The organism is Agrobacterium sp. El2ro-1b (assembly GCF_048298475.1).
GTDB classification, from domain to species: Bacteria; Pseudomonadota; Alphaproteobacteria; order Rhizobiales; family Rhizobiaceae; genus Agrobacterium; species Agrobacterium fabrum.
Genome location: NZ_CP103458.1, coordinates 2,886,934 through 2,941,135 on the forward strand (window position 1 = coordinate 2,886,934; position 54,202 = coordinate 2,941,135).

Here is a 54,202-nt window from a genome sequence, read left to right on the forward strand (position 1 = left end):
TTGAAACAAGCCTGTGGGGTATTTCCCAAGTAAAATCGCTGCGTGCAAAACCTGCTTTATGCTTTGCGTTTCATCAAGCAGAAGAAGAAACCGTCCGTATCTGTGGTTGCAGGCGTAAGTGTCACTGTCTTGCCATCTGAAGAATGCGGTTTATTCGCATTGCCACTGAAAATCGACTGCCAGCGCTCCACAGCCGAACCGATGGCAAATTCTGGATTTTCCTCGCAGAAGCGCCTGACCTGCTGCTCATTTTCCTCGGGCAGAACCGAACAGGTGACATAAAGTAGCTCGCCACCCGGGCGCACGAAACCCTTGGCCTGCGAAAGCGCCTCGCCCTGCTGCTGCACGCGCTCTTCGAGATTGCGCGCCGTCAGCCGCCATTTGGTGTCGGGGCGGCGGCGCCAGGTTCCGGTGCCGGTGCAGGGTGCGTCGACCAGAACGCGGTCGAATTTTTCATGGAACGGGACAAGGCCCGTTGCGCGGTCATGCACTTGCACATTGCGCGTGCCGGCCCGCTTCAGCCGCTCGATGATCGGCGCAAGCCGCTTGCGGTCGGCATCAAAGGCGTGAACCTGACCTTTATTGTTCATGCTGGCGGCCATGGCCAACGTCTTGCCGCCACCACCGGCGCAATAATCGAGGACCTGTTCACCTTCGCGAGCGCCGGCAAGATCGGCGACGATCTGTGAGCCTTCATCCTGCACCTCGAACCAACCCTTCTGGAAGGAGAGTTCGGCGGTGACATTCGGCAGGCGGGAAGGGCCTGCACCGGCGGGTATACGCACACCCTGCCGGGCAATCCGAGTGGCTTCCGCGCCGCTTTCCTCAAGCGCCTTCAGAACCTTGTCCCGGGTTGCCTTCAGCGTGTTGGCGCGCAGGTCGAGGGTCGGTCGCTCGTTGAGCGCCTGCGCCTCGGCAAGCCAACGCTCCCCGAAAGCCGTTTCAAAGGAGGATTGAACCCATTCGGGAATATCGCCCTGGATATAGGCCGGCGCGTCGGAAAGTGAACGGGAAAGAAAGGCCTGCTGCCTGTCCGCGTCGGGCGCGGCGGGGGCGAATTTGTCGCCGTCGAATTCCGCCGCCAGTTCCGCAAAGCTTTTGCCCCATTGCCGCAGCAGGACAGCATAGGCAAGCGAGGCAGCGCTATCGTCATCCATCAGCCAGGCGTGCGACAGTTTCATGCGCAGCGCGTCATAAACGATGTTGCCGATTGCGGCCCTGTCGCCTGAGCCGGCAAAACGATGGGCGAGACCCCAATCCTTCAGCGCATCGGCAACGGGACGCCTGCGTCCCTCAATATCCGCCAATACTTCGATTGCTCCGGCCAAACGCCCGCCCAAACGCATTGTCTACCTCTTCTTGCTGATAAGCCCGGTTGGTAGACGCGAATGGCGGCGAGGGCAAGGCTCAATCGGCCTTGACGATCTCGTAGCAGACCTTGGCAGTGCCGGAGCTGATCATGCCGATATTCTTGGCGGCAGCCTTGGACAGGTCGAGAACGCGGCCCTTGATGAATGGCCCGCGGTCGTTGATGCGCACCACAACGGCCTTGCCGTTGCGCGCATTCGTTACCTTGACCTTGGTGCCGAACCGCAGAGAGCGATGTGCAGCGGTCAGGTTGGCGGCGTTCATGCGCTCGCCCGAAGCAGTCTTGGAGGACAACGCATACCACGATGCGCCTCCACAACCATTTGCCGCATTCGCCTGAAGAGGCGCGATGATGGAACAGGCGGCTATAGTTGCAGCGGTGAAAGTTATACGACGGATATTCAACAAACTGTACTTCCCTGAAAATCGGCCCCGCGCCGATTGATTGTGCCCTTGCTAAACGGCCATGAACTGGCCTGAACGCCTTTTGATGCGAGATTGTAGGGCGAGGGAAAAATGGCGAAAAAAAGCTGATCTCAAATCACGAAGTGTTACAGTCTGTAATATTCGTGATCGTTAGCCGGAGAGGCGTCGTATGGCCGTTCCAGTGAAAACTCGGAAAAAATAACGCAGAATCAACGTTCAATGGAAATGCTATTGCAAGTCACGGCTTCGTGAATCCACTTCACGAAATGTGAGTGAAATATTTTTCCAATGAGTAGGATTTTAGCGATTCGCCGTAGTTAATTAAGTCTTAATTCGCTTAAATACAACGAAAACTATCCGCCAAAACGGCGTTGGATGGATTTTTCGTCGTTTTTGACGGCGCTGTTTTCAGCCACGCCAGAGGCCGTTTTCCCATAGTTGCTTCAGCGACTGCCGATACTCCGGAAAGCGGAAATCAAAGCCGAGTTCCCTTATTTTTGCATTGGAAACGCGCTTGTTTTCGCCATAAAAAGAGCGGGCCATCGGCGTCAGATCGGCGGTTTCGAAATCCTGTTCAGCAGGGGGGACAACACCCATTAAGTCGGCCGCGAAGCTCACCACATCCTGCGGTGGGCACGGCTCGTCGTCGGTCACGTTGAAGATGCCACGCTCATTTTTCTGCGTCAGAAAGGCAAGCGCGGCGCCGATATCCTCGACACGGATGCGGTTAAACACCTGATCCTTCTTCACCAGACGGCGTGCCGTTCCTTTCTCGAAATTCATGAAGGTATTGCGTCCGGGACCATAGATTCCGGATAGGCGCAGGATGGAAAGCGGCACATCTGCCCTTTGGGCTGCCTCCGTCCAGGCGGCCTCGGCGGCTACCCGTTCCACGGAGCGTGCGGAGACCGGGCGACAGGGTGTCGTCTCGTCCACCCAGGCGCCGTGATGGTCGCCATAAACGCCGACGGTGGAAAGATAGGCCACCCATTGCAGATTGGGCAGGAGCTTTTTCAGATCGCCGCCCAGAAGCGCAAGCAGCGGGTCGCCGTCCTTGCCTGGAGCGATGGATTGCACGAGATGGGTAACATTGCCCATCGCAGCGATGAGATGGTCATCGAGATGGGCGCCGTCGAAGAGCAGCGGCGTCATGCCGGCGGCGGCGAGGTTTGCGAACTTATCCTCGCTGCGTGTGGTGCCGCAAACACTTGCTGCCTTGGTTTTCAGCGCGTTGGCAATGGCTTTCCCTGAATATCCCGCGCCGAAAATCATCACATGCATGCTTCATGCCTCTGCCAGTTGCCATTCCATTGCCGCTTCCGGATCACTCTCCGGCGCGCGCCCGGCAGAGTATGTACGGAATTCGTCCCTGTCCATAAGCCGCGACAAAGCCCATGCGGCCATGCCGCGCACTTCCGCGGAAGGGTCGGCCTCCGCCAGCGCCTTGCATTGTTCCACAAATTGCCGGTCGGCAGAGTTTCCAGCGGCAATCAGAACATTGCGGATGAAGCGATTGCGGCCGATGCGCTTGACGGGTGAGCCGCTGAAAAAGCTGCGAAAGGCGGCATCATCAAGCGTCAGCAGGAAGGCGATGGACGGTTCCTTCAGATCCTCGCGCGCCTGCAGCTTCATTTCGGAGGCGCTGGCCGCGAACTTGTTCCACGGACAGGCGGCAAGGCAATCATCGCAGCCATAGATGCGGTTGCCGATCATCGGCCGGAATTCGTGCGGGATCGGTCCCTTGTGCTCGATGGTGAGATAGGAGATGCAGCGGCGCGCATCCAGCTGATAGGGGGCAGGAAAGGCCGCGGTGGGACAGGCGTCGAGGCAGGCGCGGCAGGAACCGCAATGATCCTTCTCGGCCTCGTCAAGACAAAGCTCGGCGGTGGTGAACATGCTGCCCAGAAACAGCCAGGAGCCATGGCTGCGGCTGACGAGATTGGTGTGCTTGCCCTGCCAGCCGAGACCGGCGGCGGCGGCAAGCGGCTTTTCCATCACCGGGGCGGTGTCGACGAAGACCTTCACATCCTCACCGGCGCGGGCAGCAAAGCGCGTGGCGATCTCCTTCAGCCGCCCCTTGATGATGTCATGGTAATCGCGGTTGCGGGCATAGACCGAAATGGCCGCCTTGTCCGGTTTCGAAAGCAGGTCGCGCGGATCTTCCTCCGGACCGTAATTGAGGCCGAACATGACGATGGAGCGCACATCGCCCCAGAGCGTTTTTGGCTCCGCCCGACGCGCTTCGGTTTCCTCCATCCACGCCATGGTGCCGTGGTAGCCATTCTCGAGAAACTGCCGCAGACGCTCCGGTGCGAGCGGAATGCTGTCGGGCGCCGTGATGCGACACAGATCGAAGCCGAGCGAAAACGCCTCCTGACGAACGAAATCCGTCAGTTTGCGCGCGCGTATCCGCTGCTTGTCGTCGGCAACGTTGATGGTCGTTTCTCCTGAGGCCTATTCTGCGGCATATATAGTGCATGTCGCCCGAAAGTGTGCAGCGGTTTCGGGAAAACAACATGCTTGCATTATAGCCGCACGCCGCAGCAAATAACCGGGAGGCCAGACCTCAGAAATCCAGATCGGCGTAGTGGGAAGAGGGGGCAAGACGCGGAATGCGTTCGCTGAGAAACGGCCGGAAGGAGGGACGGGATTTCACCCGCTGATACCATTCCTTGGCAATCGGAGCCTCGAGCCAGTTGATCTCGCCGAGATAATCCAGCACCGAAACACCGGCAGCTGCGGCAAGATCGGCGTAGCTCAGCCGATCGCCTGCCAGCCATGTGCGCGAACCGGCCAGCCATTCCAGATATTTGATGTGCTGGCGTATATTGTTGCGCGCGGTGCGCAACAGCTTGGAATCCGGTGGTCCGCCACCCTGCGCCGCGGTCATCTGCAATTTATAGACCCTTTCGCGCACCAGCGGCCGGGTCACGTCATTTTCCATCTTCTGCAGAAACCACTCCGTCAGGCGGCGGATTTCCGCGCGCTGAAACGGGTCTTCCGCCAGAAGTCGCCGGTCGCGCTTCAAAACCCCATGCGTTTCGTCCAGAAATTCAGCCAGCACATAAGGGCCGCTCAGCGAGCGCATATTGTCATCGAGATAGACCGGCAGGGTGCCAGCCGGATTGAGCGCCAGAAACTCCCGCCGTCTTTCCCACGGCTGCTCCTCCACGAGATCGGTCTGGAAGCCGTATTCCGCAAGGATCAGACGAACGAACCGGGATGCGGTCGACATCGGGGAGTGATAGAGAGTTGGCATCTGTACTCAATTTTTACGATTGGTTGTCATGATCGGCATTTGCCGGAAAACTTTTTCAGTTTCGCTTCATCAAGACGCTATAAGAGCTTGGCTACTTTAAAACAAGTTTAACGCAATTGCTTTCCATTCACGCTTTCCCCCTGAAAAGAAGGATACCTCATGGGTGACCAATCGATCATCAGCGCGCTTTTGCTGGGCATTATCGAGGGTCTGACGGAGTTCATTCCCGTTTCCTCCACGGCGCATGTGCTGCTGGCCGGGCACTTCCTTGGCTTCAAATCGCCTGGCAACACCTTTGCCGTCCTCATCCAACTCGGTGCTATCCTCGCGATCCTTCTCGTTTATTTTCAAAAGCTTGTATCGATCGCCACGGTCATGCCGACAAGTGCCAAGGCGCGCCGTTTCGTCCTGGCGGTTCTCGTCGCTTTCCTGCCGGCGGCGGTGATCGGCGCTCTCGCGCATGACTTCATCAAGACGGTGCTGTTCGAAACGCCGATGCTCATTTGTGTCGTGTTGATCATCGGTGGATTCATTTTGCTTGCGGTCGACCGGATGCCGCTGAAACCAAAATATATCGACATTATGGATTACCCGCCGTCGCTCGCCTTCAAGATCGGCCTTTTCCAGTGCCTTGCGATGATTCCCGGCACCTCGCGGTCAGGTGCCACCATTGTCGGCGCGCTGCTGATGGGCACGGACAAGCGCTCCGCCGCCGAGTTTTCGTTTTTCCTGGCGATGCCGACCATGCTCGGCGCGTTTGTGCTCGACCTCTACAAGAACCGCGACGCGCTGAGCTTCGATGATAGCGCCTTGATTGCCGTGGGGTTTGTGGCCGCCTTCGTGTCCGGCCTCTTCGTCGTGCGCTCGCTGCTGGATTTCGTATCGCGACGTGGGTTTGCACCCTTTGCCTGGTGGCGCATCGTCATCGGTGCGCTGGGTCTCGTCGCACTTCTGGTTATCGGCTGACCCGCAGTTTCATATCGGACCGACAAACAAAAAGCGCCCCCGGAGAACCGGCGGCGCTTTTTTAAACCTGTAAAGGCCAATCAGTTGGCGCTGATCGAAGCCGTTGCGCAGGGGTCAACGCCGTAGGCCGGAGCGCAGCCGCTCTTGCCTGCTGCAACCGTGCCCGGCGCCATGAATGAACCCGCCAGAACCACCAAAGCCGCACACGCAAAAAAGAGTGCGATAGATCTGCCCATTTTATGATTGCCTTTCAGACGTTCGTTCGCGCGGATCATGCCGCCGTGTGTGAATTGAGGGTCCGGGATATGTTTGGAATGTGGCGAATATCAATAAAGCAGCTTGTTGAATACGGGGTTAATGCGAAGTCTTTTCCACAGTTGCGCTTGTGCCACGCTTGCCCGTTTCGGCGCTCCGCCGTTAACCATGCCGTTTCAGTTTTGATTTTTCCTCCCCACCCCATTTGGCAGTGAAAATGCAATGAAAGCGGTTTGGTTGCGATAAACAGCATAAAAAAAGCGGGATGTGGCCCCGCTTTTGATTTCCATGACGTGCCTGACCTCAGGCCGCCTTGCCGGCGTTCGAGAATTGTCCGTGCTGGCGATACTGCACCATGTAGGACGGCAGAACCGAAGCGACGCGAACGGGGGTGATGCCGATGCCTTCCAGCGTCAGGCCGTTCTTTTCGGCATCAGCGGAAACGACATTGTCCTTTTTCAGCATGGTCACCTGATCGGACGTCAGGGGCGGCGTAATCAGCGGCACCATCGACGCGAGCTTGCCGATCATCGAGGCCACGCCGAAGGGCAGGTTGACGAAGGAGCGCTCGCGATAGGTCGCGGCAAGAACAGCCTCGAGACAGTCACGGAAGGTCATGACGTCAGGGCCACCGAGTTCATAAATTGCGCCGGGCTTCAGCTTGCCATCGACGCTGCGGGCAACGGCCTCGGCAACATCCTCGACATACACAGGCTGGAATTTGGTTTTTCCGCCGCCGATCAACGGCAGGAACGGCAGGTTGCGGGCCATCTTGGCAAATTTGTTGAAGAAATCGTCTTCCGGTCCGAAAATGATCGACGGACGCAGGATCACGGCGCCGGGCAGCACGGAATGGATGGCAGCTTCGGCGCGGCCCTTGGTGCGGCCATAACCGGTCTGCGAATTGGCGTCTGCACCGATGGCGGAAATATGCGTCAGCGTGGCGCCGACGTCGCGGGCGGCTTCGGCAATGGCTTTCGCGCCGAATTCCTGCACGGCGTCAAAAGTGTTGCGGCCGCTTTCCGCCAGGATGCCGACGCAATTGACGACATGATCCGCGTCTTCGACGGCTTTGATGATGGAGTCGCGATAACGCAGGTTGGCCTGGGCGAAGGAAATCTGGCCGACATTGCCGAGCGGCTGCAGAAAACCAGCAAGATCGGGGCGGCGCACGGCGACGCGGATGCGATAACCGCGCTTGGCAAGCATTCTCACGACATGCCGCCCGACGAAACCCGAACCGCCGAAAACGGTGACGAGGGGGGGAAGGTTGGCCAAGGTCATGGGAGGCTCCTCAGAAGCTGTCGATAAAGCGTTTTTCAGTCTCTTAGCCCAAAGCCGCGCGCGCGTGAAGAGAGGTTGTCGCAAGGCTTGAGGCTAGTTTGGGAAATGCGGTTGACGGGCGTCAAATTCCTTCGACGATCATCATCTCCGCATCGGCGACTTCCTGGCGGATTTTGGCGGCTGCCTGGTATTCGGGAGAATTGTAGCAATCGATGGCGTGCTGCACCGAGGGAAATTCGATAATCACGTTCCGCGCACGCGCTTTGCCTTCCAGCTCGGTCAGAGCACCGCCGCGGGCCAGAAAATTGGCGCCGAACCGCTCGAAAGCAGGCTTTGCCGTGGTAACGTAGTCCTTGTAGCGCTCGCTGTCGCGCACATCGACGCGGGCGATCCAATATCCCTTGGGCATGTCGTCTCCTCCATTTACCGTTACTGATTGGCCGGAAAGCTGGCGCGCAGCATATCGTCCAGAATGGCGCGGGCCGCTGCCTTCGGGTCTTCCGCCCTGACGATGGGGCGGGCGACAACCAGATGGCTCGAACCGGCCTTGATGGCGTCATAGGGCGTCATCACCCGCTTCTGATCGCCGAGATCGGCGCCGGCGGGGCGAATGCCCGGGGTGACCACGGCAAGATCAGGACCGAGGATTTCGCGCACGGCGGTGGATTCTTCCGCCGAACAGACAATGCCGCCCATGCCCGCCTCGCGTGCCTGTTCCGCCCGGCGCAGCACCAGCGAACGGGCGTCGGAGGCGTAACCGGCTTCGGCGAGATCGCTGTCATCCATCGAGGTCAGCACGGTGACGCCCAGCAGGCAAAGGCCGGAGCCTTCCGCAGCCTTGACGGCAGCACGCATGGCTTTGGGATAAGCATGCAGGGTCAGCATCGACATGCCCATGCGCGCGATGTTCTCGACACCGGAGGCGACGGTATTGTCGATATCGAGCAGCTTCATGTCGAGAAAGACCTTTTTGCCGCTCTGGACAAGGTCACGCGCGAATTCAAGACCGCCGGCGAATACCAGCTGATAACCGATCTTGTAGAACAGAACCTCGTCGCCGATTTTCGACACGATCTCTTCTGCCTGCTGCACAGTCGGAACATCCAGCCCGACGATGAGTTTTTCGCGCGCGGTCATTGTCTTATCCCTGCCATGTTTCCATTGCCGTCCAGTCGCATGTGGGGGAGGTCGCTGCAAGTGAAAATTCGGCGATGGAAAAGCGGAAAAGATTGCCGCCGCCCGGTGGCTGGTCCTCGGTGCGGCTGATGCCGCGGCCCTCGATGTGGCATTTCAGAAGTGTGCCCACACCGCCATGGCCGATAAAGGCGATCGGCTGCCTTGGGTCGTGTCGGTCAAGAACGGCTTTGACGGCCCCGATGATTCGCGCCTGCGCGTCGATTGCCCGCTCCCAGCCGTGAAAACTCTCCTCAGGATGGGCGAAGAACCAGTCCGCCGCCTTCTCGAATTCAGGCGGCGGCAGGAAACCGGTGGCGGACCGGTCGTTTTCATGCATCGCCTCGACGATCTCTATCGCTGCACCGGAGGTTTCCGCGAGGATATGGGCGGTTTCGATCGCCTTGGTTTCCGCGCTGGAAACGATGCGCCGCAATGCCTTCGCCCAGGGAAGGCGGCTCGCCTCGCGCGCCCGCTCAGCACCCCTTTCCGAAAGCCCCCATTCGGGAACGGGAATAGCCGGATCGATCTTGACTTGGGGGTGGGTGATGTAGAGCGCATGCATGGCAATCGGTCCTCAAAGGCGATGGAGAGGGCAAATCATTACCCTAACCATTCGTCACGACCGGGAAATGACGGCCTTGTCCGTTCTGCCGGGACGATCAGGCCCGCGTATAGATCCACAATTGCGCCGGCGGAATATTGCGCACGATGAAATCGAAATGGCGGATATGGTAGAGATGCGGCTGCGCGACGATCGGGGAAATCGGACCGTAGGATATCTGCACCACGGGTCGGCCGTGCGGCACGCGCTTCAGCAATTCGTCGAGAAGCTTGATGCGGGCAGCCATCGGAAAATTCAGCATAGGCACGGCGGAGATAACGCTGTCGAACATCTGGCCCTTGTGCTCGCCAAGCGTCGCATCGAGATCGAAGGCGTCACCATTGACGAAATTGACGCCTGGATAGCTCCGGAGCAGCTGATTGTAGAAATCAGTTGAATATTCGATGGCCGTCAGGCTCTCCGGCTTGATGCCGCGCGCCAGAATGGCCTTGGTGATGACGCCGGTGCCGGGACCGAGTTCCAGAACCGGCAGGCCGGAATGGGGATTGATGACGCTTGCCATCTTTTTCGCAGTGATGGACGATGTCGGGACGATAGCGCCCACTTTCTTCGGCTGGCTGACCATGCCTTTGAAAAAGCGGATCTCTTCCTCGAATTTCTGTTCAAAGCGTCGCTTCAGGTTAAGTGCCATAATTCCCCTCAGATAAATTTAGTCATTGTCAAAAAACTGTTACCGCAATGTTGATCCCATTTGGCGCAAAAACAAGGCAGAATGTCGTAATTAAGAAAATTCGATTGCTGCGCGCTGCCGCTCTTTGCCGAATCAAAAACGCCGATGAACTGCTTCACCGGCGTTTCATTTAAAATAGCGAAAAATAGCCCGCTTTAAACGCGCATCGGCATCAGAACATAAAGTGCATCGTCGCCGGCGGTATCGCGAACCAGCGTCGGCGAACCCGCATCTGCCAGCAGAAAAATCGCATCCTCGCCGGAGAGCTGCGACGTGATGTCGAGGAGGTATTTGGCATTGAAGCCGATTTCCATCGAATCATTGTCGTAGCCAACGGCCACTTCTTCGGTAGCACTTCCCGAGTCGGGATTGTTGACGGTCAGCGTCAACTGGCCGTCAGTTAGCGCCAGCTTCACGGCGCGGCCGCGCTCGGAAGAAATCGTCGAAACACGGTCCACGGCCCGGGCGAAGGTCTGGCAATCGACGCGCATTTCCTTGTCGTTGCCGGTTGGGATGACGCGCTGATAATCGGGGAAGGTGCCGTCGATCAGCTTCGAGGTCAGAACGACCGAGCCGATGGTCAGGCGGATCTTCGCATCCGAGACTTCGACCGTGACTTCCAGTTCCGGATTGTCCATCAGCTTCTGCAGTTCACCGACGGTCTTGCGCGGAATGATGATGCCCGGCATGCCTTCGGAGCCGGATGGCGCATCCACGTCAGCACGCGCCAGGCGATGGCCGTCGGTGGCGACGGCGCGCAGCTTCAGTTCGCCATTGCTTTCGATGGTGTGGAAGAAAATGCCGTTCAGATAATAACGCGTTTCTTCGGTCGAAATCGCAAACTGCGTCCGGTCGATCAGCATCTTGAGATCGGTCGCCTTCAGTTTGAAGGTGTGGCTGAAGGTGCCGGCGGTCAGGTCAGGGAAATCCGCTTCCGGCAGGCATTGCAGCGAGAATTTCGAGCGACCGGAGGCAACGGTCATGGAGGAACCGTCCGGGTTGGTCGCCAGAAGCACTTCGGAACCATCCGGCAGCTTGCGCACGATTTCATAAAGCAGGTGTGCCGGCACGGTGGTGGCGCCAGCCTGCTCCACCATGGCCGGGGTCGCTTCGGTAATTTCGAGATCGAGGTCGGTCGCCTTCATGTCCAGATTGGCGCCGGAGGCGCGCAGGAGGACGTTGGACAGGATCGGGATCGTGTTGCGACGCTCAACGACCCGGTGGACGTGGTTCAGCGATTTCAGAAGGTTCGACCGCTCAAGAGTAATACGCATGGACGCTACCGCTTTCAACCGTTGCGAACCGGCCACCGCCGGATCGGCAAGAAGAGTCTTCACCGGCCAAAGCCGGACAATGTGGACGGGCAAAATGGCAGAGTTATTGGAGAAAATGCAAGAGCGGAGTTCATCTGCCTCGGCTCATTTTGCTGCTATACAACATGATCCACAGGTTGGGACCGTGGATGGAGCTTGTTCGCCGGTTTTCTATTGCCCATAAAGGGAAAAACCGGAGCGACCGGCCGGCAAGGATCGGCCAGAATGATTGGAAGCCGTGTGACGCAGGAAATATCGAGCAGCGATGCCAGACAGGCAGCGAAGGAATTCAGGATCGGCACGGCCACCATTCCGGCCCGGCCGCTGGAGCCGGCGCTTTATCTCGTCGCCACCCCCATCGGCAATCTCGGCGATATCACCATCCGCGCGCTGGAAACGCTGGCCTCGGCCGATGTACTCGCCTGCGAGGATACCCGCGTCACCCGCATCCTGCTTGAACGTTACGGCATCCGCACGCGGCCGCTCGCCTATCACGAACACAATGCCAATGAAGCGGGGCCGAAGCTCATCGCCGCGCTGGAGGCCGGAAAATCCGTGGCGCTGGTATCGGATGCCGGAACGCCGCTGGTTTCCGATCCGGGTTATCGCCTCGGCCAGCTGGCACTCGAAGCCGGACACCGCGTTGTGCCGGTTCCGGGCGCCTCTGCGCCGCTCGCCGCCCTTGTCGGGTCCGGCATGCCGAGCGATGCCTTCCTCTTTGCGGGTTTCCTGCCAGTCAAGGATCGCGGCAAGCGCGACCGTTTTGCCGGGCTTGCGAAAATCCCCGCAACCCTGATCTTCTTTGAATCGCCCCGCCGCATCGGGGTGTCCCTCAAGGTGGCGTCGGAGGTGCTCGGCCGCGATCGTCGGGCGGTGGTCTGCCGTGAGTTGACCAAGACTTTCGAGGAGTTCCGGCGCGGTACACTCGGCGAGCTTGCGGATTATTACGATGGCGACCGTGTGGTGAAGGGCGAAATCGTGCTGCTGATAGAGCCGCCCTCCTATGACGAAATTCCCGATATCGAGGATGTCGAGAAGCTCCTGAAGGATCTCGTCGCCACCATGTCCGCTGCCAAGGCTGCCGGCGAAGCGGCGAAGCTGACGGGCCTGCCGCGCAAGGAGCTTTATCAAAGGCTGCTGGATATGAAGGACACGGATGGCCGCTGACGGGCAGAGCAATAAAAGGCGGAAAGCCGAGCGACGCGGCCATGCCGCCGAATATTGGGCCGCACTTTACCTGCTGCTGAAGGGATATCGCATCCTCGCCGTTCGGTATCGAACCCGGCTCGGGGAAATCGATCTCATCGCCCGAAAGAAGGATCTTATCGCCTTCATCGAGGTCAAGGCGCGCGCTTCCGGTGGCAGCGCGGTGGATGCCGTTGGTTTCCATTCGCAGCAGCGCATCCGGGCGGCTGCCGATCTCTGGCTCTCCCGCCGCAGGGATGCCGACCGTTTTTCGCTGCGCTTCGATATTGTCGCCGTTCTGCCACGACGCCTGCCGCAGCACTTTATCGACGCGTTTTGAGGGGGAGGGGGCAGGCAATGTCCACTGAGCGGGAAAAGATGGCCGCAGGCGAATGGTACAGCTGCATGGATGCCGAGCTGGATTTGCTGCGCTGGCATGCGCGCCGGGCGGTTCACCAGCACAATACCATACAACCGGATGAGCGCGGCACCATCGGGCTGCTGCTGCGCGCACTTTTTGCCTCCGTGGGCGAAGGGGCATTCATCGAGGCACCGTTTCATTGCGCCTACGGTTTCAACATCACGCTGGGCAGGAATGTCTATCTCAATGCCGGCTGCACCATTCTCGATTCTGCGAAGGTCGCAATAGGCGATGGCGCGATGCTCGGCCCCGCCGTACAGATCTATTGTGCGGAACATCATCTGGACCCGGTACCGCGCGCGCAGGGGATTGAAATCGCAAAGCCTGTCACGATCGGCCGTGATGTCTGGATTGGCGGCGGAGCGATCATTCTGGCCGGCATCACCATCGGCGACGGTGTAATTGTCGGCGCCGGTTCGGTGGTGACGCGCAATGTGCCGGCGGGTGCAACGGTCGTGGGAAATCCGGCCCGACCCATAAATCGTATAGCCGGCTGAGACTGTCGGCACGCGCTGTAATAAATCTGACACGGAACTGTCAAAGAGGCGTCATGGAACCTCTCTATTCGCATCCTCATCCCAATAAATGGTGGAGAGGAATTAGTAATGTTGAAGAAGATTTCCATGGCCGCAGTGGCGGTCAGCATTTCGGCAACGTCTTCCATGGCTGCGACCAACATCACCTGGTGGCACGGTATGGGCGGCCGTAACGGCGAAGTCATCAATGAAGTTTCCCAGAAGTTCAACGAAGCCCAGAAGGAATGCGCTCTGACGCCGGTTTCCAAGGGCTCTTACGAAGAAGCGCTGGCCAGCGGCATTGCTGCTTTCCGTTCGGGCGAACAGCCGAACATCCTCCAGGTTTTTGATGCCGGCGCCGCCACCATCATCAACGCCAAGGGCGCGGTCATTCCTGCAGAAGACCTCATCAACAAGGCCGGTTACAAGTTCGACCGTGACGCCTTCATCAACGGCGTGCGTTATTTCTACGCTGCCGCTGACGGCAAGTTCGTCGGCATGCCGTTCAACTCCTCCGCTCCGATCATGTACATCAACGACGAAGCCCTGAAGAAGGCCGGCGTCGAGGCACCGAAGACCTGGGAAGAGTTCGAAAAGGTTGCGCCGAAGCTGAAGGAAGCCGGCTACATTCCTCTCGTCCAGTCGCAGCTGACCTGGCAGTTCACGGAGAATTTCTTCTCCCGCAACAACATCCAGTTCGCCACCAATAATAACGGTTACGACAGCGTCACCGACACCAAGCTCAAGGTCACCGACCCGAACCTCGTTATGATGTTCGAAAAGCTGAAAGACTGGAAGGACAAGGGCCTGTTCGCCTACTACGGCGCCGGCTGGAACGACAACCAGAAGCCTTTCGAAGAAGGCAAGGTTGCGCTCTGGATCGGTTCTTCGGGTTCCTTCGGTGGTCTGCAGAAGACGGCGACCATGCCGTTCTCGGCAACCTTCCTTCCCTATTGGGGCTCCATCAAGGGTGCCGGTACCAACTCCTTCATCGGCGGTGCTGCTCTTTTCGCAATGTCGGGCAAGTCTGAAGCCGAAAACAAGTGCGTGGCCGACTTCTTCCAGTTCCTGACCTCGCCGGAAATCCAGGTCTTCTACCACAAGGCAACCGGTTACGTCGCCATCACCAAGGCCGCTTACGAAAAGGCCAAGGCTGAAGGCTACTACAAGGAGAAGCCGGTCGCAGAAGTTGGTATCCAGCAGCTGTCGCTGGCAGGTGGCGAGTGGTCCAAGGGTTACCGCCTCGGTTTCTACCCGCAGATCCGCGCCGTCATGGAACGTGAATATAACCGCATCTTCTCGGGCGAAGTGACACCGAAGGCTGCTTTCGAGATCATCGAGAAGGAAGGCAATGACCTTCTGGCCCGTTTCGCCAAGACGGCCGGCTGATCGATCTTTTCGAAATCAATGATCGTTGTCGAGCCTCCTTTCGATGGAAGGGAGGCTCGCTTCTGGATAAGGAGGCGCAAGCGTGGCCTATACATCGTCTCAACCGCGCCGGTTTTTGTCCGGCTGGTCCGCAAAGGCTGGAAAACCTGCCAAGCCCGCTGAAGCCGGCATGAAGCGCGTGCAGTTCTCCTCGTCCTACGTGCCCTATCTGTTCCTTGCACCGCAGCTCGTGGTGATCTTCATCTTCTTCTACTGGCCGTCCGTTCAGGCCGTGCAATCATCTTTCTATCTCGAAGACCCTTTCGGCTTCGGTGCCTCATTCGTGGGTTTCGCCAATTATTCGGATGCGATATTCAATCCGGAATATCTCAACATCGCTAAATTCACGGTTGTCTTCACCGTGCTGGTGACCTTCTTTTCGCTGGCGCTCGGCCTGTTGCTTGCCGTCAAGGCAGATGCAGTCATTCGCGGCAGCTCGACATACAAGACGCTGCTGATTTCCGTCTATGCCATCGCACCGCCGGTCGCGGGTCTCATCGGCATGATGCTTTTCGACCAGCATATCGGGCCTTTCGTCAAATTGGCCGCGGTCTTCGGCTGGGACATGAAGGTCGGTCTCAACTACTTCGATACCGCCACAGCCATGATCGTCGTCGCGGTCTGGAAGCAGATCCCATACAATTTCATCTTTTTCCTGTCCGGCCTTCAGGGCGTGTCGGTTTCCGTGCGCGAAGCCGCGGCCATCGATTGCCGCTCCGGTTTCCGACGGTTCTGGACCGTCATCATGCCGCTTCTGGCGCCCACGGCTTTCTTCCTGCTCATCATCAACATCACCTACGCGCTGTTCGATACCTTCGGCGTCATCGACGTGATGGTTAAGGACAAGGCGGCGGATAATCCTATCACGCTGGTCTACAAGGTGTTTCTCGATGGTTTCCGCGGCAATGACATCGGCGGTTCCTCGGCTCAGTCCGTCATTCTGATGCTGGTCGTCTTCGTTCTCACCGTCATCCAGTTCCGCTTCATCGAAAAGCGCGTCCACTACAATTGAGGGAGAAGACCATGTACAAGACGAGACCTCTCGATCATCTGGTATTGATCCTCGGCGCGCTGTTTCTGATATTGCCTGTCGTCGTGGCCTTCATGACATCCACCCACACGGCGGCGGAAATCCACCGTAGCGGTCTGACGATAGTCCCGGGCGATAATTTCGTGGAGACCTACGAGAAGGTCCTGACGCAGAAGGGTGGCTTCACCGGGCAGATCACGGGTCTCAATATGGTGATCAACTCGCTGATCCTCGGCATCGGTTTTGCCGTCGGCAAGATCGTTCTGTCGATGACGGCGGCCTATGCGATCGTTTATTTCCGGTTCCGGTTTGCGACGCTCGCCTTCTGGATCATTTTCACGACGCTGCTTCTGCCGCTGGAAGTGCGTATCATGCCGTCCTATGAGGTGATGAGCAAACTCGGCCTCCTGAATTCCTATACCGGCCTCATCGTGCCGCTTCTGGCGTCTGCGACAGGCACCTTCTATTTCCGGCAATTCTTCAAATCCGTTCCGGAGGAGTTGCTGGAAGCCGCGCGCATTGATGGCGCGGGTCCTGTGAAATTCTTCATCGATATATTGATCCCCCTGTCCCGGACGATGATGTCGGCGATCTTCATCATCATGTTTGTGTACGGCTGGAACCAGTACCTCTGGCCCATGCTGATGACGACGGACGAGAGGTTCTTCACGCTGATGCGCGGCATCAAGTCGATCCTGCAGGTCTGGGTCGGTTCGCAAATTCCCGATTACAACGAAGCTTTCGCGCTCGCCGTCCTGGCCATGCTGCCGCCGGTGCTGATCGTCGTCATTTTCCAGCGCTGGTTCATCAAGGGCCTGACCGAAAGCGATAAATAAGGAGACCGAAATGGCCGCGATAGAAATCAGTCAGGTCTGCAAGGATTATCACGGCGGCGTCCGCGCCGTGCATCACGTCGATATCGACATCCGGGATGGCGAGTTCATCGTTCTCGTCGGCCCCTCCGGCTGCGGCAAGTCCACGCTTCTGCGCATGGTCGCCGGCCTCGAGGATATTTCCGAAGGTACGGTGAAGATCGGTGACCGGGTCGTCAACCAGACCGATCCGGCCGATCGCGATATCGCCATGGTATTCCAGAACTACGCGCTTTATCCGCATATGTCGGTGCGCGAGAACCTGGAATACGGGTTGAAGAACCGCAAGACAGCGAAGACGGAAATCGATGCGCGTGTGGCCGAAGCCGCCCGCATGCTGCAACTCGAACCCTATCTGGACCGCAAGCCGCGCGCGCTTTCCGGCGGTCAGCGGCAGCGTGTCGCCATGGGGCGCGCCATCGTGCGCAAGCCTGCCGCGTTCCTGTTCGATGAGCCCCTGTCCAACCTCGATGCCAAGCTGCGTGTTTCCATGCGCGGTGAAATCAAGCGTCTGCAGAAGCGTCTCGGCACCACCTCTATCTATGTCACGCACGACCAGCTGGAGGCCATGACGCTGGCCGATCGCCTCGTCGTGCTGAATGGCGGTCGCATCGAACAGATAGGTGCGCCGCTCGATGTCTATCACACCCCCGCCTCGACCTTCGTCGCGAGCTTCATCGGCTCCCCCGCCATGAACCTGCTGAATGCCGAACTGCATGGTGATAGCCTCGCCATCGGTCCCTCGCTGTTTGCGCTCATTGGTTTCGCGCCCACCTCCGGGCCGGTGACGGTGGGCATGCGGGCAGAGGATTTCCGCCTCGCTGCGGCAGGCGAGCAGGGTTTTGCATTCAGGGTTGATTATATCGAGGAACTGGGTTCCCAGCGCCTCATCCACGGCATGATCGGCGACCAGAACCTGACAATCGCTTTCCCGCCGGATGTCGATGTTCCCGCAGCACTTTCGATCACGATCGCGCCGGAAAAGCTGCATTTCTTCTCCAGCGAAACCGGCAAGCGCATTGCCGGCAAGGCGGAGCAGCTCGGTGTGCAGTCCGCTCAGCTGGCGACGGCCTGAGCGCAGCGCAGAAATCGGCGCAATGACTAAAATTGCGCCGATTGTCAAAACCGGTTTGTTACGATCCCGATGATAGAAGACCTCCAATATTTCACGGGGGTTTTCTCATATGTCGTTCAAAATGATGTTCGCGGCGGCCGCTACCATGGCAATCCGAACGGTGCCGATATTGCCGGCCTATCTGCGCAGACAAAAAGACGAAGCGGTCGTCAGCGCTTCCTGCACCGATCTGCGGCTTCAGCCGGCCCCCATCAATCCGGAATGGATCATCTCCGGCAACCCTCAAGCCCGCGCGGCGGATCACTCCCGAAGTGGCGACCGCGCTTCCAGCACCGCCATGTGGGATTGCACGGCCGGCGAATTCCGCTGGTTTTTCGGTTGGGACGAAACCGTCTATATTCTCGAAGGCGAAGTGCATGTGACGGCCGAAGACGGTTCGGTCAGCATCCTCAGGGTCGGGGACGTCGCCTATTTCCGGGCTGGAACCTGGGCCACCTGGCGGGTGGACGATTATGTCCGCAAGGTCGCCTTCATGCGCCGCCCGTTTCCCACGGCACTGGCTTTGGCCTATCGGGTCAAGAACAAGCTGTTCGCCGGCCGCTCCTACAAGCTGGCGGCGTGAAACCCTGTCTTCACCTACCGGCCGGCGGGTCTGTGCTGCTCCGTCGGCGCAATTGTGAAGGTTCAATAAAACTCACACGAACCACCGCTTGCAGCAGTTGCGTTTGAATGGTCGCTGCCCTACATCTTCAGGGTTTTCTGAAGCATTTCCGGGGTCTCTTCCGGTCCTGCCGGGAAGCTTGAAAAGCGAGCAATGGGCAGAGCGGACCGGCGAAGCGTCCGCATGCTGCAAGAGGAAGATGTGAATGGCGAAGATCAAGAACGTCGCGATCCAGATGGATCATGTCTCCGGCATCAATATTGCCGGCGACTCCACCTTCGCCATCAGCCTTGAGGCGCAGGCGCGCGGATACCGGCTGTTCCATTATACGCCCGAGCGACTTTCCATGCGCGATGGCAAGATTTACGCCACCGTCGAGCAGATGGAACTGCGCGACATCAAGGGTGATCATTTCTCCCTGTCGGAGCCGGAGCGGGTCGATCTCTCGACCATGGATGTCATCCATCTGCGTCAGGATCCGCCCTTCGACATGGCCTATATTACCTCGACCCATTTGCTCGAGCGCATTCATCCTAAGACGCTTGTGGTCAATGATCCGGCCTGGGTTCGCAATTCGCCGGAAAAGATTTTCGTCACCGAGTTTGCCGATCTGATGCCGAAGACGCTGATCACCAAGGACGTGAGCGAGATCGCCCGCTTCCGCAATGAGATGGGCGATATCATCCTCAAGCCGCTCTACGGTAATGGCGGCGCGGGGGTCTTCCATTCGGCGCGTGATGACCGCAATTTCTCCTCCCTGTTGGAAATGTTCGGCCAGATGTTCCGCGAGCCCTATATCGCCCAGGAATACCTGCCTGACGTCCGAAAGGGCGACAAGCGCATCCTGCTGGTGGATGGCGAGCCGGTGGGTGCGATCAACCGCGTGCCGGCGGAAAACGACGCCCGCTCCAACATGCATGCCGGTGGCCGGCCTGAGCCGACGGAACTGACGGCGCGGGAACAGGAAATCTGCCGCCGCATCGGTCCTGCCCTGCGCGAGCGCGGTTTCCTCTTCGTCGGTATCGATGTGATCGGTGATTATATGACGGAAATCAACGTCACATCACCGACCGGCATTCGCGAAGTGCGCAAATTCGGCGGCGCCGATGTGGCGAGCCTGCTGTGGGATGCGATCGAGAAAAAACGCGACGCCCAGGAGTTCTGAGGCGATCTCGATCGCTCCCGGTTTGTTCCATGCGTACAACTCGATACAACTAAAATACATCGCCTGCGAGAAATTGTTCTCTAGGTGTTCTTGTTTTATTCTTTGCTCTGTGGCACGTTGCTTGCGGGTGGCCGCCATGGAACACGAAGTTCCGATGATGCGGCCGGTTTGCGGGGGCAGGCCATGGTGGCACGGGTCAATACGGTTGCATTTCAGGGCATAGAGGGCGTGCCCGTCGAGGTGCAGGTGATGGTCGCACCCGGCAAGATCGGTATCCAGATTGTCGGCCTGCCGGACAAGGCGGTGGCCGAAAGCCGCGAGCGGGTGCAGGCCGCGCTACACGCCTCTGGTCTGGCCTTGCCGGCAAAAAAAGTCACCGTCAATCTGGCGCCTGCCGATCTGCCGAAGGAAGGATCGCATTTCGATCTTCCCATCGCTCTCGGCCTCATGGCTGCTCTCGGCGCCATACCGGCGGAAGCGCTCAGCCAATATGTGGTTCTCGGTGAACTTAATCTCGATGGCACGATTGGCATGGTTTCTGGCGCGCTTCCGGCGGCCATCGGCGCCAATGCGCTCGGCAAGGGGCTGATCTGCCCGGCTGAAAGCGGGCCGGAAGCGGCCTGGGCCGGCGCCGGCATCGATATTCTCGCCCGCGCAGCCTCATTGCGCTCGCCAATCATTTTCGCGGCAACCAGCTTCTGTCGCGCCCCACACCCGCCATCCGCGCCAATCCGGTCAACCTACCGGATCTGGCCGATATCAAGGGACAGGAAAGCGCCCGGCGCGCTATGGAGGTCGCGGCCGCCGGCGGTCATAATCTGCTAACATTGTGCTACATTAAGTTGGCAGTAGACGCTGATTCAGCCCGTGTAGTCAGTGGTTGTCGTAGATGAGGCGGGCGGGCTAAACTGATTGCGGGCATCCACAGTTAGCGCGTCCCATGACTGCCTTATCGTCGCGATCTCACGGTAAGTAAGAGCTTCTTGGTCAAGCACGCAAACCATCAAGTCATTGACGTAAATCTCTGGTATCTGGGGATTGAACAGTGACGCAAGAGCGTCTTCTGGTGTTTTGCAATGAACTGAGCCATGCCACCCAGAGGTAAGAAGGAGCGCGACATGCGCAGGGAAGTCACTCGCAAGGCGAAGCGGATCGATTCCTAAACCAGTCCCGCTACTTTCTTGATGTACTAATAAGGCGCTTTTCGAAGTAGGAGGAACGTTTCCTTGCGCTGTGAATTGATTGTAAAACAGATAAGTTCCAGTGTCGAAGAGGCACAACTTTTCGAGTTGAGTTGAGTCACCTGCTGCCCTCTGTACACTGATCGACCTGCTATCTGCCCTTTTTGCCTGAACTAAAGTAACGAGATAGTCCCTCTCATCGCCTCGCCTCAATTCGATGATTAGACCAAAATCCGATCCGGTCTTTCCTTCATTTCCGTGATTAGCCATGTCTGCGATATTCAGTATCACGCAATCGCGAACTCCTTCAGAGTCCGTGTCAACGCTAGAAGACCGGAATTTTCGGACGGATGTTGCCGCCGCCGCTATTAGTGCACCGTTAAGCTCTGGCTCATGTGAGCCAGAACTAACCATGTCCGCGATGGTGTGGGTCGCTTCGGTGAGCGCCCAGTACAGCGCCCAAAGCCCTGGGTCTCTGAAGTTGTTTGGCTCCCTCATGATGAGCCTATAGAATTCTTTAAAGGTCTCTTGGCCGTGTTCTAATAAGAAATTGACGTCAGGAGCAATTCTATCAATAAAAACTCCCGATTTCATGAGTTCTTTAATCGTGAAATGTGCGTAGCCGTAGTCGCACATCAAGAAGTTTCCGAACTGCTCTTCCTCTTCCCTATCTAAGATGAAATCAATCTCTCGCATGCGTAATGAAACCCTGTCGTCTGAAATTCGGTAACGCACATGAGTAAAGACGACTGGTTTACGAACCGTAGCAAGGCGCTCATCGAGCTCTACAAATCCTGAACCGTATGTGAGTAGATAACGGCAATCGGTGTCTGGACATGCTAGCCGCTGTTGTCCATAGTCCTCCGACGTTATGCTACATTATCGGGTGAATTTTGCTCCTGCTCGATAGTAAAACGCAGGCTTCCAACCGTCCATACGCTGGACGGTTCGGGTAAATGCTCTTCCTCTTCTTGAGTGCTGAGACCCCTCAGCTCCTTAATCAAATGGCACATCGTGGCGCTGGCTGCTCGCTCCCGAAGTTGCGCTATCGCCGTGACGAGCTGATTCCAGTTGGAGAACGTGGCATCTTCATCGGCTACGACCAGTCGGAGTGAATGCGCGTAGTGCCGCGTGAGTACAAGCAAGCTGATTTCGGGTCTCGTCGGACGTGCCGGCAGCCGAAGGGTCGCATAGAGTTCGGCCGAGCTCGCAGCGTCGAGCCATGAACGCACCTTGCGGAGCCAGTCGCTCACCTGCTGGTTCAGTCGGCCGGTCCTTGCCAGCATCGTGGCGAAATCCTCGCCGTACGGGTCCTGATGCTTCAGTTGCACGAGGGTAATGTGTTCGCCCGACTTCTCGACAATCACCAAATCAATGTCCGTCAAATCCTTGCCAGCCCGCCTCAGCTTGATATTGCCCCGGAACTCCAGCGTCGGAAGCGCCGAGCAGATCGCCTTTTCGACAGCTCGCTGCAATACACTTTCCCGCGCCCGCTGCGCCCGGTCATACTCCTTTGGAAAGCTATGCTGCAGTGAATTCAGAAGGAACAGCATGACCTGATCCCCCGTCGCGCCCGCTAAGGGTCTGATGACATGATCGTCGGAGCACTGGATCAACGGAGGTAGTGGCGCGCCTGGACGATCAAGCAGCGCCAGATTGCGCCTGCTTACGGAGAGTGCTTCGAAAATGATCCGCACGTCATCATCGGCCACCGTCACATGACCTTCAAACTTTTCGCCGAACTGATTGATGAAGTCGCGCAGGCCTTCGAGAAAGCCCGCGGTCTCGACCGAGACGGTGAGGACGTTCTCGAGTCTGATCGAAGGCTCCTTTTCCAAGAGCGCTTGCACGAATGCACGATGTTTCATCGCCACTGACACGATGAAGATCGCTGCGAGTTTGAAATTCGCGAATGTCACTCCGCCGAAGGTCGTCGAGAAATGGAATGTATCGAAACCCTTGGCGAGCAGCATCTCGCTATAGGCGTGCCCGAAAAAGTAAAAGTCTAGTGTGGGGTCGGCCTCGTAGCCAATAAAGTGCTTCGCGAAGGGATAGACGAGATCGGCGAGCAGCGATCTGACTTCGTCGCCGATTCTGACGCCGATGGTTGCCTGATAGTCCTCCGTGAACCTTTTCTTGTGGTACCCTTTATGAAGACGCTCGAGCTCGCGTTCGTGCAGCTCGAGATCGGCCAGCTTCGCGGGTAGCACGATGCGGAAACGATCAGGCAGCTTCTCTATCCGGCCCCCCTTTGCCGCCAGGCTTTGCGCCACGCGTCGACCGTGCTCGATTGCGCCGGCAACACCGATGAGCGAGTACACCGCAGCAGAGTAGGTGAGGCTGCGCTGGATCGTCACTGTTGGCGCGTCGAACTGTTGATGTGCCTGCATTGCCAGCTTGATGATGCGGACAACACCGATGCGCATGAGGTATGAGCGCTCGTTGTCGGCTTCGGTCGGCGCTGTTCCTATCTCCACACGTTCAAAATCAAGGTCGAGTTCGTTGACGGCGATTCGCATCAACAGCCCGAGACGATCGGTGGCGACTTCAGCCGCGAGAATCCGTTCCTCTTGATTCAGGCTCTCGTAGAACTCTCTTAGGATGTCCTTCACCTGACACCAATCCCCAATGCATATATATTTTAGCTTATCAAGCGATGACCATGGGTTTGGAAAGTGAAATTTGGAGCCTACAACATTTCGGACACGAATAGCGCGTTGCTAATTAGTGCCCCGAGATCGCAATGGCCGGCTCGATATCGGCTTCCTCATGATCATCCACGAGCGATGCGATCCACTGGTCGTAGCCCTGGTCTGGATGATCGACGGGATAACCCACGCTTGCAAGCAGCTGTTTGCTCTCCGCCTTCATACTCTCATACAGTTCCGGATCACTCTTCATCGTTTCATCGAGATTCTCGATGGAGAAGGCCTTGTTAATTGCTCTGACGTGATCGGAAACTGGCTTAGTCGTCTGAGGAGGCGCGGTCGGGTTTTGTGTCAAACCCGATCCATCGGTTATCACAAGAGGAGTCGGCTCGAAGAGAAACGCCAGTGAAACCATGTTGGGATCGAAGGGTTCTTTTTTGAACATCGAGTAACTGAAACCTTTCAGTTTGATAACCCGAAACTTCGCCTGCTCGGCAAGATGAATTAGCCATTTGGCAACTCCGAGCGAGAAAACTGATATGAGGTTTTCACCGTCAACACTGCTAAGGCGGTCAAGGAAGACTTCCAGCGTCTCTCCCGCCTCAAACCGCGTAAACATCGCACTGGCAAATGCCTCATCCTTAGCTGCATTCTCGACAATCTGCGTGTGTAGGGCTTGTAGGCTGGCGGCGGAGATTGATTCCACTTGGATCGGAGTCGTCAAGAACAGAAGCCATGGGGTTCTGCGCTTGTTCAACTGAAATTTGGTAATATCGCGAATAGTGTCGACCAGCCTTCCAGACGTATCGACATCGTCATTGGCTAAGGGCTCGCATGCATCGATGTTTACAACATCGTATGGGCCTCCCTTTTCCATTTCAATGAAGGCCTCTGAGTTGGTCACGCTAACCTGCTGTAGGCGAGAGCGAACCACTCGGGAGCTGGATACTACTGCACCTTGGTGGGTCAAAGCGAATTCGCTCACGTTCTGACGAAGGCGACGCTCCTCGCTCTCAGACCCATAACAGAACCCTGTGTACCGGAGCTTGATCGCCTTCTGAGCGCACAAGTCCGCCATCATCCGGACATCCAACAGGTCTGGACCAGGGAGCGTCATGTATCGAAGCGGATGGCCGTCATTGAATCCCGCGGCATCGGCGAGCCTCTCAATTATCGAGTCCACATGATGTATCCACTGACGTCTGCGGATGTATTGTTTTCGCGGCTTATGCCAGGGCGCGAAGATTAATGCCTCCGGAGACGATGGTGGCGGTGCTTCTGGCGGGAGGGAATATTCGGCGAAATCGTCGCTACCGTCATCATCAATCATCGGGCACTCTCGAATATGCGAAGGAGATCGAAAATCAGCTCTGCGCGCCCTTGCTCGGTCAGTGTTTCCAATACACCGTGCGCGTCGAGTACAACTGAGATTGTTTTAACCAAATCGACATCAGTCGGCGGAAGTGACTCGGGCACGGGCTGCTTCCTATTGAGCGAGACAGGCAGGTCGCCCACAGAAAACGATTCTCGCGAATTCTCGAGCCCCTGAATTCTAGGAGGGGTCGAGTCGTCACCTCTCATTTTCGTCCAAACATCTTCGGACAGCTTATCCAGATCAGGTCTTATATTGCGAGGAAGTAACCAGTCAAAATCAGGCAGAGTCTCGAAACGCTGTTCGCGGGCGGCTCGTCCCATTTTTTTATGAACGGTTGCGAACTGTCGGAAGGCACCATGGAGCCACTTTTGGATATACAGAAAGTGTGGATGGCTGGTGTTGTACGATTCTCGGTCAATGTTCAAAGCACCATCCAAGCCTTCCTTGACGAATATTTCGCAAGTGATCTGCTTCTTACGGGTTTGCTCAGATACTTGGTAACCGAGGAATTCGGGATCGAATAGCGTTCCACTGGCGTCGTTAACCCGGACGATCGCTCCAATATTCTCCTTGGGAACGATCCTGCTATTCCAGTAGAGATAAGCTTCAAACGATAGGTCTCCACCAGACCGATTGGCCGTTGCCCCACCAAATGAGGTTTGGACGCTACCTACAAACATCAATGGTTTGGCGATGCGAGAGTCAGCTTGCAGTGTGGGCGGCAGTGTGATGGGCCGACGAAGCTCGACCGAGTCAATGGTAACCTGAAATTTCCCTAGTGGGTCAGAGTGACCAGCTAGCAGATCGAACTCATCCCTAAGACGGAGAGAGGACGGTGGGACCGCGTCCGCCGCCCCTTTCTTCTTGTTTGAGAGCCGGAATACATCGAAGGTTCCGTCATTCGAGATGTCGAATGGATGGCGATCGATATACTTGATTGGCGAGGCAACGCTCACTCGCCAAAGCATTTTTAGATAGTTGTCAAAGTGAGCGAGGTTCGCCTGCTCTTTCGAGGAACGGCCAGTTCGAATAGCCGCACCCATTAATTTCTCAAACTTCGCAAGGGGGGTGTCGGTGGTTTCCCAAGGAAGCTTGGGCCGCTCGATCAATTTCCCTTCGTCATCGAGGCGACCTATGTTGAACTCGGGCGGCAGAACGATATCCATGAGACCGCTGCCGTCGTCTGGATCATTGTCATCAATCGCCGACCAGATTTCTTGGCTTTGGAGCTTTTGTCTGATAGCCGGCCTGATAGCACTGAGAATAATCGTCGTGCCGTGCTGCTCAGTATCGGGGGAATCTTCTGCAAGGACGCTGAATGTCCCGCTTGAATAGTTTTTCGCCTCGCCTTCGTCTACCAAAGCGTCTTCTTTGTAAGTGTGTAGACGTATCGATGCCGATACACGCCTGTTTTCGTTCTTTCGCTTGGATATTATCTGAAATTGCTGAGTAAGCTGAGCGACGGCAAAGAGGCCGATGCCTATTTTGCCTATTAGCTTTCTGCCACCTGGGCTTCGTCTAGGGTCCGTTTGAGCGACAGTGCCGAGCTCTTTTCCCTCGGCTGTCCGCTTGGAGCTCCCGCCAATGTTCTGGAGAAGATGGCCGATAATCTCTTCATTCATACCATTGCCGTTATCCGTGATTCTGATCTCACTGAAAAACGGATAGTCGCAGTCGATAGTGACTTCGGTGGCATCGGCATCGTATGCGTTTGAGATCAGCTCTCGAAAGGCTGACCACGGTTCGCGATAAATTCCGTCGGTAACACGAGCGATGATGCGGTCATTGGTCTTGAGCTCGCCTGTGACCGCGGCCTTTGTTGCAGCGCTTTCCGCAATACGCTTGGCAAGCGGTTCCGCCGTTCCGGGTTCTGTGGCCATTCTTGGTCTACTCCGACGATGATGCAACCTTTCCTAGCAGCCGCCAAAAAACAATCAAGAGCAATGGTTAGCTCTTAGGTAAAAGGAAGTGATTGGCGACAATCTTCGGCGATCGTCGCCATGTCGGTAGACAAACTCGAAGAGCCGATGCTTAGAACGCAGTGATAAGCTATATTCGGTCTATATAGTTCACTTTTCTGTTGTCCTGATCTTCGCCGGTAGGCACGCTTTGGGTATTTCTCCGAGCGCCTACAATGGCATACCAGTTCGCCCGCATCGAAATTTTTGCCCGTTCCGACAAGGCGGGGCGAACCACGGATTTCATTTTCAATGAGGTCACGCGGGTTCCCTCGGCATCGGTGCATGTCCAATCCCCGAAGCCCCCAGAAATCGTGTACGGCCTCGACGTGAATGCGCTGCGCACGCTGCATGATGAACGGGCAGCGGCGGCGAGGACGCCGAGAACGGACAAGAACGGCAAGACGACATTTAAGGCAATCCGCAAGGCGCAGAACACCCTAGCAGCCGTCGTCTTCAGCCACCCCGCGACGATGGAGGAATACCGCGCCAGCGCCGACGTCCGCCGCGACGTCCAGAAATGGGAGCAGGCCTCGATCGACTGGCTTCGGGAACAGTACGGGGATCGGCTCGTGTCGGTCGTGCGGCACACTGACGAAAGCCACCCGCATGTACATGCCTACCTGCTTCCCGACGACACGGAGATGCGGGCGGGGCGGCTGCACGCCGGCTATGTTGCGAAGAACGCCGTTATCGACGGTGGAATGCTTCCAGGTGAAGACAAGAAGGCCCTGGATAAGCGCGCAAACCGCGCCTACGTCGCGGGTCTCCGGGAGTGGTTAGACGACTACCACCAGCGGGTGGCCGTTCCCGCCGGCCTTACCCGTATCGGTGCCGGGAGGCGTCGCCTGACGCGGGCGCAATGGCATCAGGAGAAGGCGCAGGCTGCGGCACTCAAGCAGGCCGTAGAGCGGGCTGCCGTCGTAGAAGCGAAGGGCCGCGCCTACATCGAAAGCACGAAACGGAAGGCTGCTGCGATCAAGGCGGACGCCGCGAAGGTGAAAGCTTCGGCGGATCGCCTGAAGGGCGTCGGCGGGGCCGTTCGCGCTGTCCTCGACGGGGCACGGGAGTCCTCTCTACGTGAGAGTGTCCGGCAGGAATCTGCCGCCGAGATCGCCGCGGCGAAGGCTGCCGTGGAGAAAGCCAAAGCGGTCGCCGGCAGAGAGCGAAACTCACGCCGCGAGTTTGAGCGAAAGGCTGCTGATGCCAACTATGCGCTCCGTCAACAGCGACAACGTCTCGTCGCCGCGCAACAGGAAATCCGGAATTTGTCGCAGGCGCTTGCCGCCGCGCTGGACGAGCCGACACCAACACCAGGAGGGATGACGCCATGAAGGACGTCGGCGAAGAGATTTGCTGGAAGAATGCCCGCGCGATCCTGCGCGATATCGGTATGCCGCACCTGGATTGGGCGCATGGCGCTGCCGTGAATATTGTGCGGCAGTGCATGAACACCCGGCATCGTCCGACTTACCATCAGCAGACGTTGCTGGAGATCGAGTCTCCAGCGCTGCTTGCGTACTTGGAACGGTTGTCGACGTCGGGAGATGCGACGGGCTGGCGGACGCTTCGGGATCGTGTTCATTCCCACGCGGAGTTTCTCCGAGAAACTGGCATTCAGCCTTGCGCTCGCCCATGGCTGGCGGCGATCTGGCACGCGCTCCCCGGACTCGCGGCCATCGGCCAAGGCATCCTTGATGACCAGAAAGGGCCCAAGAGTGTAGCGGATTTCGAAGCCGCACCCGCGCCGACCGATACCGATGCGAAAGCCGGCGACGGCGGCGACGAAAAGGGCAGCACGGGCAAGACCGGATCGGCGGGGACGGCGGCCAAGCCGCGTCCGTCGCGGCTGGCCTTGCCTGTCGTCGCTGTGGTGCTGACCGTCGCCGAGATGAAGGCGCTCGATCTCCGCGACGACGCCAGCGATGCCGACGGGAAGAACGACGTCACGCCCGTCGGCCCTGACGGGACGAATGGCCCAACAGGCCCGAAGATGGCAGGAGGCCCGAAATGATCGATCTTCTCGCCGAACCGCCGTCAACCGATATCGCATGGCAGATGGTCAATGCCGTTCTCCCTAGCGAAGCGACAACGATGTACGGCCGCGTCCTTCAGGTCTTCACGGCGGCACTCGCATTCCTCGGCAGTCTCCTCGTCGCCTATCAAACCTTGCAGGCGATAGTTGCCTCAGCCCGCACCGGAGAGGCGCTTGGCGGGCGGTGGCACCATATCTGGACACCCCTGCGGGCTGTCTTGGCATTCGGGCTTCTGATCCCCCTGTCTTCAACTGGGTTTTCCAGCGTTCATTACGTACTACGCGACTTTGTTGCCCGGCCTGGTATCAATCTCGGCAATGCCCTGTCGAATACGGGCATCACCACCGTCGTCAAGGAGGGCGTCACGATAACGCCTGCGTCCTCGAACGGGTCGAGCATTGCGATGACGGTATTGCGACACGAAGTCTGCGCGGCGGTCTACAATCAGGCCGGCAGTCTTTGGGGGTGGAATGCGCGTCTGCCCGATCCAGAGGGCGCTGAGACGGGTATCTTCGGGTCCGAGCGCCGCCACACATGGGCTTATGGTCCGACGTGCGGCCAGTTCTCCCTCAGCGCCCTCGACGATCGCCCGTCGTTCTCCAAGGCGCGGCGTGAGGCAATGAAGACGTTCGTGGTTGCCTTCCGGACGGAGGCGGGCCGATACGCGCGCCTTGCCGCCGAAACGTCGGGGCTGTCCTCGGCGAATGCAGCGGCGAAGGCGGTGACGTCCAAGGTGCTGTCCCCCGATCTGGTCCAGAACATCCGATCCATGGGGGCCGCCTACGATCGTGCAATAACGGTCGCGGCGAAGGAAGAGGCCAAGACCATTGCGGCCGACTCCCGCGATGCACTCGTTGAAGGAGCCCGTCGGGAGGGTTTTCTGACGACGGGGATGTACTGGAGAACCTTGGCGCAAATCTCGGACGTTACGACGTCCATGACCAACGAGAGGCCCGAGGATACCCCGCCGCGCGTCGATGGGGATTTCGGGGAGGCGATAGCGAAGGCATTCGCCGCGCTTCGGCTGCAGGTTTCAGGCGAAGCCGAACGGCAGGCTTTGAGTGCCAATGATTTTGCCGCGGCGGGCGACGAGACCGCAGACCTCGCCACGAAAATCCTCGCGCCGATATCCCGTTCGATTATTGAATGGGCCGCAACCCCTGCCGATGATGGACAGCCTCGCGACGAGATGGGTGCACTGATTTCTTCGGGCCACGCGATGATGGCGGGTGTGTACGCTGCTATCGCCGCTGGTGGCATAATCGCAGGTGTTGCAGGGAACCAGATCGTTGAGTTTTTTGGGGCGGCGGCTGTCGACTACTTTCTGGACTGGTCGAAGTTCGCCATCATCCCCGTCTGGATCATCGGCGCGCTCAGAGCTTACGTGATCCCCTTTATGCCGCATGTGTTCATGATCGTCTCCGGCGTTGCCCTGCTGGCCAACCTGATGGAGGCAATGATCGCCTTGCCGCTCTGGTGCCTCCGTTGGCTCAAGATGGACGGCAGCGATGATTTCGCGGGAGACAGCGTCAAGGTCGGCCTACTCTTCGTTGTCAACATTTTCTTGCGGCCTGCATTGGCCATGCTCGCGATCTTCGCGGCGTATGGAGTGTTTAATCCGATCCTCGGAATGCTCGACCGTATGTGGGCCACGGCCTTCCTGGCGCAGTCTGGTGGGCATGTCGTTGGACTTCCGGGTTACATCCTGCTGACCTTCGGACAGACTTACATGATCTGGTACGTCGTCTCGAGGACGTATGGTCAGACATGGGCTCTCCCTGACCGGGTTCTGGCCTGGTCCGGTCAAAGCACTTCCTACGGCGAGTCCGGGCTCGTCTCCGGTGCGTTCGGCGGAATGATGGCTGTTGCCGGACGCGGCATGTTGCCCAAGAATATTCTTCCAGGGCTTTCGAAAACGGGAGGGAAATCGAAATGAAGAAACTGGGTTTCTGGATAGTCGGCGGGCTTGGTGTAGCGACGGTCTGCGGTCTGGCGGGGTTGCCGCACCTGTCGGCGACGGTCTTCACACTGACAGTGTTTTGCGCCACGCCGGCGATACTCTTTCTTGTCCTCACTTGGTTGTTCGGTGTCGTTTGGTCTCTGCCTGATCGTATCGCGGCTTGGGGGGAATCCGCGGCGAATGTTTCAGTCGGCGGAAAGAAAGAGGGCGGAGCATGAGAGGGGGGCTCAACTGGGCGCGAACAATGAAATCCATCACGATCGCCGTCGCCGCACTGGCGGCATTCATGGCGGGGCCTGCGGTGGCAGAGGTAATACTCCACACGTCGCCTCTACCCGCGAAGTTCATGCCGCATGAACAGGGCGCACACGAGCAAGGCGGGCAACGGGGATATTGGTTTCGTGGTCACACGACCGACATCAAGTATTCGTCCGGGGGCGGAGACGAGGTGTTTTTGAGGATGCACGGCTTTCAGGGCATCCAGCTGGTCGGACTGCCGCCGTTCGTGCGTGAGGTGTCCACGGCAGACGGACGTCTGCTGCGCGGCGTCCCTCAACCAGGAAATTTCACCGTCGAGATGCACCGCGACGGGAAACGCATTCCGACGCTCGACATGCACATGAGGTTCATTCCGCGATGACACGTTCTCTGTTCAGCGGTCTCATCTTTCTCGCCTTGACCACCCTACCGGTTCAAGCCGGAACACTCCTGCAGCCGCCGGCCGACACGCTGCGCGTGGAGTTCGCCAGTCCCGACACATCGCCGACCGACCGCTTCAAGGCCGGCGAGCCGCTAACCGTAGGCGTCGTCGTCACTAGGTCGACGGGGGCTGTCCAGGTCGTGCCGACGTCGACGCCCGACTGGATGACCTACGATCCGAAAACACGGGAGTTTTCGGGGGTTCCTGTGGCAGGTGAGCATGAGCTCGCCGTGAGGGTGATGGACGTTGGAACGGGGCAGACGGCAATGGGAATTCTGACCCTGAACATCGATGCGAGGTGATCAATCGGGCCCTGTCCCTGTAAGTCGGTCTTTCATGTTCGAGATTTTGTCGGCAACTTGCTCGGGATCGTAACCTTGTCGCGCTAATATGTGACGAGCACGAGTATCCACGTGTGAAAGGCCACGTATCACGAGATCAGGCTGGAATTCCGACATGAATACATGGAAGGCCTCAAAATAGGCCGACTCGACAATCCGCGCGTCTGGGCGGCGGATAGCTTTTGCCTTCTTGCGGTGCTTGGCGGCATAGGCTGCCTGACGAGCCTTCCGAGTTTCTTCCTGCTTCATGTCGTCGTCTACACCCCTCAGCGGCCTGTATCGGTTTCGGCGGTGCCTGCGTCAAGGCCGCGACGATCGCAGACACTGATATACGCAATGTCTTCAAGCTGCTGAGCAGTCCGACAATCATCAGCAACGAAGTCGAAGAGGAAGCGGTTTTCGCCGACAAAATCACCGAACTCGCGGCGCTCGACCCTGTAAATGCTCTCACCTGGTCCGCGAGCGCCGACGCGGTAGAAGAAGCATTCCCAACCCGCAACCTGAAAATCAACCTGAACCGTCCGCATCTCTGTATCCCCTTCTTGACATAACCAGAATCTTACGCCGTGAGATCGGCGGCAAATAAAAAATCACGCCGTGAGGTATTTTTTCAGGCAGCGCGGATGAATGCGCGACGGCCGGCGGCTTCGGCAGCGCGACGGGCCTCGGCGGCGCTGGCGGCAGTGGCGGATGCGATGGAGTTGCAGCCGTCAACGACTTCCCACAAGAATGTACCGTCAGCACAATACGTCACGACAAGGTCGAGCACTCGACCGTCGCACGACATTCCAGCGGCTTCCCCGCAAACGTCGGCGTCGGGTTTCCAGGGCATTACATACAAGTCCATATCTTTATTCCTTTTGCTGATCTTGAGTTTGACTTAGCCGAATGCCAGTCCCGCGAACTCGGTGAAATCCGCCGCATCGCGCACTCTTTCCGATCCCGTCATCACGTAGATGCGGTGGCAGTCCCCGAGGCCGTATTCTTCCCTGACATGGATTTCCGTGTCGCCGATCTTGTGCTCTGAAACGAATGCTCCCATCCGCCGAACCGTCATCTGTCTACCTCGACGATCGCCGTCGCGCTGTTGCGCGTGTGCGCTCGGCAACCGCTCAAGAAAGCCGATGTTGTCTGATGCGCCGATTACGCCGGCGCTCACGAATACTTCGCTGGTCATGGCTTTACTCTTCCTCGAACCCCGACATTGCCTCACGGATGTAGTGCCAGGCTTGGGCAAGCCGCTGCTTGCGCGTTTCTTCATCGATTACCGTGATGTTCGTATTCCTCACATTCTCTCTCCATGTTCGTGACTAAGTCTGTCGCTGTGACGAGGTCCAGCATACTGAAAGAAGGAAAATATCCAATAGGGAGTCTGGCTAACCTATTGAAATAATTTATTAAAGAACTCGTTCAGCCAAAATTGGATCGAGTTCTTTGATTTCGAGTTAATTGAAGACGCCGCCACCCTCTGAGTCCTTCAATTATGGCGAGACGGACGTGAAAGTGGTTCCGCTCTGGTGAAGTCTTGGAAAAAAATATTTCACTTCCAAGTGAGTCTCGCGACCTTCGCGATGAGTACGGCAGGCAGCAAGAGCCAAAGGATAATACTCGTCATCTCGACGGCTTCGGGGGCCTTGGTCGCGACGACGTAAAGGACGGTGAAGGCTGCCATGGCAAGTGGCAGGGAGAGGATGCGAAGTGCGATCATTGGCGTTTCCTTCTTTCAGGCCGTGGCTTCGAGGCGACGGAATGCCTGGATGCCGCCCTGTTGAAATTCACGTTTCATGTCGTCGGCAGTGCCCGGGATGCGCGAGCGCCGGACAAGGTGTCGGGCCTGCGTCTTGGGGTCTACTTTGTAGAGCAAGGCAATGTAGCAGATGAGCCCCCCGAAGCTGTCCCGATGATTAACCTCCTCGACTTGAATGGAGAACGTCAATCCCGGAATGGTTGTCGTGTTGATCTGCATCGGAGCGCCTTTCACCTATGATTTCACTACCATTTCTTTTTATCACAGCGTGAGAATCGAGCCCAGGCAATAACGCGGCATGGTTGAGTTGTGCCGGAGAGGCAGTTAACGAGATCGGTAGAGTTTTAGGAGTTCTGGAGTGAAGGGCCTGTTCCCTGTTCGATCCCTCCGGAGGGGATCGGACCCGCCCTGCGGGCGGAAACCTTGATGTTCCCCGTCCCGATGCCTCCAAGGTGGCCGGCGCTCGGAGCGGCAGTCACCCCGCAGGGGCCGTAACGACGTGGAGGACGGCACCGACGTTGACAGAGTGAGAACGCTGGCAAGCTTGCTGGTGAGGGTGGGGAGATGGATTTAAAGATAGTCTGATCCATCTAAGTGTATATTAGCGCTGTACGAGGCTGCATACGTGGCCGTACAGCACCGTTGACTTCAAAATGGACCCGTGGGCCATCTGAATGCGGTAACCGCATCCGTGGTGAAGAAGAGCGTATAGGAGCGCCAACATAGTGGTCCTCGATATCGAGGAGGGCGCGGGAATTCGCGCATGCCGAGACCGGAATCTAGGGTAGCCGCAGGAGGTTCAGCATAGCGCGGCCGGCACGGCCGGAACCGGGACCGACTGCCCCCGGATTGGCATTCCGTTTAGGCGACCGCCTTGTAGAGTTCGACCGCTTCGAGCGGACGGGCCGCGGGGAACACCGCGGCGGCTTCCGCGATCACGCGCGCGATGCGATCCCTCGAACCGTGACGATCGGCGAGACGTCGTAGACGGTCGAGCGCATAAGCCTTGGCGAAGGCGGTATCCCTGTCGGCGCGGTCCGCCTCGCGCCGCTCGGCCTGACGGACGAAGGAACGTTCTGCCCGGAGCCGTTGATACTCGGCTTCGAGCGGTGCGACGTCCTGCTCGGTGGCGTCCACCGCGGCGTCAAAGCCTTCCTCGCCGCCGAACTCGACGCGTGACAGGAAAGTTGCCGCGAGACCGTGGCGCATCCAGACGCGCCACATGGGCGCTTCCACACGGCCGACGACTTCGTCGGTATCGTGCAACATCTGCTCGCCACCTTCGCCGTCGCCGGCCAGCGAGGGAATGTCGAGCTTTTTGGCGAGCGCGGCGGATACGACGCAAGAGCGCGTTCCGGGCATGGTTTCCATGTATTCCCGCCAGCGGGCGAACATGGCGGTGTCGCCGTCCGCCGCGGCTATGGCGATATCCCACGGTGTCAGCGACATCTCGGCCTTGGTCTCGTCCTTATGGCCTCCAGCGATCTCCCACGCCATGCTGCCCTTGGCTGTATAATCGCTTGCGTCGGCGGCGTCCCGCGCAACCCGGACATGCCAGCCGTGCCGATCCGAAACCTTGCCGCCTCTGGCGCGGACTTGCTCGGCGTAGGCCCTGGCGATCCATGCGCCAGCCGCTTCGGCGCGCTCGTAGGCGTCGGAGAACTCGTAGAACTCGGTACCCTCGCCGTCGGGGCCGTCGACCATGATGGATAGGTGCTGATGGTAGTGCCAACCGTTCGTCACGCTATACGTCACTTCCTGACCAACGACGACGCCGAGAATACCGTAATCCCTGACCGCCTTCGTCCAGGCGCGGCCCTTGCGGGCGGTGCTGGAGGCGGTTGCTACGAGGCCCTTAATATCGGCAAGTGACATGTCGAGCGAGTGGGATGCGGTAAGGACCACGAGAGCCGCGCGACCTCCGCGCTTGAACGTGGCATCGGCAGCAGCCTGAACACGTTCGGCTCGGTCGTGAGCTTTCTTCGTGGCGCAGACGGGGCAGAGCCACGGCGAGCCACATCGGAAGATGCCGGAAACGCCGGCGCGTATCTCGCCCGTCTCGGTCGTGGTGCGGAGGTGGATATTGACGCTGGTGGCGTCGTGTCCGGGCATACCGCAGCCGACGACGGCGGGGCCGCGAGCACCTTCTTCGGCGGGCCGGCAGAGCCGTTGGATTTTGGACAGGAGGCTCCATCGCTTTACAGTGGATGATCCAGGAAGAGAGGCTTGGGTAACCTGGCGGGGGAGCGTAGAAACTCCGTTCCCGCGATGCGGAACCGTAGCTCCTCCACTCCCGAGGCGGCCCTTTTTGGGCCTTACCTGCGCGCCTTCGGCTTGCTCATCGCCTTCGGCGATACGGGCGCGGGACCGCGCCACCGAGGCCGCAATCATGTCCTGAACAAGCTGGGAGGGCTGCGAGACGGCGGCACGTACACGCGCCTCTGCGTCATCATAGGGATCGAACGTAAAGCCCTTGTCAGCGAAGAGCTTGTCAACAAATTTGAGTCTGAGGGTTGGGGGTGACGCAGACTTGGCTGGGGTATGTCCCAGCCCGGCGGTCACTCAGCCGTCAACGGCGGCTTTACAACAATTTCAAGATCGTTCATCATTATCGAACATTCCCAAGAAAACCGCCGGAGGGTTGCGAGCCCGTTGATGGCGGTTTTTTCATGGTCGGTCGAGATGGCGCAGGGGTCAAGCGCCGAAAAGGGGATTGCCTCCTCAAGGTTCTCCAAGCCATCAGTCGATATGATCGCGCGCGCGGAGAAGTGCGATATCATCTGGGTCGGTAGCGTGGTATGAGACGAACTCTTTGGACGTCACGGGGCCAATTCCGAACCTTTCTATAAGATCACGATCTTTCGATCCCCATAGAATGGCTATCTGCTTAGGCCCGAGAATGTCGCGAGCGCCGCCATTCTTCCGAAGACGCTTCATATAATCGTCCTGCTGCGCAATCGCCTCCACCTGGCTGCGTGAAATTGGCTGCCCCTGTATTCGCTCGAATAGTGCCGCCAGCCGCCACTTGCCCGTGCCGGCCTCCATGATCGCCTTCCGCTCGGCAAGAGGCAGCACCTCCCAGAAGTTCTTAGGATAGGGCTGCCGTCTCAGTATCCACCAGATGTGGACGTACTGCGCAGCAGCAATCTGCCCCTTCTTGTCCTGGTTGTTGCTGGTACGGAGATAGTCCGGCCGGCATACGACCAGGCCGACGTCGCAAAGGGCGGTGCGCTCGTCCGCCTTCATGAGGATAGCGGGACGTCCGATGCTCTCCCTCGGTATCATCCAGTCTCGGGCGGTGGTCATCTTGATATCAACCTCGACACCGTTGACGGACAGGTCGAGGATTTTTCCCTTGGGCATTCCGAGGAAATTGCGCAGCAGGATTTCGACCTTGGTCCCTATATAGGTCTTCTCGGTTTTCTCGATCTCCGCGAGGGTGAATCTGTTTGTACGCGGTGCATCGATGACTTCGTCAAAAGCTTGACGGAACAGTCCAGTCACCATTTCCGTGAATGCGTCGAAGCCGCCGCCGGCAGAGACGATCGCACGGTCTATGGCGGACAGGGTCGCGAAGTCCTGATGTAGCGAATCGAGAGGGGCATGAGACATGTCCCGCATGATTGCCGGACATGGTTAGCGGATGGTTAAGCTATCAACCTACGAGTGCCGAAATAGGACGGCTCGCTCTCGTCTCCATAGCTTCGCGAAGTTTCGAAGCAACGGCTTTTGCAACGGGAGGAGGGAAGGCATTTCCGACCTGTCGATAGGAAGCTGTCTTTTTTCCGTGGAACTGCCACGCGTCATCGAACCCCTGAATCCTCGCTGCCATCCGAACCGTCAGGCGGGGCATACCGACGAAGTCCCGTTCGGGAGCCTCCTCGGCAATGGACTTACCGTTCACGCCAAGCGTGGCCCATGCCGCGCGCGCGCGCGTGGGTCCAAGGTCTGGACCGCCATGCTTCTTGGAACCACCGACCAGCGTGGGGGCGACCTCGTTGGCACGCTTCGCCCAAGCTTTCGCCCCCTTCCAGCCGTTGGCCGACATGAGGTCGACAAGCGTCTCTCCAACCGTCGGCGCGTCGAACGGGGACGGGGCCGGCCATTCGAAGTTGTCCTTGATGTCGTCGCGCAGAGCGACGATGATAACACGCGGGCGGAGTTGCGGGACGCCGTAGTCGCTTGCGTTGAATAGACGCCAGTGGGCTTCATAGCCGAGCTTCTTCAATTCGCCTCTTATGAAGCCGCGATAGTCCTCGAAAACAGCGGACAGGAAGCCGCGAACGTTCTCGATCATGATCGCCTTGGGGCGCGTCTCGTCAACGAGACGGATGGCCGCGGGGAACAGGTTCCGCTCGTCCTTGTCGCCGAGTTGCTTCCCAGCGACCGAGAAGGGCGGGCACGGCAAACCGCCAGCCAAGAGGTCGATACCCCTGTAGCTGCGAGCGTCGAACAGAGTCAGGTCTTCCTCGTGTACCGTCCAATCCTTGCGGTTCAGTCTGAGGGTTGCACAGCAGTCACGGTCGATTTCCACGACGCCGGCGTGGCCGAAGCCCGCAAGTTCAAGGCCTCGTGCCTGACCGCCGGCCCCGGCGCACATCTCGAGTGAAGTAAAAGACATCGGGGCCTCCATGCAGGAACAAAAGAAGAACATAGCCGCATTAGCACGCCACGCGAGTCAGCGCAACGGGTTCATCCGTCAAGATATTTCTACAAGGTTTCCCCAAGCTTAACCGGGGGAACGGAGCGAGAACCCACAGAATTACTTCTCGAGGAAATGCTCGATCCGATCTCGAACGGCGTCCATGTCACGAAGTTCACATTCCCAGATCACAAGCACCGCCCAGCCGGCCTCATCCAGAAGCGCCAGGTTCCTCTGATCTCGCTCGACGTTCCGATCCATCTTCGGACCCCAGTACGCCTTGTTCGATTTGGCTTCGGATCGGGCCTCCCAACATGTAGGGTCATAACGGAGATGGGCATGCCAATAGCAGCCGCGAATTTCTATGATCTTCTGCCTCGGCCCGAAGGTGATATCAGGTTTCCCAGGAAGGTCCTTGCGGTGTAGGCGATAGCGATACCCGAGAGAATGGACCAGTCTGCGAATAACCATTTCAGGCTTAGTGTCCATGGAGCGGATGCGAGACATCGTTCTGCTCCGCTGCGCGCTTGTCTCTGCCATGATAATATCCCCCACCCCGCCCAAAGGCGGTGCTGCGGCCCTCCCCCAGGGAAGGGCCTCACGCCCCCGCGGGGGCGACTTGGTTTCATCGCCGTCGCGCAGGCGCTCGGACGATGCCGTTACGCAATTCCGGATGCTCCCCCCAGTCCGAGGAAGAACTGGCCCAAAGCGTAGTTGTTGGGTTAGGACTCAAGTAACATTGAGACGACGCCATGGTCCATGCGAAACGCGAAGGGCATGGCCCCTTTCATACGTACTTCCAGCTGCGGCTTGAGGATCATAACTGGCCCGATGGGCCGGCATTCGACACGCTCCACCAACCCACGTAAAAGGGACGAAAGTTTGATCCGGAGTTCCCGACGCTTCTCCAAGTCTGCTTCTTCTAGCTGCCCAGATAGTTCATTTGCCGTAGCCAAACGCGCGATAACGCCTGGATCGGCTTGCCTGCTGGCTGCGGCTTCCTCTTGGTCTTTCAGTTGTTTTTTTAGTTCCTTAACGTCAGCGGCGGCCTGAATCAGTTGCTTCTCGACCTCTTCATCATCGGTTTTAGCAAAAACTGCCAGAAATCTAGCGCGCCGCGCCTTCGCGTCTGTGAGTTTTGCTTTCAGTGCTTCAACCTGTCGGAGCATCTGAGGTGTCTCATCATCCAGAGACGCGAGGGCGGCAACATCGACGTGGAGCAGCGCGGTCAACAGGTCCCTCTCAAGGCGGTCAACTCGAACGCGTCGGTTATTATCGCAACCCGCTTTCCGAAGGTTACTTGAACAGGCGAGGTAGATGCCGCCTTTCGGTGGTTTCCCCTTGTTCTGGATATGCATGGGGCCATCGCAGGAAGCACAGCGGGCCAGACCCTGAAGGATGTGAGCCCCTTTGTGGCCCTTTCTTCCTGACGCTGACTGCCGCCGTCCCTCGGTGGCATTTTGCGCCCGCCAGAAGGTCTCATCATCGATGATGCGAGGGTAGTAGTTGGTGATCGGGTCGCCTTCCGGTTTCCGATTGCGATTCTTGTGAGTCCCAGTGTGAGGCTGATACTCTCCGAGGACCGCCCGGCTCTGGATAACCTTGGCGATGCTCGACGTATGCCAACCCTTTCCGCCTCGGAACGTCGGCACGCCTTCCTGGTTTAGACGGCGCATGATCTCGCGCCGTCCGAAGCCCTCGATCGTCTCTCGAAAGATGCGTCGCACTAAATCGAAGCGTCCGTCCCGTTCAACAAATTTGTCGTCGCGAACCTCAAGCCATTCCGGGCATCGTGGGGTCAGGGGCTTGCCTTCGTTGCGAGCTAGCTCCTTCTTTTTTAGCCATGCTTCGCCAACCCGTTTGCTCTTTTCCCGACTTTCATCATGCCCACGGGCCATGACGGCCAGCGAAATGATGAGAGGTGTCCAATCGTTATCGAGGCGGCTGTACGAGTATTCCTGATTGTCGCTTAGGGTGACAACGGTAATACCCGCTTTCACCAGGGCCCATAGTTGCAACGCAGCGTCTATTACCCTTTCTCGGGACAAGCGATCTAGGCTTTCGACAATCAGGTATGAGCCCTCTTCGATCTCGCCTTGTTCAACGAGGTCTAGGAATGATCGAAGCGCTCCCTCCATTCGGTTCCTGCCACGGTAGGCACTGACGCCCAGATCGTGGAGGGTCTCGTCCAAAGTGATTCCGCGTTCAGCACACCATTTCTGCGCCCCCTCAGTCTGCCTACGGAGGGAGTCACCGCGCGCCTGCTCCGGGCTGGAGAATCGAATATATGAATAGGCTTTCGTCATGGTCTGCATTCCATATCAGATGGGATGCAATTAATGTAGCACAATTTCCTGATGGTCGGACCGCCCGGTTCTGGCAAATCGATGCTCGCCGCTCGGCTGCCTTCCATCCTGCCGCCGCTGGAGGTGGCGGAACTGCTGGAAGTGTCGATGGTGCATTCCATTGCCGGCCAATTATCGGGCGGCAAGCTCTCGGACCGCAGACCGTTCCGCACACCGCACCATTCCGCCACCATGGCGGCGCTGATCGGCGGCGGGTTGCGCGCCAGACCGGGTGAGGCCTCGCTTGCCCATCACGGCGTCCTGTTTCTGGATGAATTCCCGGAATTTTCGCCGCAGGTGCTGGATGCGTTGCGCCAGCCGCTGGAAACTGGCGAATGCATCATCGCAAGGGCCAATCATCGCGTCAGTTATCCCGCCGAAATTCAGCTCGTGGCTGCCATGAACCCCTGCCGCTGCGGCATGGCGGGAGAGCCGGGCTTCACCTGTGCCAGAGGTCCGCGTTGTGTAACCGATTATCAGTCCCGCATTTCAGGTCCGCTGCTGGATCGTATCGATATTCGCATCGACGTTCCCGCCGTTTCCGCGACCGATCTCATCCGACCCGTCGTATCCGAGCCGAGTGCGGTGGTTGCCGCCCGGGTCGCACGGGCCCGCCTTGCCCAGCAGGAACGTTATGCCGCGGCGGGGTTTCCTGCCATCCGCACCAACGCCCGCTGTACAACGACGTTGATCGAAAAATATGCTGAACCGGATGCATCCGGGCTGCAATTGTTGCGCGACGCCGCCGAGCGGCTGAAGTTTTCCGCGCGCGGTTATCATCGCATTCTCAAGGTCGCCCGCACACTTGCCGATCTGGATGGTAAACAGACGGTCGGCCGCATCCATGTGGCGGAAGCCGTGTCTTACCGCATCGCGGGGGAAAGGCTGACGGTCGCGGCCTAGAAAGTTGATCTTCGGGCCTTACCCGCAAAAAACGATGTGCCGCCAGCGGGGCGGGCGGCACATCGGGATATCAATTGACCGGTGCATAAGCACCGTGCGCGAGACTCTGCCTTAAAGCCCGAGGCCTTCGAAAAGCGCGGTCGAGAGATAACGTTCTGCGAAGGAAGGAATGATGACGACGATGTTCTTGCCGGCATTTTCCTCACGCGCGCCAACCTTGATGGCCGCCGCCAGTGCCGCACCCGAGGAGATGCCGACCGGCACGCCTTCGAGCCGTGCCGCCAGACGCGCAATTTCAAATGCCTCGTCATTGGTCACGGTGACGATTTCGTCATAGACGCCGGTGTCGAGAATGGCGGGTGCAAAGCCGGCGCCGATGCCCTGAATCTTGTGCGGGCCGGGATTGCCGCCGGAAAGAACCGGGCTGTCGGCGGGCTCGACCGCGATCACCTTCACTTCGGGCTTGCGCGATTTCAGAACCTGACCCGTGCCGGTGATCGTGCCGCCGGTGCCGATGCCGGAAACGAGGATATCGACCGTGCCGTTGGTATCGTTCCAGATTTCTTCCGCCGTTGTCCTGCGGTGAATATCCGGATTGGCGGGGTTTTCGAATTGTTGGGGAATGACGGCGTCGGGAAGGGTCTCTGCCAGTTCCTGCGCCTTGGCAATGGCGCCCTTCATGCCTTTCGGGCCTTCGGTCAGCACCAGTTCGGCACCCAGCAGCGCCAGCATCTTTCTGCGTTCGACCGACATGGTTTCCGGCATGGTGAGGATCAGCTTGTAACCCTTGGCGGCGGCGGTAAAGGCGAGCGCGATGCCCGTATTGCCTGAGGTCGGCTCCACCAGCGTGGTCTTGCCGGGGGTAATTTTTCCCTGCGCCTCCAGCGCTTCGATCATGGCAACGCCGATACGATCCTTCACGGAACCGATGGGGTTGAAGAACTCCAGCTTGGCGAGCAGGTTTGCCTTCACGCCCTTTTCCTTCGCCAGCTTGTCGAGCCTCACGATCGGCGTGTCGCCGATTGTTTCCGTGATCGAGGAATAGACGCGTCCGCGTCCGGGCTTTCTGGCTTCGGGCATGATGTTCTCCTGTATGAAGACCGCAAGTTTGAGCGGCAGAATAGGAGCAATAGCCCTCTCAGGCTAGCGAACGTTCGTCCTAATATCGCAGAATGACCGGAATAATTTTACGACAAATGGGGCAGGCGTATGAATTTATTTCAGGTGCTGCGGATTGCGATCATCGTCGCCGTTCCGGCCAGAATGCCGGCCGCCGTACGGTTGAGGATTGTCAAGGCGCTCGGCCGTTTCAGCAGGTTGCGCGCCTTGGCCGCAAGCAGGATGTAAGGCAATAGAACGGCCATCAACACAACGAAGGTGAGGGCGAGAAGCGTCGCATATTCTGACGGGCCAATCATGCGGATATCGATCAGCGTCGGCACCAGCGCCACATAAAAAAGCATGGTTTTTGGGTTGCCCAGCGTGACCAGCAGGCCGGACAGGAACGACATGGACATGCTGGAGCTTTTTTTAGCCTTCAGATCCTGTGGCAGCAGACCGGCGGTCCAGAGCTTCCAGGCGATATAGAGCAGATAGGCCGCACCTGCGAATTTCAGAACCATGAAGGCTTCCTGAAAGGTCTGCGCCACAAAGGCGAGCCCTAATATCACGGCCGTGAGGTAGATCATGTCGCCCAGTATCAAACCGAGGCCCATGAAGAAGGTTTCGCGGAAGCCCGACCCCAGCGCCCGCGCCACGATCGCCGTCATGCCAGGACCGGGAATGGCCGCGGCGATGAAAAGCGCGGTGGCATAGGCAAGAATGGTGGTCAGCGTCATGATCGTCTTCCCAGGAAATCCGCTGAATCCATAGCGAAATTGCCGGGTCAAAACAATCGGATCATGCGAGCTTGTGGGTTAAAGCCCCGTCGAACCGAAACCACCCGTGCCGCGCGCGGTTTCGGAAGTCTCCGTCACCTCGAGAACGGTCACCTGCGTCACCGGCGCGATCACCATCTGCGCGATGCGCATGCCACGTTCGATGGTGAAATCATCCTGCCCCAGATTGGCGAGAATGACCTTCACCTCGCCGCGATAGTCACTATCCACCGTGCCGGGGGAATTGAGGCAGGTGATGCCGTTCTTGATGGCAAGGCCGGAGCGCGGACGGATTTGCGCCTCATAGCCTTGCGGAACCTCGAAAACGAAACCGGTCGGCACCAGCGCCCGTTCACCGGGCTTAAGGGTCAGCGGCTCACCTTCGGGCCCCGCAGCGCGCAGGTCCATGCCGGCGGCGCCGCCGGTTTCATAAGAAGGCAGATCGAGGCCAACGCCATGGGCGAGGCGGACGAGGCGAAGAGGGGGGCGATTGTCGTTTTGAACGGTCATGCGGCATTAGTTTGCCGAGATCGCGGCGAGGTCAATTGCAAATGCGGGCCTGAAACGCTAGATAGCCCGCAATTCACAGGATTTGTCAGATGGCCGAAACACTTGCCGAGGCGGTCTCCCGCCGCCGCACCTTTGCTATTATCGCGCACCCGGACGCGGGTAAGACCACGCTTACCGAAAAACTGCTGCTGTTCGGCGGAGCGATCCAGCTTGCCGGCGAGGTGAAGGCGAAGAAGGATCGCATCCAGACCCGTTCGGACTGGATGAAGATTGAGCGTGAGCGCGGTATCTCGGTCGTCACCTCGGTCATGACCTTCGAATATAACGACCGCGTCTTCAACATTCTCGATACGCCCGGCCACGAAGATTTCGCCGATGATACCTATCGCACGCTGACGGCGGTGGATGCGGCGATCATGGTCATCGATGCCGCCAAGGGTATCGAGCCGCGCACGCTGAAGCTCTTCGAAGTCTGCCGCATGCGTGATATCCCGATCATCACCTTCATCAATAAAATGGACCGCGAAAGCCGCGATCCCTTTGAAATTCTGGACGAAGTCGAAGAAAAGCTGGCGCTCGATACTGCACCGATCACCTGGCCGGTCGGCCGGGCGAAAAGCTTCTGTGGCGCGTACAATCTCGCCGAAAATACCTTTCGCGGCAACGACACGCAGGTGGACGGTCTGCAGGTCAACGGCCCGCAGGCAGTTGCAGACCGTCTGCCGGAGAACGAACGCGCGGTATTTATCGAGGAAACGGAGCTGGCGCTGGAAGCCTGCCGTCCTTTCGACCGTCAGGCCTTTCTCGAAGGTCATATGACGCCGGTGTTTTTCGGCTCGGCACTGCGCAATTTCGGTGTGCGTGACCTCATCAATGCGCTTGGCGATTTCGCGCCGCCGCCGCGCGATCAGGTGGCGGATACCCGCGTCGTGCATGCGGCCGAAGACAAGATGACAGCTTTCGTTTTCAAGATTCAGGCCAATATGGACCCGAACCACCGCGACCGCATTGCCTTTGCCCGCATCTGCTCCGGCAAGCTGGAGCGCGGCATGAAGGCGCGGCTGTCGCGTACCGGCAAGCTGATGGGGCTCACCGCGCCGCAATTCTTCTTCGCGTCGCAGCGCCAACTGGCCGATACCGCCTTTGCGGGGGATGTGGTCGGCATTCCCAACCACGGCACGCTGCGCATCGGCGATACGCTGACCGAGGGTGAAAACCTTGTCTTCCAGGGTGTGCCGAACTTCTCGCCGGAAATCCTGCGCCGCGTGCGGTTGGAGGACGCCATGAAGGCGAAGAAACTGAAGGAAGCGCTGCAGCAGATGGCGGAAGAGGGCGTCGTACAGCTCTTTTCGCCGGAAGATGGCTCACCTGCCATCGTCGGTGTCGTCGGCGCGCTGCAGCTGGATGTGTTGAAGGAACGGCTGATGGGCGAATACGGCCTGCCGGTTTCCTTCGAAATGTCGCGCTTCTCGGTCTGCCGCTGGATTTCTTCCGATCAGCCGGCGGAGATGGACAAGTTCCTCAACGTCAAGCGTGGTGATATCGCCCGCGATCTTGATGGTGACCCCGTGTTTCTGGCGCAGGATGCCTTCTCACTGCGGTATGAATCCGAAAGGTTTCCTGCGATCAAGATGGTCGCCATCAAGGAATATCACGTCGCCAAGGCGGCGTGACATCAGCCGGATTGCACTTTGTATGCCAAGGGCTTAGTTTCCCCGTAAACGGGAAACTGGTCCGGCATCATGACGCTTTCAGGCAAACATATTCTCCTCATCATCTCCGGCGGCATCGCGGCCTATAAGAGCCTCGATCTTATCCGCCGCCTGAAAGAGCGCGGCGCGAAGGTGACACCCGTCATGACGAAGGGTGCTCAGGAATTCGTCACGCCGCTTGCCGTTGGCGCGCTTTCCGCCACCCATGTCTTCACCGAGCTTTTTTCAAGGGAGGATGAGCAGGATGTCGGCCATATCAGGCTGGCGCGCGATTACGATCTGGTGCTGATCGCACCCGCCACCGCCGATCTGATGGCAAAGATGGCGAATGGTCTGGCCGACGACCTCGCTTCCACGATCCTTCTCGCCACGGATCGCAAGGTGCTTGTCGCACCGGCCATGAATCCGAAAATGTGGTCGGCAAAGCCAACGACGCGCAATGTCGAAACGCTGAAGAGGGATGGCGTGTTTTTTATCGGGCCCATGGCCGGCGAGATGGCGGAAAAGGGCGAGGCCGGTCTTGGCCGCATGGCGGAGCCTTTGCAGATCGTCGAAGCCGCCGTATCGCTGCTGGATGGCAGCCCGAAGCCGCTCAAAGGCAAAACGGCGATCGTCACGTCTGGGCCTACGCATGAGCCGATCGATCCGGTGCGGTATATCGCCAACCGCTCCTCCGGCAAGCAGGGCCATGCCATCGCAGCGGCTCTCGCGGCATTGGGGGCGGAGGTCACGCTGGTTTCCGGCCCCGTCACCATCGCCGATCCGGCTGGCGTGACAACGATCCATGTCGAGCGCGCAGAAGAGATGCGCGACGCGGTGATCTCTAGGCTTCCTGCGGATATCGCCGTCATGGTCGCCGCGGTCGCGGACTGGCGGGTGACAGGTTCCTCGGAACAAAAGATCAAGAAGCAGCCGGGCGATGCACCGCCAGCGCTGCAACTGACGGAAAACCCCGATATTCTGAAAACCGTGGGCCACCATGAAAAGCGCCCCAGGCTGGTGGTGGGTTTCGCTGCCGAAACGCAGGATGTGGAGAAAAACGGCCGCGCCAAGCTGGAGCGCAAGGGTGCGGATTATATCGTAGCCAATGATGTCTCGGCTGAAACCGGCATCATGGGCGGAGACCGCAACAGCGTGAAGATCATTTCGGCAAATGGCGTCGAGGCCTGGCCTGATCTCGACAAGACCGACGTCGCCAAACGTCTGGCGGCCCTTATTGCGGAGAAACTCGCATGAGCCTGTTCGATCGCAAGACATTCGACAGAGTGCTTGGCGAATGGCCGGGCGTGCGTTTCGTCGATCAATGGGATTCACATGTGGCCAAGGTTGGCGACAAAGTCTTTGCGGTGCTGGGCGAACGGGAAGACTGGCGGCTGGTGGTGAAATGTTCGGAGGAGAGTTTCGAAATCCTCACCTCGCTTGAGGGCATCGCTCAGGCACCCTATTTCGCCAAACGCAAATGGATATCGGTTGGCGATCATTCCCCGCTCGAACAGGAAGAACTGGAGCACTATGTGCGCCGTTCTTATGAGCTTGTCGCAGCCGGCCTGACGAAAAAACTGCGGGGCGAACTGGGCATCGTGATCGATACCGCGCCCCGCCTGTAATTTCCCGTCAGCTTACCTTCTTGTCCTTGCCGATGATCTGGCGGACGCCTTCTTTGGTGAAGGGTTGCAGCAGCTGCGGCACAAACCCCTTGGCGATCTCACCCTTGATGCCGATATCGGTGGACGAGGGCCGATCGGGGTTATGGTAGGACCCGAAGAGGATATCGAAGATGACGAGGTTCTCGCCGTAATTGGTATTGCCTTCCGGAAGCTGCTTCGAATGGTGCCAGCGGTGCAGGCGCGGGGTGCTGAAGACGTAGTCGAGCAGCCCCGTTTTCATATCGACGTTGCAATGGGTCAAGATACCGATGAACGCGGTCACCGCACCCAGCCACCAGAAGACCTGAAGCGGTGCACCCATGAAATAGAGTGGAATCTGGCTGAGCGTGATCTTGAACAGGGAATCGGCCACATGGAACCGACCGGTATTCACGACCCAGAGCCGCACGACGCTGTGATGCAGCGCATGGAAGCGCCAGAAGAACACGGTTTCATGCGCGATACGATGGGCCCAGTAGAGACCGAATTCGGCAATCGTCACCGCAAGCGCGACCTGAATGATGACAGGCAGGTGAGACGGCCACAGGTCGAAACGCATGGCCGCCAGCGGCTGCAGCACATTGGCGGCCAGCATCGGGAAGATTGCCGCTGCGGCGGCAGCGAGCTGCACGAGCCCCTTCGTCAAAAGCGTGTGACCGATGCTGGTCATGGTCTCGCCGTCACCCTCAAGCCATTCGACTTCATAGGGAATATAGCGCTCGAGAAGAAACAGGCTCAGAACCGCGCCGGCATAAACAGCCAGAAAGGCAGCGATCGGATGGCTGCCCGCGAAAGCGAAATAGGATCCCAAGAGGCCGCCGCCAAATACGAGTGGCCACGAAGAATAGGAAAGGGCCTGTTTTATTACCTGCGCTTTTGCCATGAATTTCAATTCCCGTCCGGCAATCATCTACCATTCAACCAGCGATGCAACTCTCCGCAGGATCGCGGTTGCCCGTCGCTCACGCGCCCGTCCCTGCATGGATCGGTGCGAAGTGGCCGCATCGGCCGATAATAGTCCCATTCCCTTCGATCATACCTGTCGCTGCGTCGCAATTCCCGTCTCACCTCGTCGCAACTGCGTGGTATTCCATCGTTTATGCTACCGTCCGTACAGGGGTCGTAGACCGTGTGTTGCGCCATCGCTTCCGGCACTGCGACCGGTTGAAGACTGAAGAATAGCGAACCAACCAGAAGTGCTAACAATCGCATCGGCCACCTGTTTCGCTGAGAAGATCAGGTCACTATTCTTCGTTATATTGCATGAGCATGGCATGCGGTCGTCACGTCTGCTTAATAGGCGGTTTTTTTGATAACTGAGGCGCCTGGCGGTGACGCCGGGCACCTTCACGTTCAGATATGTCTTAGCTGATTCGGATGGCAATATAGAGAAGCGTCAGCGCAATCACCCACAGCGCGACGCGACCCCATTTGGTATGGCTGGCTTCCGCCTTGCCGATGGCTTCCGCTGTCTGCGCGTCAAAACGCAGGCCGTTCTCGCTCATATACATCAGTTCGGAATGCAGTTTCTCAGTTTTGGCGGCGATCTCGGGTACCGCTTCGGCGAGCTTGAGTGCCGCCTTCACGCCGTCCTTCAGATCGGTGGCGATGCGTTTGGGACCGAGATTGTCGCGGATCCAGCCGCCGACGACCGGATCGGCCGCCTTCCACATGTTGAAGCGTGGATTGAGCATGCGCGACACGCCTTCCACCACCACCATGGTCTTTTGCAGCATCACCAGTTCGGGCCGCGTTTCCATATCGAAAAGCTCGGTCACTTCGAACAGCAGCGTCAGGAGCTTGCCCATCGAGATCGTCTCGGCCGGCTGACCATGGATCGGTTCGCCAATGGCGCGGATCGCCTGGGCGAAGCTGGCTTTATCGTGATGGCCCGGCACGTAACCAGCCTCGAAATGCACTTCCGCCACCCGCATGTAGTCACGCGTGATGAAGCCATAGAGGATTTCGGCCAGGAAGCGGCGTTCCTTTTTGCCGAGCCGTCCGGCAATGCCCATATCCACGGCGACGATCTCGCCCTTCGCATCCACGAAGAGGTTGCCGGGATGCATGTCGGCATGGAAAAAACCGTCACGCAGCGTATGCCGCAGGAAAGACTGGATCAGCGTATCGGCCAGCTTGTTCAGGTCGTGGCCGGCCGCCTTCAAAGCCTCGATGTCAGACATCTTGACGCCGTCGATCCACTCCATGGTGACGACATCACGACCGGTGCGTTCCCAATCCACTTCGGGAACACGGAAGCCGGGATCTTGTCTGGTATTTTCCGCAAGTTCGGAAAGCGCGGCGGCCTCGAGCCGCAGATCCATCTCGATCTTGGTCGTCTGCTCTAGCGTGCGTGTCACCTCGACCGGCCGCAGGCGACGGGCCGAGCGGACGAACCGCTGCTGCAGGTCGGCGATCAGATACATCGCTTCGAGATCGTTCTGGAAGCGCTGGCGCACGCCGGGTCGAATGACCTTGACGGCCACCTTGCGCGGTCCCTTTGGCGTATCCACGATGGCCGGGTGAACCTGGGCGATGGAGGCGGCGGCGATTGGGTCGCCGAACTCCCTGTAAAGCTCTGAAACCGACCGTCCGAGCGAACCCTCGATATTGGCCTTCGCCGCAGCCGCCGGAAAGAAGGCCATGCGATCCTGAAGGCTCGCGAGATCGTCGGCGAAATCGGCACCCACCACATCCGGCCGGGTGGCCAGAAACTGGCCCATCTTCACATAAGAAGGCCCAAGCCGCTCGACCGCCACGGCCAGCCGGTCGCTGCGCTGCGCCCGTTTGGCCTTGCTGCGGGCGAAAGGCTTCAGCGCGGCTTTCAACAATTGCGCCGGGGTAGGCAGGTCATCGGACGGCAAAGCCAGCACGACGCCTTCGCGCACGAGAACCCAGCCAACCCTTGCGAGGCGGAAATATGCGCCCAAAGTGCTCATGCTTATGCTTGTCTCCTGCGTCTGCCGGGCATGGTCTTAAAGCTTCCAGCCGGAATGCAGGGCGGCGATGCCGCCGGTATAATTGGTGTAGGTGACGCGGGAAAAGCCGGCAGCGCGGATCATCGTGGCAAAATCCTCCTGATTGGGGAATTTGCGGATCGACTCGACCAGATATTGATAGGGCTCGGCATCGCCGGTGATCATCTTGCCGAATTGCGGAATGGCGTTGAACGACCAGGCATCATAGACGCGGTCGAGCAGCGGCATGTCGACTTCGGAAAACTCCAGCACCAGAAGCCGTCCGCCGCGTTTCAGCACGCGGTGGGCCTCCTTCAGCGCGACATCGATGCGCGGCACGTTGCGAATGCCAAAGGCGACCGTATAGGCATCGAATGTATTCGCCTCGAAGGGAAGCTCCTCGGCATTGGCCTCAACGAAGGTCAGATTGTCGGAAAGCTTCTTTTTCGCTGCGCGCTCCTCGCCCACGGCCAGCATCGAGCCGTTGATATCGAGAACGGTGGCATGCGCCAGACGGTTGGAGGCTTCGATGATGCGGAAGGCGACATCGCCTGTGCCGCCCGCCACGTCCAGAATCCTGTAGGAAGGATCCTTGCGCGGCGAAAGCGAGGAGACCATGGCGTCCTTCCACAGCCGGTGCAGGCCGGCCGACATCACGTCATTCATGATGTCGTAGCGCTTGGCCACCTTATGGAAGACTTCGTTGACCAGCCCCTGCTTCTTGCCTTCATCCACCTTGTGAAAGCCATAGGACGTTTCCATGCCACCTTCTGCGGTCGTACGGGCGTCGGTCATCATCTGTCTCCATATTTATTGCGTGGCGGACCATAGCGGAAACGCCATGGCAACGCTATCTGTTGCCGCATCCCCTGGGCGCGACATTTCGCGTGCACTGTATAGACCACATGGTCCTAACGATAAACTGCCGGATAAGCCAGATGCCAGAATTGCCAGAAGTCGAAACCGTCAGACGAGGCCTCGCACCCGCCATGGAAGGCGCAAGGGTCCGCAAGCTCCATCTTGGCCGCCCGGATCTGCGTTTTCCGTTTCCAGCGGATTTCGCGGGTCTGATCGAAGGTAAAACGATTATCTCGCTCGGACGCAGGGCGAAATATCTTCTCATCGAGTTGGAAGACGGGTTAACGATCGTGTCCCATCTCGGTATGTCCGGCTCGTTCCGCATCGAGGCGGAAAAGGGTGAGGGGGCTGAAGCGCCCGGCGCCTTTCATTATGCCCGCTCGAAAGACGGCAAGCATGACCATGTCGTCTTTCATCTGGATAAAGGAGAGGAGCGCGTCTGCGTCATCTATAATGATCCGCGCCGCTTCGGCTTCATGCATCTGGTGGAGCGCAACAAGCTCGACCTCTATCCTGCCTTTGCCGAGCTTGGGCCCGAACCGACCGGCAATGCGCTGAGTGCGGATTATCTGGCGAGCCGGTTCGAGGGCAAAAGCCAGCCACTGAAAAGCACGTTGCTGGATCAGAAGATTATTGCCGGGCTGGGCAATATCTACGTCTGCGAGGCGCTTTGGCGCGCCCATCTTTCTCCCTTGCGGGCGGCGGGAACGCTGGTGACGAAAGGTGGCAAACCGAAAGCGGAGCTCATCGATCTGACGGAGAAAATCCGTGACGTGATCGCCGACGCGATTGCCGCCGGCGGCTCCTCCCTGCGCGACCATATACAGACGGATGGAACGCTCGGTTATTTCCAGCATTCCTTTTCGGTCTACGATCAGGAAGGCCAGCCTTGCCGGACCCCCGGCTGCGGGGGTACGGTTGAAAGGGTGGTGCAGGCCGGTCGTTCGACATTCTATTGCGCCGCCTGCCAGAAATAGCGGTGCTGCAAGTGACGCAGAAGGGGAGATTGCCGTGGACTATGAAATGATACTGGTCGAGAAGCGCGATGAGGTGGGCGTCATCACGCTCAACCGTCCCAAGGCGCTCAACGCCCTCAATTCGGTGCTTCTGAAAGAGCTGCGGCACATTCTGTCTTCTTTCTCAGCCGATGATTCCATCGGCGCCATCATCATCACCGGCTCGGAAAAGGCATTTGCGGCCGGCGCCGACATCAAGGAAATGCAAGGGCTGGATTTCGTCGATGCCTATGTCGGCGATTTCCTCGGCGGCTGGGATGAGGTCGCGGCCACCCGCAAGCCTGTTATTGCCGCCGTTTCCGGTTTTGCGCTCGGCGGCGGCTGCGAGCTGGCGATGATGTGCGATTTCATCATCGCTTCGGACACGGCGAAGTTCGGCCAGCCGGAAATCACCCTCGGCGTCATTCCCGGCATGGGCGGATCGCAGCGGCTGACGCGGGCGGTGGGCAAGGCGAAGGCCATGGACCTGGTTCTGACGGGCCGAATGATGGACGCGGCGGAAGCCGAGCGCGCCGGCCTCGTGTCGCGTATCGTGCCGGCCGCAGATCTCATGGAGGTGGCGGTGGAAGCTGCGACCCGCATTGCCTCGCTGTCGCGTGCTTCCGTGCTGATGGCCAAGGAAAGCGTCAACCGCTCCTTCGAGGTGCCGCTCGCCGAGGGGCTGCGATATGAACGGCGTGCGTTCCAGTCGCTCTTTGCGACAGAGGATCAGAAGGAGGGCATGGCGGCCTTCGTTGAAAAGCGCAAACCCGCTTTCCGGAATCGCTAAGGATTCGGAATATCGGCGCTTTTAAGCGTTTTGCGCGTTGACGGGGGTGCGCTTTAGCGGTATATGCCCGCCCACGGTTAAGGAAAGCCATCCGGCTTGTCCGAAATTACTCCCGCATTCTTGGGTTACGTGAGGTCGTCGAACGACCCGATCCTCTGGTTGCGGAATTTGGTTTGAATTCGAAGAGAGGCATACATGGCCAATACAACTTCGGCGAAAAAGGCGACCCGCAAGATCGCTCGCCGTACCGCAGTCAACAAGGCTCGCCGTTCGCGCGTTCGCGGCTTCATCCGCAAGGTCGAGGAAGCAATTGCTACCGGCGATCTGGCAGTCGCCACCGAAGCTCTGAAGGCAGCTCAGCCTGAGATCCAGCGCGCAGCAACGCGTGGCGTTCTGCACGGCAACACGGCATCCCGCAAGGTGTCGCGTCTCGCCCAGCGCGTTAAGGCTCTTTCCGCCTAATCCGGCTAATCACAATTAACTATCCAAAAAGCCTGGTCTTTTGACCGGGCTTTTTGTGATTCTAACTGCCCATTAACCATTGCTGCCGTAACGTGACAAATGCATGTCAGATGGACGACAGGAAAAGCATAATAAAAACAATTATTTACTGGAGGTCTCCCTGAAGGTGGGAAGCTTTCTCTACGGAAGTCGCGGCTAGTTTTGAGTCAAGCAGATTTTTATTTTTTTGGTAAAACCGGCTCTCAAAAATTGCCAAAATTGAATCTCATTGATTCATAAGCGATTCTGCTTCGTACCTTGTCGGTGATGCAAAACGGCCTTTGTGAGTCAATGGCCGATCTGAGTTTTTGCAGAAAAAACGCCATTGATCTCTCCCCACGATCCTGCCTAAATGCATTCCAACAAGGGGTGCGGAGCTCAGTCCACAGATTATCGCGATGATCATATCGACGATATTCACCTTCTTGCTAGCGGATCTTTCGAGATCCGTTTTTTCAGGTCATGGAGCTTTTTGTGCCGTTTCGGTCTCGGAACGGGAAGGAGCTTTTTGTCCTCAAAAATGCGCCTTAAGGTTGTAACGAAAGGAGCGTTTTTAGCGTGTCGCAGGTCTCTCCATGAGGGGGAGTGAAATGGGATAACCGACTCGCAAACGAGTAGTCGCCTTTGTCGTTCTTTCGAGGGGAACGCTGGGGGCAAAATAAACGAGGGGGATCCCTGGCGGTCGATTTTTGATCGTCAGGCTATGATTGGCAATTTGAAAGGCGGCAATATGCAATTGAATTTGGCGATGGGTGCGGTGGCCGATGGGGACCGCGCACCAAAGGCATGTGATGCAGCTTGCTCAGAAGCGGCAGGGGATAAATCGGCA

Annotated in this window: 54 protein-coding genes and 2 pseudogenes; 24 read left to right on the forward strand and 32 right to left on the reverse strand. The window is 58.3% G+C overall.

Translation table 11 applies throughout. The features are described 5' to 3' along the window. Positions 1-56: 56 nt before the first annotated feature. The 5 genes from NYR50_RS14110 to NYR50_RS14130 all read right to left on the reverse strand — a co-directional run bounded on the left by NYR50_RS14110 (position 57) and on the right by NYR50_RS14130 (position 5,053). Complete coding sequence (locus NYR50_RS14110; RefSeq protein WP_418136347.1) at positions 57-1,346, reverse strand: RsmB/NOP family class I SAM-dependent RNA methyltransferase; 1,290 nt, start codon at positions 1,344-1,346, stop codon at positions 57-59. A gap of 61 nt (positions 1,347-1,407) precedes the next feature. Beyond that, entirely contained in the window at positions 1,408-1,776 is a 369-nt protein-coding gene (locus tag NYR50_RS14115; RefSeq protein ID WP_010970798.1) for a septal ring lytic transglycosylase RlpA family protein, read from the reverse strand. A gap of 426 nt (positions 1,777-2,202) precedes the next feature. Further along, the gene (locus NYR50_RS14120; protein ID WP_418136348.1) at positions 2,203-3,075 is read right to left on the reverse strand and encodes an SDR family oxidoreductase; all 873 of its coding nucleotides are present in this window, start codon (positions 3,073-3,075) and stop codon (positions 2,203-2,205) included. A 3-nt stretch (positions 3,076-3,078) separates the two neighbouring features. Further along, entirely contained in the window at positions 3,079-4,230 is a 1,152-nt protein-coding gene (queG, locus tag NYR50_RS14125) for a tRNA epoxyqueuosine(34) reductase QueG (protein WP_418137311.1), read from the reverse strand. A 130-nt stretch (positions 4,231-4,360) separates the two neighbouring features. Next, positions 4,361-5,053 carry a glutathione S-transferase family protein gene (locus NYR50_RS14130; protein WP_010970800.1) on the reverse strand — a complete coding sequence of 231 codons (693 nt, stop codon included), beginning with the start codon at positions 5,051-5,053 and terminating at the stop codon, positions 4,361-4,363. Positions 5,054-5,212: 159 nt separating this feature from the next. Here NYR50_RS14130 and NYR50_RS14135 point away from each other — a divergent pair, with 159 nt between their 5' ends. Next, the gene (locus NYR50_RS14135) at positions 5,213-6,019 is read left to right on the forward strand and encodes an undecaprenyl-diphosphate phosphatase (protein WP_418136349.1); all 807 of its coding nucleotides are present in this window, start codon (positions 5,213-5,215) and stop codon (positions 6,017-6,019) included. Positions 6,020-6,577: 558 nt separating this feature from the next. Here NYR50_RS14135 and NYR50_RS14140 read toward each other — a convergent pair. The 6 genes from NYR50_RS14140 to dnaN all read right to left on the reverse strand — a co-directional run bounded on the left by NYR50_RS14140 (position 6,578) and on the right by dnaN (position 11,300). Continuing rightward, a complete protein-coding gene (locus tag NYR50_RS14140; protein ID WP_418136350.1) occupies positions 6,578-7,558 on the reverse strand; it encodes a complex I NDUFA9 subunit family protein in 981 nt (326 codons plus the stop codon). A 121-nt stretch (positions 7,559-7,679) separates the two neighbouring features. Beyond that, complete coding sequence (locus NYR50_RS14145) at positions 7,680-7,967, reverse strand: DUF1330 domain-containing protein (RefSeq protein WP_418136351.1); 288 nt, start codon at positions 7,965-7,967, stop codon at positions 7,680-7,682. A 20-nt stretch (positions 7,968-7,987) separates the two neighbouring features. Then, positions 7,988-8,695 (reverse strand): orotidine-5'-phosphate decarboxylase, encoded by a 708-nt coding sequence (gene pyrF / locus NYR50_RS14150; RefSeq protein ID WP_418136352.1) that lies wholly within the window; start codon positions 8,693-8,695, stop codon positions 7,988-7,990. Positions 8,696-8,699: 4 nt separating this feature from the next. Beyond that, positions 8,700-9,296: a histidine phosphatase family protein gene (locus NYR50_RS14155; protein ID WP_418136353.1), complete on the reverse strand. Its 597-nt coding sequence runs from the start codon at positions 9,294-9,296 to the stop codon at positions 8,700-8,702. Between the two features lie 97 nt (positions 9,297-9,393). Next, on the reverse strand, positions 9,394-9,987 hold the full coding sequence (gene pmtA, locus NYR50_RS14160; protein WP_418136354.1) for a phospholipid N-methyltransferase PmtA: 594 nt from the start codon (positions 9,985-9,987) through the stop codon (positions 9,394-9,396). 194 nt (positions 9,988-10,181) lie between these two features. Further along, positions 10,182-11,300, reverse strand: coding sequence for a DNA polymerase III subunit beta (gene dnaN, locus NYR50_RS14165; RefSeq protein ID WP_174007597.1), 1,119 nt, complete (start codon positions 11,298-11,300; stop codon positions 10,182-10,184). Positions 11,301-11,564: 264 nt separating this feature from the next. On the opposite strand from dnaN, the gene rsmI reads away from it, so the two are divergent. The 10 genes and pseudogenes from rsmI to NYR50_RS14215 form a co-directional block, all read left to right on the forward strand. Beyond that, a complete protein-coding gene (gene rsmI, locus NYR50_RS14170) occupies positions 11,565-12,506 on the forward strand; it encodes a 16S rRNA (cytidine(1402)-2'-O)-methyltransferase (RefSeq protein WP_418136355.1) in 942 nt (313 codons plus the stop codon). Further along, entirely contained in the window at positions 12,496-12,864 is a 369-nt protein-coding gene (locus tag NYR50_RS14175) for a YraN family protein (protein ID WP_418136356.1), read from the forward strand. The genes rsmI and NYR50_RS14175 overlap by 11 nt, the downstream gene beginning before the upstream one ends. A 17-nt stretch (positions 12,865-12,881) precedes the next feature. Then, the gene (locus NYR50_RS14180) at positions 12,882-13,442 is read left to right on the forward strand and encodes a sugar O-acetyltransferase (RefSeq protein ID WP_418136357.1); all 561 of its coding nucleotides are present in this window, start codon (positions 12,882-12,884) and stop codon (positions 13,440-13,442) included. Between the two features lie 108 nt (positions 13,443-13,550). Next, complete coding sequence (locus tag NYR50_RS14185; RefSeq protein ID WP_418136358.1) at positions 13,551-14,849, forward strand: extracellular solute-binding protein; 1,299 nt, start codon at positions 13,551-13,553, stop codon at positions 14,847-14,849. 82 nt (positions 14,850-14,931) lie between these two features. After that, positions 14,932-15,900, forward strand: a complete 969-nt coding sequence (locus NYR50_RS14190; protein ID WP_418136359.1) for a sugar ABC transporter permease — start codon at positions 14,932-14,934, stop codon at positions 15,898-15,900. A gap of 11 nt (positions 15,901-15,911) precedes the next feature. Continuing rightward, positions 15,912-16,754, forward strand: coding sequence for a sn-glycerol-3-phosphate ABC transporter permease UgpE (ugpE, locus tag NYR50_RS14195; protein WP_174006749.1), 843 nt, complete (start codon positions 15,912-15,914; stop codon positions 16,752-16,754). A 10-nt stretch (positions 16,755-16,764) separates the two neighbouring features. Then, a complete protein-coding gene (locus tag NYR50_RS14200) occupies positions 16,765-17,865 on the forward strand; it encodes a sn-glycerol-3-phosphate import ATP-binding protein UgpC (RefSeq protein WP_418136360.1) in 1,101 nt (366 codons plus the stop codon). Between the two features lie 109 nt (positions 17,866-17,974). After that, positions 17,975-18,487 (forward strand): cupin domain-containing protein, encoded by a 513-nt coding sequence (locus tag NYR50_RS14205; protein WP_006310156.1) that lies wholly within the window; start codon positions 17,975-17,977, stop codon positions 18,485-18,487. A gap of 244 nt (positions 18,488-18,731) precedes the next feature. Further along, positions 18,732-19,691 carry a glutathione synthase gene (gene gshB, locus NYR50_RS14210; protein WP_269708177.1) on the forward strand — a complete coding sequence of 320 codons (960 nt, stop codon included), beginning with the start codon at positions 18,732-18,734 and terminating at the stop codon, positions 19,689-19,691. 183 nt (positions 19,692-19,874) lie between these two features. Next, positions 19,875-20,515 (forward strand): annotated as a pseudogene (locus tag NYR50_RS14215) (magnesium chelatase domain-containing protein); the annotation flags it as partial. 36 nt (positions 20,516-20,551) lie between these two features. Here the strand turns inward: NYR50_RS14215 and NYR50_RS14220 are convergent. The 4 genes from NYR50_RS14220 to NYR50_RS14235 all read right to left on the reverse strand — a co-directional run bounded on the left by NYR50_RS14220 (position 20,552) and on the right by NYR50_RS14235 (position 26,775). Then, on the reverse strand, positions 20,552-21,568 hold the full coding sequence (locus tag NYR50_RS14220; RefSeq protein ID WP_418136361.1) for a hypothetical protein: 1,017 nt from the start codon (positions 21,566-21,568) through the stop codon (positions 20,552-20,554). A gap of 173 nt (positions 21,569-21,741) precedes the next feature. Next, complete coding sequence (locus NYR50_RS14225) at positions 21,742-23,484, reverse strand: hypothetical protein (RefSeq protein ID WP_418136362.1); 1,743 nt, start codon at positions 23,482-23,484, stop codon at positions 21,742-21,744. A 112-nt stretch (positions 23,485-23,596) separates the two neighbouring features. After that, positions 23,597-24,850, reverse strand: coding sequence for a PP_RS20740 family protein (locus NYR50_RS14230; protein WP_418136363.1), 1,254 nt, complete (start codon positions 24,848-24,850; stop codon positions 23,597-23,599). Then, on the reverse strand, positions 24,847-26,775 hold the full coding sequence (locus tag NYR50_RS14235; protein ID WP_418136364.1) for an ATP-binding protein: 1,929 nt from the start codon (positions 26,773-26,775) through the stop codon (positions 24,847-24,849). Before NYR50_RS14235 ends, NYR50_RS14230 begins: the two co-directional genes overlap by 4 nt. A 254-nt stretch (positions 26,776-27,029) precedes the next feature. Here NYR50_RS14235 and NYR50_RS14240 point away from each other — a divergent pair, with 254 nt between their 5' ends. From NYR50_RS14240 to NYR50_RS14265, 6 genes are read left to right on the forward strand one after another with little or no spacing between them, the layout of a single operon-like run. Then, the gene (locus NYR50_RS14240) at positions 27,030-28,187 is read left to right on the forward strand and encodes a plasmid recombination protein (protein ID WP_418136365.1); all 1,158 of its coding nucleotides are present in this window, start codon (positions 27,030-27,032) and stop codon (positions 28,185-28,187) included. Beyond that, on the forward strand, positions 28,184-28,867 hold the full coding sequence (locus tag NYR50_RS14245) for a hypothetical protein (RefSeq protein ID WP_418136366.1): 684 nt from the start codon (positions 28,184-28,186) through the stop codon (positions 28,865-28,867). Before NYR50_RS14240 ends, NYR50_RS14245 begins: the two co-directional genes overlap by 4 nt. Next, entirely contained in the window at positions 28,864-30,825 is a 1,962-nt protein-coding gene (locus NYR50_RS14250) for a DotA/TraY family protein (protein WP_418136367.1), read from the forward strand. The genes NYR50_RS14245 and NYR50_RS14250 overlap by 4 nt, the downstream gene beginning before the upstream one ends. Beyond that, positions 30,822-31,067, forward strand: coding sequence for a hypothetical protein (locus tag NYR50_RS14255; protein ID WP_418136368.1), 246 nt, complete (start codon positions 30,822-30,824; stop codon positions 31,065-31,067). The genes NYR50_RS14250 and NYR50_RS14255 overlap by 4 nt, the downstream gene beginning before the upstream one ends. A gap of 26 nt (positions 31,068-31,093) precedes the next feature. Then, on the forward strand, positions 31,094-31,489 hold the full coding sequence (locus NYR50_RS14260) for a hypothetical protein (RefSeq protein ID WP_418136369.1): 396 nt from the start codon (positions 31,094-31,096) through the stop codon (positions 31,487-31,489). Next, a complete protein-coding gene (locus tag NYR50_RS14265; RefSeq protein WP_418136370.1) occupies positions 31,486-31,851 on the forward strand; it encodes a hypothetical protein in 366 nt (121 codons plus the stop codon). Before NYR50_RS14260 ends, NYR50_RS14265 begins: the two co-directional genes overlap by 4 nt. Here NYR50_RS14265 and NYR50_RS14270 read toward each other — a convergent pair whose 3' ends face one another. The 11 genes from NYR50_RS14270 to NYR50_RS14320 form a co-directional block, all read right to left on the reverse strand. After that, positions 31,852-32,139 carry a hypothetical protein gene (locus NYR50_RS14270; RefSeq protein WP_418136371.1) on the reverse strand — a complete coding sequence of 96 codons (288 nt, stop codon included), beginning with the start codon at positions 32,137-32,139 and terminating at the stop codon, positions 31,852-31,854. It abuts the gene before it with no gap. A gap of 17 nt (positions 32,140-32,156) precedes the next feature. Continuing rightward, a complete protein-coding gene (locus NYR50_RS14275; RefSeq protein ID WP_418136372.1) occupies positions 32,157-32,417 on the reverse strand; it encodes a hypothetical protein in 261 nt (86 codons plus the stop codon). A gap of 83 nt (positions 32,418-32,500) precedes the next feature. Continuing rightward, positions 32,501-32,677, reverse strand: a complete 177-nt coding sequence (locus NYR50_RS14280) for a hypothetical protein (RefSeq protein WP_418136373.1) — start codon at positions 32,675-32,677, stop codon at positions 32,501-32,503. 93 nt (positions 32,678-32,770) lie between these two features. Next, entirely contained in the window at positions 32,771-33,067 is a 297-nt protein-coding gene (locus NYR50_RS14285) for a hypothetical protein (RefSeq protein WP_418136374.1), read from the reverse strand. 363 nt (positions 33,068-33,430) lie between these two features. Then, a complete protein-coding gene (locus tag NYR50_RS14290) occupies positions 33,431-33,598 on the reverse strand; it encodes a hypothetical protein (RefSeq protein WP_418136375.1) in 168 nt (55 codons plus the stop codon). Positions 33,599-33,613: 15 nt separating this feature from the next. Continuing rightward, positions 33,614-33,856, reverse strand: coding sequence for a hypothetical protein (locus tag NYR50_RS14295; RefSeq protein WP_418136376.1), 243 nt, complete (start codon positions 33,854-33,856; stop codon positions 33,614-33,616). Between the two features lie 642 nt (positions 33,857-34,498). After that, positions 34,499-35,749, reverse strand: coding sequence for a hypothetical protein (locus tag NYR50_RS14300; protein ID WP_418136377.1), 1,251 nt, complete (start codon positions 35,747-35,749; stop codon positions 34,499-34,501). Positions 35,750-36,376: 627 nt separating this feature from the next. Next, complete coding sequence (locus NYR50_RS14305) at positions 36,377-37,249, reverse strand: NaeI family type II restriction endonuclease (RefSeq protein WP_418136378.1); 873 nt, start codon at positions 37,247-37,249, stop codon at positions 36,377-36,379. Between the two features lie 43 nt (positions 37,250-37,292). Continuing rightward, positions 37,293-38,258, reverse strand: coding sequence for a DNA cytosine methyltransferase (locus NYR50_RS14310; protein WP_418136379.1), 966 nt, complete (start codon positions 38,256-38,258; stop codon positions 37,293-37,295). Between the two features lie 141 nt (positions 38,259-38,399). Beyond that, complete coding sequence (locus tag NYR50_RS14315) at positions 38,400-38,819, reverse strand: very short patch repair endonuclease (RefSeq protein ID WP_418136380.1); 420 nt, start codon at positions 38,817-38,819, stop codon at positions 38,400-38,402. A gap of 182 nt (positions 38,820-39,001) precedes the next feature. Then, positions 39,002-40,585, reverse strand: a complete 1,584-nt coding sequence (locus NYR50_RS14320) for a recombinase family protein (protein ID WP_418136381.1) — start codon at positions 40,583-40,585, stop codon at positions 39,002-39,004. Positions 40,586-40,624: 39 nt separating this feature from the next. On the opposite strand from NYR50_RS14320, the pseudogene NYR50_RS14325 reads away from it, so the two are divergent. After that, positions 40,625-41,527 (forward strand): annotated as a pseudogene (locus NYR50_RS14325) (YifB family Mg chelatase-like AAA ATPase); the annotation flags it as partial. Between the two features lie 111 nt (positions 41,528-41,638). On the opposite strand, the gene cysK reads toward NYR50_RS14325, so the two are convergent. From cysK to dut, 3 genes are all read right to left on the reverse strand, one after another. Further along, complete coding sequence (gene cysK / locus NYR50_RS14330) at positions 41,639-42,607, reverse strand: cysteine synthase A (RefSeq protein WP_418136382.1); 969 nt, start codon at positions 42,605-42,607, stop codon at positions 41,639-41,641. Between the two features lie 140 nt (positions 42,608-42,747). Beyond that, positions 42,748-43,365 (reverse strand): LysE family translocator, encoded by a 618-nt coding sequence (locus NYR50_RS14335; RefSeq protein WP_418136383.1) that lies wholly within the window; start codon positions 43,363-43,365, stop codon positions 42,748-42,750. Positions 43,366-43,443: 78 nt separating this feature from the next. Then, on the reverse strand, positions 43,444-43,914 hold the full coding sequence (gene dut / locus NYR50_RS14340; RefSeq protein WP_418136384.1) for a dUTP diphosphatase: 471 nt from the start codon (positions 43,912-43,914) through the stop codon (positions 43,444-43,446). Between the two features lie 89 nt (positions 43,915-44,003). On the opposite strand from dut, the gene NYR50_RS14345 reads away from it, so the two are divergent. The 3 genes from NYR50_RS14345 to NYR50_RS14355 all read left to right on the forward strand — a co-directional run bounded on the left by NYR50_RS14345 (position 44,004) and on the right by NYR50_RS14355 (position 47,233). Next, a complete protein-coding gene (locus NYR50_RS14345) occupies positions 44,004-45,587 on the forward strand; it encodes a peptide chain release factor 3 (RefSeq protein WP_418136385.1) in 1,584 nt (527 codons plus the stop codon). Between the two features lie 69 nt (positions 45,588-45,656). Next, the gene (gene coaBC, locus NYR50_RS14350; RefSeq protein ID WP_418136386.1) at positions 45,657-46,862 is read left to right on the forward strand and encodes a bifunctional phosphopantothenoylcysteine decarboxylase/phosphopantothenate--cysteine ligase CoaBC; all 1,206 of its coding nucleotides are present in this window, start codon (positions 45,657-45,659) and stop codon (positions 46,860-46,862) included. Then, complete coding sequence (locus NYR50_RS14355; RefSeq protein ID WP_418136387.1) at positions 46,859-47,233, forward strand: MmcQ/YjbR family DNA-binding protein; 375 nt, start codon at positions 46,859-46,861, stop codon at positions 47,231-47,233. Before coaBC ends, NYR50_RS14355 begins: the two co-directional genes overlap by 4 nt. A 7-nt stretch (positions 47,234-47,240) precedes the next feature. Here NYR50_RS14355 and NYR50_RS14360 read toward each other — a convergent pair whose 3' ends face one another. The 3 genes from NYR50_RS14360 to ubiE form a co-directional block, all read right to left on the reverse strand. Then, entirely contained in the window at positions 47,241-48,155 is a 915-nt protein-coding gene (locus tag NYR50_RS14360; RefSeq protein WP_418136388.1) for a sterol desaturase family protein, read from the reverse strand. 481 nt (positions 48,156-48,636) lie between these two features. Further along, on the reverse strand, positions 48,637-50,211 hold the full coding sequence (ubiB, locus tag NYR50_RS14365) for a 2-polyprenylphenol 6-hydroxylase (protein WP_418136389.1): 1,575 nt from the start codon (positions 50,209-50,211) through the stop codon (positions 48,637-48,639). A 36-nt stretch (positions 50,212-50,247) separates the two neighbouring features. Continuing rightward, positions 50,248-51,024 (reverse strand): bifunctional demethylmenaquinone methyltransferase/2-methoxy-6-polyprenyl-1,4-benzoquinol methylase UbiE, encoded by a 777-nt coding sequence (gene ubiE / locus NYR50_RS14370; RefSeq protein WP_306018190.1) that lies wholly within the window; start codon positions 51,022-51,024, stop codon positions 50,248-50,250. 143 nt (positions 51,025-51,167) lie between these two features. On the opposite strand from ubiE, the gene mutM reads away from it, so the two are divergent. From mutM to rpsT, 3 genes are all read left to right on the forward strand, one after another. Next, positions 51,168-52,064, forward strand: a complete 897-nt coding sequence (mutM, locus tag NYR50_RS14375; protein WP_418136390.1) for a bifunctional DNA-formamidopyrimidine glycosylase/DNA-(apurinic or apyrimidinic site) lyase — start codon at positions 51,168-51,170, stop codon at positions 52,062-52,064. A gap of 46 nt (positions 52,065-52,110) precedes the next feature. Next, positions 52,111-52,872 carry an enoyl-CoA hydratase gene (locus NYR50_RS14380; RefSeq protein ID WP_080812207.1) on the forward strand — a complete coding sequence of 254 codons (762 nt, stop codon included), beginning with the start codon at positions 52,111-52,113 and terminating at the stop codon, positions 52,870-52,872. A 195-nt stretch (positions 52,873-53,067) separates the two neighbouring features. Further along, entirely contained in the window at positions 53,068-53,334 is a 267-nt protein-coding gene (gene rpsT / locus NYR50_RS14385; RefSeq protein WP_006310170.1) for a 30S ribosomal protein S20, read from the forward strand. Positions 53,335-54,202 lie beyond the last annotated feature (868 nt).

What these genes read in the sequence shown, in the direction of transcription:
- NYR50_RS14110 (WP_418136347.1), bottom strand. Translation starts at nt 1,346, where the DNA reads ATGCGTTTGGGCGGGCGTTTGGCCGGAGCAATCGAAGTATTGGCGGAT.
- NYR50_RS14120 (WP_418136348.1), bottom strand. Translation starts at nt 3,075, where the DNA reads ATGCATGTGATGATTTTCGGCGCGGGATATTCAGGGAAAGCCATTGCC.
- NYR50_RS14130 (WP_010970800.1), bottom strand. Translation starts at nt 5,053, where the DNA reads ATGCCAACTCTCTATCACTCCCCGATGTCGACCGCATCCCGGTTCGTT.
- NYR50_RS14135 (WP_418136349.1), top strand. Translation starts at nt 5,213, where the DNA reads ATGGGTGACCAATCGATCATCAGCGCGCTTTTGCTGGGCATTATCGAG.
- NYR50_RS14140 (WP_418136350.1), bottom strand. Translation starts at nt 7,558, where the DNA reads ATGACCTTGGCCAACCTTCCCCCCCTCGTCACCGTTTTCGGCGGTTCG.
- NYR50_RS14145 (WP_418136351.1), bottom strand. Translation starts at nt 7,967, where the DNA reads ATGCCCAAGGGATATTGGATCGCCCGCGTCGATGTGCGCGACAGCGAG.
- pyrF (WP_418136352.1), bottom strand. Translation starts at nt 8,695, where the DNA reads ATGACCGCGCGCGAAAAACTCATCGTCGGGCTGGATGTTCCGACTGTG.
- NYR50_RS14155 (WP_418136353.1), bottom strand. Translation starts at nt 9,296, where the DNA reads ATGCATGCGCTCTACATCACCCACCCCCAAGTCAAGATCGATCCGGCT.
- pmtA (WP_418136354.1), bottom strand. Translation starts at nt 9,987, where the DNA reads ATGGCACTTAACCTGAAGCGACGCTTTGAACAGAAATTCGAGGAAGAG.
- dnaN (WP_174007597.1), bottom strand. Translation starts at nt 11,300, where the DNA reads ATGCGTATTACTCTTGAGCGGTCGAACCTTCTGAAATCGCTGAACCAC.
- rsmI (WP_418136355.1), top strand. Translation starts at nt 11,565, where the DNA reads ATGATTGGAAGCCGTGTGACGCAGGAAATATCGAGCAGCGATGCCAGA.
- NYR50_RS14175 (WP_418136356.1), top strand. Translation starts at nt 12,496, where the DNA reads ATGGCCGCTGACGGGCAGAGCAATAAAAGGCGGAAAGCCGAGCGACGC.
- NYR50_RS14180 (WP_418136357.1), top strand. Translation starts at nt 12,882, where the DNA reads ATGTCCACTGAGCGGGAAAAGATGGCCGCAGGCGAATGGTACAGCTGC.
- NYR50_RS14185 (WP_418136358.1), top strand. Translation starts at nt 13,551, where the DNA reads ATGTTGAAGAAGATTTCCATGGCCGCAGTGGCGGTCAGCATTTCGGCA.
- ugpE (WP_174006749.1), top strand. Translation starts at nt 15,912, where the DNA reads ATGTACAAGACGAGACCTCTCGATCATCTGGTATTGATCCTCGGCGCG.
- NYR50_RS14200 (WP_418136360.1), top strand. Translation starts at nt 16,765, where the DNA reads ATGGCCGCGATAGAAATCAGTCAGGTCTGCAAGGATTATCACGGCGGC.
- NYR50_RS14205 (WP_006310156.1), top strand. Translation starts at nt 17,975, where the DNA reads ATGTCGTTCAAAATGATGTTCGCGGCGGCCGCTACCATGGCAATCCGA.
- gshB (WP_269708177.1), top strand. Translation starts at nt 18,732, where the DNA reads ATGGCGAAGATCAAGAACGTCGCGATCCAGATGGATCATGTCTCCGGC.
- NYR50_RS14220 (WP_418136361.1), bottom strand. Translation starts at nt 21,568, where the DNA reads ATGCGAGAGATTGATTTCATCTTAGATAGGGAAGAGGAAGAGCAGTTC.
- NYR50_RS14230 (WP_418136363.1), bottom strand. Translation starts at nt 24,850, where the DNA reads ATGATTGATGATGACGGTAGCGACGATTTCGCCGAATATTCCCTCCCG.
- NYR50_RS14235 (WP_418136364.1), bottom strand. Translation starts at nt 26,775, where the DNA reads ATGGCCACAGAACCCGGAACGGCGGAACCGCTTGCCAAGCGTATTGCG.
- NYR50_RS14240 (WP_418136365.1), top strand. Translation starts at nt 27,030, where the DNA reads ATGGCATACCAGTTCGCCCGCATCGAAATTTTTGCCCGTTCCGACAAG.
- NYR50_RS14245 (WP_418136366.1), top strand. Translation starts at nt 28,184, where the DNA reads ATGAAGGACGTCGGCGAAGAGATTTGCTGGAAGAATGCCCGCGCGATC.
- NYR50_RS14250 (WP_418136367.1), top strand. Translation starts at nt 28,864, where the DNA reads ATGATCGATCTTCTCGCCGAACCGCCGTCAACCGATATCGCATGGCAG.
- NYR50_RS14255 (WP_418136368.1), top strand. Translation starts at nt 30,822, where the DNA reads ATGAAGAAACTGGGTTTCTGGATAGTCGGCGGGCTTGGTGTAGCGACG.
- NYR50_RS14260 (WP_418136369.1), top strand. Translation starts at nt 31,094, where the DNA reads ATGAAATCCATCACGATCGCCGTCGCCGCACTGGCGGCATTCATGGCG.
- NYR50_RS14265 (WP_418136370.1), top strand. Translation starts at nt 31,486, where the DNA reads ATGACACGTTCTCTGTTCAGCGGTCTCATCTTTCTCGCCTTGACCACC.
- NYR50_RS14270 (WP_418136371.1), bottom strand. Translation starts at nt 32,139, where the DNA reads ATGAAGCAGGAAGAAACTCGGAAGGCTCGTCAGGCAGCCTATGCCGCC.
- NYR50_RS14275 (WP_418136372.1), bottom strand. Translation starts at nt 32,417, where the DNA reads ATGCGGACGGTTCAGGTTGATTTTCAGGTTGCGGGTTGGGAATGCTTC.
- NYR50_RS14280 (WP_418136373.1), bottom strand. Translation starts at nt 32,677, where the DNA reads ATGTCGTGCGACGGTCGAGTGCTCGACCTTGTCGTGACGTATTGTGCT.
- NYR50_RS14285 (WP_418136374.1), bottom strand. Translation starts at nt 33,067, where the DNA reads ATGACCAGCGAAGTATTCGTGAGCGCCGGCGTAATCGGCGCATCAGAC.
- NYR50_RS14290 (WP_418136375.1), bottom strand. Translation starts at nt 33,598, where the DNA reads ATGATCGCACTTCGCATCCTCTCCCTGCCACTTGCCATGGCAGCCTTC.
- NYR50_RS14295 (WP_418136376.1), bottom strand. Translation starts at nt 33,856, where the DNA reads ATGCAGATCAACACGACAACCATTCCGGGATTGACGTTCTCCATTCAA.
- NYR50_RS14300 (WP_418136377.1), bottom strand. Translation starts at nt 35,749, where the DNA reads ATGCCCGGACACGACGCCACCAGCGTCAATATCCACCTCCGCACCACG.
- NYR50_RS14305 (WP_418136378.1), bottom strand. Translation starts at nt 37,249, where the DNA reads ATGTCTCATGCCCCTCTCGATTCGCTACATCAGGACTTCGCGACCCTG.
- NYR50_RS14310 (WP_418136379.1), bottom strand. Translation starts at nt 38,258, where the DNA reads ATGTCTTTTACTTCACTCGAGATGTGCGCCGGGGCCGGCGGTCAGGCA.
- NYR50_RS14315 (WP_418136380.1), bottom strand. Translation starts at nt 38,819, where the DNA reads ATGGCAGAGACAAGCGCGCAGCGGAGCAGAACGATGTCTCGCATCCGC.
- NYR50_RS14320 (WP_418136381.1), bottom strand. Translation starts at nt 40,585, where the DNA reads ATGACGAAAGCCTATTCATATATTCGATTCTCCAGCCCGGAGCAGGCG.
- cysK (WP_418136382.1), bottom strand. Translation starts at nt 42,607, where the DNA reads ATGCCCGAAGCCAGAAAGCCCGGACGCGGACGCGTCTATTCCTCGATC.
- NYR50_RS14335 (WP_418136383.1), bottom strand. Translation starts at nt 43,365, where the DNA reads ATGACGCTGACCACCATTCTTGCCTATGCCACCGCGCTTTTCATCGCC.
- dut (WP_418136384.1), bottom strand. Translation starts at nt 43,914, where the DNA reads ATGACCGTTCAAAACGACAATCGCCCCCCTCTTCGCCTCGTCCGCCTC.
- NYR50_RS14345 (WP_418136385.1), top strand. Translation starts at nt 44,004, where the DNA reads ATGGCCGAAACACTTGCCGAGGCGGTCTCCCGCCGCCGCACCTTTGCT.
- coaBC (WP_418136386.1), top strand. Translation starts at nt 45,657, where the DNA reads ATGACGCTTTCAGGCAAACATATTCTCCTCATCATCTCCGGCGGCATC.
- NYR50_RS14355 (WP_418136387.1), top strand. Translation starts at nt 46,859, where the DNA reads ATGAGCCTGTTCGATCGCAAGACATTCGACAGAGTGCTTGGCGAATGG.
- NYR50_RS14360 (WP_418136388.1), bottom strand. Translation starts at nt 48,155, where the DNA reads ATGGCAAAAGCGCAGGTAATAAAACAGGCCCTTTCCTATTCTTCGTGG.
- ubiB (WP_418136389.1), bottom strand. Translation starts at nt 50,211, where the DNA reads ATGAGCACTTTGGGCGCATATTTCCGCCTCGCAAGGGTTGGCTGGGTT.
- ubiE (WP_306018190.1), bottom strand. Translation starts at nt 51,024, where the DNA reads ATGACCGACGCCCGTACGACCGCAGAAGGTGGCATGGAAACGTCCTAT.
- mutM (WP_418136390.1), top strand. Translation starts at nt 51,168, where the DNA reads ATGCCAGAATTGCCAGAAGTCGAAACCGTCAGACGAGGCCTCGCACCC.
- NYR50_RS14380 (WP_080812207.1), top strand. Translation starts at nt 52,111, where the DNA reads ATGATACTGGTCGAGAAGCGCGATGAGGTGGGCGTCATCACGCTCAAC.
- rpsT (WP_006310170.1), top strand. Translation starts at nt 53,068, where the DNA reads ATGGCCAATACAACTTCGGCGAAAAAGGCGACCCGCAAGATCGCTCGC.